The organism is Parafrankia sp. EUN1f, from assembly GCF_000177675.1.
In the GTDB taxonomy this organism is placed as follows: domain Bacteria; phylum Actinomycetota; class Actinomycetes; order Frankiales; family Frankiaceae; genus Parafrankia.
Genome location: NZ_ADGX01000036.1, coordinates 1 through 57,072, shown reverse-complemented (window position 1 = coordinate 57,072; position 57,072 = coordinate 1). Strand labels below are relative to the sequence as shown.

46 protein-coding genes and 2 pseudogenes (1 of these 48 only partly in view) are annotated in these 57,072 nt (G+C 70.8%); 29 read left to right on the top strand and 19 right to left on the bottom strand.

Annotated elements, in window-relative coordinates; translation table 11 throughout:
• On the bottom strand, positions 1–244 hold the beginning of the coding sequence (locus FREUN1FDRAFT_RS13470; RefSeq protein ID WP_035951491.1) for a TIGR03857 family LLM class F420-dependent oxidoreductase. The gene continues 818 nt to the left of window position 1, outside the view; 244 of the gene's 1,062 nt are visible here — the first part of the coding sequence; it begins with the start codon at positions 242–244; its stop codon lies beyond the left edge, outside the window.
• Between the two features lie 366 nt (positions 245–610).
• On the opposite strand from FREUN1FDRAFT_RS13470, the gene FREUN1FDRAFT_RS13465 reads away from it, so the two are divergent.
• The 3 genes from FREUN1FDRAFT_RS13465 to FREUN1FDRAFT_RS13455 all read left to right on the top strand — a co-directional run bounded on the left by FREUN1FDRAFT_RS13465 (position 611) and on the right by FREUN1FDRAFT_RS13455 (position 3,954).
• Positions 611–1,819 (top strand): cytochrome P450, encoded by a 1,209-nt coding sequence (locus FREUN1FDRAFT_RS13465; RefSeq protein WP_006540608.1) that lies wholly within the window; start codon positions 611–613, stop codon positions 1,817–1,819.
• Between the two features lie 35 nt (positions 1,820–1,854).
• A complete protein-coding gene (locus FREUN1FDRAFT_RS13460; RefSeq protein WP_006540607.1) occupies positions 1,855–2,631 on the top strand; it encodes an SDR family NAD(P)-dependent oxidoreductase in 777 nt (258 codons plus the stop codon).
• A 270-nt stretch (positions 2,632–2,901) separates the two neighbouring features.
• A complete protein-coding gene (locus FREUN1FDRAFT_RS13455; RefSeq protein WP_006540606.1) occupies positions 2,902–3,954 on the top strand; it encodes a hypothetical protein in 1,053 nt (350 codons plus the stop codon).
• Positions 3,955–4,083: 129 nt separating this feature from the next.
• Here FREUN1FDRAFT_RS13455 and FREUN1FDRAFT_RS13450 read toward each other — a convergent pair whose 3' ends face one another.
• The 4 genes from FREUN1FDRAFT_RS13450 to FREUN1FDRAFT_RS13435 form a co-directional block, all read right to left on the bottom strand.
• On the bottom strand, positions 4,084–4,986 hold the full coding sequence (locus tag FREUN1FDRAFT_RS13450) for an SDR family NAD(P)-dependent oxidoreductase (RefSeq protein WP_006540605.1): 903 nt from the start codon (positions 4,984–4,986) through the stop codon (positions 4,084–4,086).
• Positions 4,983–6,206, bottom strand: a complete 1,224-nt coding sequence (locus FREUN1FDRAFT_RS13445; RefSeq protein WP_006540604.1) for an amidohydrolase family protein — start codon at positions 6,204–6,206, stop codon at positions 4,983–4,985. The genes FREUN1FDRAFT_RS13450 and FREUN1FDRAFT_RS13445 overlap by 4 nt, the downstream gene beginning before the upstream one ends.
• 66 nt (positions 6,207–6,272) lie before the next feature.
• Positions 6,273–7,034 (bottom strand): acetoacetate decarboxylase family protein, encoded by a 762-nt coding sequence (locus FREUN1FDRAFT_RS13440; protein WP_006540603.1) that lies wholly within the window; start codon positions 7,032–7,034, stop codon positions 6,273–6,275.
• A 108-nt stretch (positions 7,035–7,142) separates the two neighbouring features.
• A complete protein-coding gene (locus tag FREUN1FDRAFT_RS13435) occupies positions 7,143–8,222 on the bottom strand; it encodes a Rieske 2Fe-2S domain-containing protein (RefSeq protein WP_006540602.1) in 1,080 nt (359 codons plus the stop codon).
• Between the two features lie 164 nt (positions 8,223–8,386).
• Here FREUN1FDRAFT_RS13435 and FREUN1FDRAFT_RS13430 point away from each other — a divergent pair, with 164 nt between their 5' ends.
• The 10 genes from FREUN1FDRAFT_RS13430 to FREUN1FDRAFT_RS13385 all read left to right on the top strand — a co-directional run bounded on the left by FREUN1FDRAFT_RS13430 (position 8,387) and on the right by FREUN1FDRAFT_RS13385 (position 22,239).
• Positions 8,387–10,018: an AMP-binding protein gene (locus FREUN1FDRAFT_RS13430; protein WP_006540601.1), complete on the top strand. Its 1,632-nt coding sequence runs from the start codon at positions 8,387–8,389 to the stop codon at positions 10,016–10,018.
• Positions 10,018–11,214 carry a hypothetical protein gene (locus FREUN1FDRAFT_RS13425; protein WP_006540600.1) on the top strand — a complete coding sequence of 399 codons (1,197 nt, stop codon included), beginning with the start codon at positions 10,018–10,020 and terminating at the stop codon, positions 11,212–11,214. The genes FREUN1FDRAFT_RS13430 and FREUN1FDRAFT_RS13425 overlap by 1 nt, the downstream gene beginning before the upstream one ends.
• Before the next feature lie 309 nt (positions 11,215–11,523).
• On the top strand, positions 11,524–12,324 hold the full coding sequence (locus FREUN1FDRAFT_RS13420; protein WP_006540599.1) for an ABC transporter ATP-binding protein: 801 nt from the start codon (positions 11,524–11,526) through the stop codon (positions 12,322–12,324).
• Between the two features lie 50 nt (positions 12,325–12,374).
• A complete protein-coding gene (locus tag FREUN1FDRAFT_RS13415) occupies positions 12,375–13,712 on the top strand; it encodes an ABC transporter substrate-binding protein (RefSeq protein WP_006540598.1) in 1,338 nt (445 codons plus the stop codon).
• Positions 13,713–13,867: 155 nt separating this feature from the next.
• Positions 13,868–16,648, top strand: a complete 2,781-nt coding sequence (locus FREUN1FDRAFT_RS13410; RefSeq protein ID WP_006540597.1) for an ATP-binding cassette domain-containing protein — start codon at positions 13,868–13,870, stop codon at positions 16,646–16,648.
• Entirely contained in the window at positions 16,645–17,319 is a 675-nt protein-coding gene (locus FREUN1FDRAFT_RS13405; protein ID WP_006540596.1) for a GntR family transcriptional regulator, read from the top strand. The genes FREUN1FDRAFT_RS13410 and FREUN1FDRAFT_RS13405 overlap by 4 nt, the downstream gene beginning before the upstream one ends.
• Positions 17,320–17,364: 45 nt before the next feature.
• A complete protein-coding gene (locus FREUN1FDRAFT_RS13400; protein ID WP_006540595.1) occupies positions 17,365–18,864 on the top strand; it encodes an aldehyde dehydrogenase family protein in 1,500 nt (499 codons plus the stop codon).
• Positions 18,865–18,916: 52 nt separating this feature from the next.
• Entirely contained in the window at positions 18,917–20,710 is a 1,794-nt protein-coding gene (locus FREUN1FDRAFT_RS13395) for a class I adenylate-forming enzyme family protein (RefSeq protein WP_006540594.1), read from the top strand.
• A complete protein-coding gene (locus FREUN1FDRAFT_RS39760) occupies positions 20,707–21,339 on the top strand; it encodes a TetR/AcrR family transcriptional regulator (RefSeq protein ID WP_006540593.1) in 633 nt (210 codons plus the stop codon). The genes FREUN1FDRAFT_RS13395 and FREUN1FDRAFT_RS39760 overlap by 4 nt, the downstream gene beginning before the upstream one ends.
• Before the next feature lie 54 nt (positions 21,340–21,393).
• A complete protein-coding gene (locus tag FREUN1FDRAFT_RS13385; protein ID WP_006540592.1) occupies positions 21,394–22,239 on the top strand; it encodes an enoyl-CoA hydratase/isomerase family protein in 846 nt (281 codons plus the stop codon).
• Between the two features lie 82 nt (positions 22,240–22,321).
• Here FREUN1FDRAFT_RS13385 and FREUN1FDRAFT_RS13380 read toward each other — a convergent pair whose 3' ends face one another.
• Together FREUN1FDRAFT_RS13380 and FREUN1FDRAFT_RS13375 are read right to left on the bottom strand one after the other, a co-directional pair.
• Positions 22,322–23,056 carry an SDR family NAD(P)-dependent oxidoreductase gene (locus FREUN1FDRAFT_RS13380; protein WP_006540591.1) on the bottom strand — a complete coding sequence of 245 codons (735 nt, stop codon included), beginning with the start codon at positions 23,054–23,056 and terminating at the stop codon, positions 22,322–22,324.
• Positions 23,053–24,291, bottom strand: coding sequence for a MaoC family dehydratase N-terminal domain-containing protein (locus FREUN1FDRAFT_RS13375; protein ID WP_006540590.1), 1,239 nt, complete (start codon positions 24,289–24,291; stop codon positions 23,053–23,055). Before FREUN1FDRAFT_RS13375 ends, FREUN1FDRAFT_RS13380 begins: the two co-directional genes overlap by 4 nt.
• A gap of 416 nt (positions 24,292–24,707) precedes the next feature.
• On the opposite strand from FREUN1FDRAFT_RS13375, the gene FREUN1FDRAFT_RS13370 reads away from it, so the two are divergent.
• The 10 genes and pseudogenes from FREUN1FDRAFT_RS13370 (at position 24,708) to FREUN1FDRAFT_RS13325 (ending at position 35,953) form a co-directional block, all read left to right on the top strand.
• Complete coding sequence (locus tag FREUN1FDRAFT_RS13370) at positions 24,708–26,534, top strand: NAD(P)/FAD-dependent oxidoreductase (protein WP_006540589.1); 1,827 nt, start codon at positions 24,708–24,710, stop codon at positions 26,532–26,534.
• A gap of 169 nt (positions 26,535–26,703) precedes the next feature.
• Positions 26,704–27,144 (top strand): annotated as a pseudogene (locus FREUN1FDRAFT_RS13365) (thiamine pyrophosphate-dependent enzyme); the annotation flags it as partial.
• Positions 27,141–27,971, top strand: coding sequence for an SDR family NAD(P)-dependent oxidoreductase (locus FREUN1FDRAFT_RS13360; RefSeq protein WP_063745304.1), 831 nt, complete (start codon positions 27,141–27,143; stop codon positions 27,969–27,971). The pseudogene FREUN1FDRAFT_RS13365 and the gene FREUN1FDRAFT_RS13360, both read left to right, overlap by 4 nt.
• A gap of 117 nt (positions 27,972–28,088) precedes the next feature.
• A complete protein-coding gene (locus FREUN1FDRAFT_RS13355; protein WP_006540586.1) occupies positions 28,089–28,925 on the top strand; it encodes a TauD/TfdA family dioxygenase in 837 nt (278 codons plus the stop codon).
• A complete protein-coding gene (locus FREUN1FDRAFT_RS13350) occupies positions 28,922–30,958 on the top strand; it encodes an FAD-dependent oxidoreductase (protein ID WP_006540585.1) in 2,037 nt (678 codons plus the stop codon). The genes FREUN1FDRAFT_RS13355 and FREUN1FDRAFT_RS13350 overlap by 4 nt, the downstream gene beginning before the upstream one ends.
• Before the next feature lie 114 nt (positions 30,959–31,072).
• Positions 31,073–31,831 carry a hypothetical protein gene (locus FREUN1FDRAFT_RS13345; RefSeq protein ID WP_006540584.1) on the top strand — a complete coding sequence of 253 codons (759 nt, stop codon included), beginning with the start codon at positions 31,073–31,075 and terminating at the stop codon, positions 31,829–31,831.
• Positions 31,832–31,890: 59 nt separating this feature from the next.
• A complete protein-coding gene (locus FREUN1FDRAFT_RS13340) occupies positions 31,891–32,685 on the top strand; it encodes an IclR family transcriptional regulator (RefSeq protein WP_006540583.1) in 795 nt (264 codons plus the stop codon).
• Between the two features lie 87 nt (positions 32,686–32,772).
• Positions 32,773–34,029, top strand: a complete 1,257-nt coding sequence (locus FREUN1FDRAFT_RS13335; RefSeq protein WP_006540582.1) for a CaiB/BaiF CoA-transferase family protein — start codon at positions 32,773–32,775, stop codon at positions 34,027–34,029.
• Positions 34,026–35,012: a hydroxymethylglutaryl-CoA lyase gene (locus tag FREUN1FDRAFT_RS13330; protein ID WP_006540581.1), complete on the top strand. Its 987-nt coding sequence runs from the start codon at positions 34,026–34,028 to the stop codon at positions 35,010–35,012. Before FREUN1FDRAFT_RS13335 ends, FREUN1FDRAFT_RS13330 begins: the two co-directional genes overlap by 4 nt.
• A 110-nt stretch (positions 35,013–35,122) precedes the next feature.
• On the top strand, positions 35,123–35,953 hold the full coding sequence (locus FREUN1FDRAFT_RS13325; RefSeq protein WP_006540580.1) for a sugar phosphate isomerase/epimerase: 831 nt from the start codon (positions 35,123–35,125) through the stop codon (positions 35,951–35,953).
• Between the two features lie 112 nt (positions 35,954–36,065).
• Here the strand turns inward: FREUN1FDRAFT_RS13325 and FREUN1FDRAFT_RS13320 are convergent, their stop codons facing one another.
• Positions 36,066–36,953, bottom strand: coding sequence for a hypothetical protein (locus FREUN1FDRAFT_RS13320; RefSeq protein ID WP_006540579.1), 888 nt, complete (start codon positions 36,951–36,953; stop codon positions 36,066–36,068).
• A 352-nt stretch (positions 36,954–37,305) separates the two neighbouring features.
• Between FREUN1FDRAFT_RS13320 and FREUN1FDRAFT_RS13315 the strand changes: the two genes are divergently transcribed.
• Entirely contained in the window at positions 37,306–37,692 is a 387-nt protein-coding gene (locus tag FREUN1FDRAFT_RS13315; protein WP_035951474.1) for a DUF3592 domain-containing protein, read from the top strand.
• Between the two features lie 204 nt (positions 37,693–37,896).
• On the opposite strand, the gene FREUN1FDRAFT_RS13310 is transcribed toward FREUN1FDRAFT_RS13315, so the two are convergent.
• The 6 genes from FREUN1FDRAFT_RS13310 to FREUN1FDRAFT_RS13285 form a co-directional block, all read right to left on the bottom strand.
• The gene (locus FREUN1FDRAFT_RS13310; RefSeq protein WP_006540577.1) at positions 37,897–39,093 is read right to left on the bottom strand and encodes a cytochrome P450; all 1,197 of its coding nucleotides are present in this window, start codon (positions 39,091–39,093) and stop codon (positions 37,897–37,899) included.
• Between the two features lie 13 nt (positions 39,094–39,106).
• On the bottom strand, positions 39,107–40,012 hold the full coding sequence (locus FREUN1FDRAFT_RS13305) for an enoyl-CoA hydratase/isomerase family protein (RefSeq protein WP_006540576.1): 906 nt from the start codon (positions 40,010–40,012) through the stop codon (positions 39,107–39,109).
• On the bottom strand, positions 40,009–41,028 hold the full coding sequence (locus FREUN1FDRAFT_RS13300; protein ID WP_006540575.1) for an acyl-CoA dehydrogenase family protein: 1,020 nt from the start codon (positions 41,026–41,028) through the stop codon (positions 40,009–40,011). The genes FREUN1FDRAFT_RS13305 and FREUN1FDRAFT_RS13300 overlap by 4 nt, the downstream gene beginning before the upstream one ends.
• Positions 41,029–41,031: 3 nt before the next feature.
• Positions 41,032–42,219, bottom strand: coding sequence for an acyl-CoA dehydrogenase family protein (locus FREUN1FDRAFT_RS13295; RefSeq protein WP_006540574.1), 1,188 nt, complete (start codon positions 42,217–42,219; stop codon positions 41,032–41,034).
• Between the two features lie 155 nt (positions 42,220–42,374).
• The gene (locus FREUN1FDRAFT_RS13290; protein ID WP_035951479.1) at positions 42,375–43,622 is read right to left on the bottom strand and encodes a phosphotransferase; all 1,248 of its coding nucleotides are present in this window, start codon (positions 43,620–43,622) and stop codon (positions 42,375–42,377) included.
• A 180-nt stretch (positions 43,623–43,802) separates the two neighbouring features.
• Positions 43,803–46,370, bottom strand: coding sequence for a LuxR C-terminal-related transcriptional regulator (locus tag FREUN1FDRAFT_RS13285; RefSeq protein ID WP_006540572.1), 2,568 nt, complete (start codon positions 46,368–46,370; stop codon positions 43,803–43,805).
• Positions 46,371–46,574: 204 nt separating this feature from the next.
• Between FREUN1FDRAFT_RS13285 and FREUN1FDRAFT_RS13280 the strand changes: the two genes are divergently transcribed.
• Positions 46,575–47,675 (top strand): hypothetical protein, encoded by a 1,101-nt coding sequence (locus FREUN1FDRAFT_RS13280; RefSeq protein WP_006540571.1) that lies wholly within the window; start codon positions 46,575–46,577, stop codon positions 47,673–47,675.
• A 395-nt stretch (positions 47,676–48,070) separates the two neighbouring features.
• Here the strand turns inward: FREUN1FDRAFT_RS13280 and FREUN1FDRAFT_RS13275 are convergent, their stop codons facing one another.
• Positions 48,071–48,841, bottom strand: a complete 771-nt coding sequence (locus FREUN1FDRAFT_RS13275) for an SHOCT domain-containing protein (protein WP_006540570.1) — start codon at positions 48,839–48,841, stop codon at positions 48,071–48,073.
• Between the two features lie 385 nt (positions 48,842–49,226).
• Between FREUN1FDRAFT_RS13275 and FREUN1FDRAFT_RS13270 the strand changes: the two genes are divergently transcribed.
• The 3 genes from FREUN1FDRAFT_RS13270 (at position 49,227) to FREUN1FDRAFT_RS13260 (ending at position 52,400) form a co-directional block, all read left to right on the top strand.
• Positions 49,227–49,646: a limonene-1,2-epoxide hydrolase family protein gene (locus FREUN1FDRAFT_RS13270; RefSeq protein ID WP_035951477.1), complete on the top strand. Its 420-nt coding sequence runs from the start codon at positions 49,227–49,229 to the stop codon at positions 49,644–49,646.
• A 249-nt stretch (positions 49,647–49,895) separates the two neighbouring features.
• Positions 49,896–51,119 (top strand): cytochrome P450, encoded by a 1,224-nt coding sequence (locus FREUN1FDRAFT_RS13265; RefSeq protein ID WP_006540568.1) that lies wholly within the window; start codon positions 49,896–49,898, stop codon positions 51,117–51,119.
• A 78-nt stretch (positions 51,120–51,197) separates the two neighbouring features.
• Positions 51,198–52,400: an oxidoreductase family protein gene (locus FREUN1FDRAFT_RS13260; RefSeq protein WP_006540567.1), complete on the top strand. Its 1,203-nt coding sequence runs from the start codon at positions 51,198–51,200 to the stop codon at positions 52,398–52,400.
• Between the two features lie 187 nt (positions 52,401–52,587).
• On the opposite strand, the gene FREUN1FDRAFT_RS13255 is transcribed toward FREUN1FDRAFT_RS13260, so the two are convergent.
• From FREUN1FDRAFT_RS13255 to FREUN1FDRAFT_RS13240, 4 genes are all read right to left on the bottom strand, one after another.
• Entirely contained in the window at positions 52,588–54,039 is a 1,452-nt protein-coding gene (locus FREUN1FDRAFT_RS13255; protein ID WP_006540566.1) for an aldehyde dehydrogenase, read from the bottom strand.
• Complete coding sequence (locus FREUN1FDRAFT_RS13250; protein WP_006540565.1) at positions 54,036–55,139, bottom strand: NAD(P)-dependent alcohol dehydrogenase; 1,104 nt, start codon at positions 55,137–55,139, stop codon at positions 54,036–54,038. The genes FREUN1FDRAFT_RS13255 and FREUN1FDRAFT_RS13250 overlap by 4 nt, the downstream gene beginning before the upstream one ends.
• 268 nt (positions 55,140–55,407) lie before the next feature.
• A complete protein-coding gene (locus FREUN1FDRAFT_RS13245) occupies positions 55,408–55,983 on the bottom strand; it encodes a TetR/AcrR family transcriptional regulator (RefSeq protein ID WP_006540564.1) in 576 nt (191 codons plus the stop codon).
• A 73-nt stretch (positions 55,984–56,056) separates the two neighbouring features.
• Positions 56,057–56,518, bottom strand: coding sequence for a cupin domain-containing protein (locus FREUN1FDRAFT_RS13240; RefSeq protein WP_006540563.1), 462 nt, complete (start codon positions 56,516–56,518; stop codon positions 56,057–56,059).
• A gap of 302 nt (positions 56,519–56,820) precedes the next feature.
• Between FREUN1FDRAFT_RS13240 and FREUN1FDRAFT_RS13235 the strand changes: the two are divergent.
• Positions 56,821–57,072, top strand: a pseudogene (locus FREUN1FDRAFT_RS13235) (hypothetical protein); the annotation flags it as partial.

Genomic DNA, 57,072 nt, shown 5'->3' with positions numbered 1-57,072 from the left:
GGTGCATGGTCGTGGCCATGGTGGCCGTGACGATCGGGTGGCGGGTGTTGTGGTTCGTGGCGCCGGTGGCGATCCCGATCGTCTCGCTGACGGCACCGGCCGCGCCGGAGAGCGTCGCCGCGTCCTTGGTGCTGAAGCGCTCGGAGATGAAGGCCGCGCCGATGCCGAGCTTCTCGGCGGCGCGGACCTCGGTGACCAGGTCACGGGGTGCGGCGCCGTGCCCGGCCAGGGTGTAGAAACCCAGCTCGTTGAGCTGCCCGGCGCCGCCGGCGCGCTGGCCGCCGCCGCGGCGACCGCCGTCAGCGCCCGGTTCGGCGCCGCGCTCCGAGGGCGGTGGCGGTAACTCGTCCGCGGTCACGCTCACACCGGTACCTCCCGTTCGGCACGGTCAGGCCCGCCGCGATGCCGACGGGCCTGTGGTCGGGTGTCCGGGCCGGGACCGGGTCGGACTCACCCGTAACCCATCGGTGGCCCGCGTCCGGGGGCGGGATCTGCGGACCACCGATGGATAAATTATATCGTAGCCGCGAACCGCTCCCGACACAATTGACAGTTGATGGCAGAACTGTAAATATGCGGGCCAACTGCCGTCCAGCCGTTGGGAGAACCCATGTCCTTGGAGACGATCGACGTCTACGACGCCGCCCGCTACGAGGTCGGCATCCCGCACCAGGACTTTCAGCTCCTGCGCGCGCAGGCGCCGGTGTTCCGACACGCCGACCCGCAGGTTCCGGAAGGCTTCTGGGCCGTCACCCGTCACCCGGATGTCGTGCGCGTGTCCCGCAGCTCGGAGCTGTTCTCCTCCAGCCGGCGCACCGCGATCCTCGGCGAGATGTCCGAGGACGACCGCGCGCAGCAGCAGCTGATGATGCTGAACATGGACCCGCCGGCGCACACCCGGCTGCGCAGCCTGGTCAACCGCGGCTTCACCCCGCGGGTGATCGCCCAGATGCGGGAGCACCTGCGACTGGCCAGCGAGGTCATCGTCGACAAGGCCCTGGCCGCCGGCACCGGCGACTTCGTCGAGCTGGTCGCCGCCGACCTGCCGCTCATCGTCATCGCCGAGCTGATGGGGGTGCCGCTGGAGGACCGCCACCGGCTGTTCGAATGGTCGAACCGGCTCGCCTCGGCCACCGACCTGCAGTTGGAGGCGGGCGGCGACGCCGCGACCGCCGTCTTCGAGATCTACGAGTACGCGAACAACCTGGGCGCGACGAAGCGCGCCAACCCGGCCGACGACATCGTCACGAAGCTGATCTCGCCGGACGAGAACGGCGAGGCGCTGTCCGAGCTGGAGTTCGACCTGTTCTTCCTGCTGCTCATGTTCGCCGGCAACGAGACGACCCGCAACGCCGTCACCGGCGGCATGCTGGCAATGATCAACAACCCGGGCCAGTGGGAGCGGCTGCGCGCCGACCCGGACCTCGCGCCGACCGCGGCCGACGAGATCGTCCGGTGGGTGAGCCCCGTCAACGCCTTCCGCCGCACCGCGACGCAGGACGTCGAGCTCGGCGGCCAGCTCATCCGGGAGAACGACAAGGTGGTGATCTTCTACTCCTCGGCCAACTTCGACGAGGACGTCTTCACCGACCCCTACACGTTCGACATCGGGCGCAGCCCCAACCCGCATATCGGCTTCGGCGGCGGCGGAGCGCACTTCTGCCTCGGCCGTCATCTGGCGATTCTGGAGATCGAGCAGATGTACCGGGTCCTCGTCGAGCGGGTGCGCCGGGTCGAGCTGCTGGAGCCACCGACTCGGCTACGCTCCAACTTCGTCAACGGTGTGACCGCCATGCCGGTCCGTTTCGTTCCCGCCTGAGCAGCCGCCCGGGCGACCCGCGAGGAGAGTCCGGGATGGATCTGAGCGCCACGTCAGCGATCGTCACCGGAGGTGCGTCGGGCCTCGGGGCCGCCACCGCGCGGGCGCTGGCCGCCGCCGGTGCCCGGGTCCTGGTCGCCGACCGCGACGACGCCCGCGGGAGCGCCGTCGCCAAGGAGATCGACGGCGTGTTCGCCCATGTGGACGTCACCTCCACCGAGCAGATCGTCGCCGCCACCGAGCTGGCGAAAACCCTGGGTCCGGTGCGCTCGCTGGTCAACTGCGCCGGTATCGGCTGGGCGTCGCGCACGATCGGCCGCGACGGCAGCTACGACTCGGCGCACAGCCTCGAGGCGTTCCGGAAGGTCATCGAGGTGAACACGATCGGCACGTTCGACTGTGTCCGCATCGTCGCGACCGCGATGGCGGCCACCGAGCCGCTCGCCGACGGGGAGCGGGGAGCGATCGTGAACACCGCGTCGCTCGCCGCCTTCGACGGCCAGATCGGCCAGGCCGCCTACTCGGCGTCCAAGGGGGGCGTGGTGGGCATGACCCTCCCCATCGCGCGGGACCTGTCGGTGGCCGGCATCCGGGTGAACACGATCGCCCCGGGCCTGATCGACACGCCCATCTACGGGGAGGGCCCCGCCTCGGAGCAGTTCAAGGACAAGCTCCGCCGCGACGTCCTGTTCCCGCACCGGCTCGGCACCGCCGACGAGTTCGCCTCGCTCGCGCTCGAGCTGCTGCGCAACAGCTACCTCAACGCCGAGGTCATCCGGATCGACGCCGGCGCCCGCCTCCAGCCGAAATAGACCGGCCTCCGCCACAGCGGATTACCGCAAAGCACTGAGCGCATCCGACGATTCCGCGGATTCACGCTCACTTCCAGCCGTGCCCGCGTGCCGCACGGGGTGCGTCCACAGCTCGGCTACCTGCTGCAATACAAGCATCACCCGGCCACCGAACGCATCAATGCTTCGCCTGGGATTCACGTCGCGACGGGTCTGCCGTTACCGGGCCGTCCCCGGTTGCGGCCAGCGTGGTTCAGGTTTCGTCTTGACCACCGACAAACGGAGCATCCCATGCGGTTGCGAAACACCCGTGTCACCCTGACCCGAGCCCTGGCCGGGTCCCTCGCGGTCGCCGCGCTGACCGTCACCGCCACCACGACCGCGATCGCCGCCACCACCGCCGGCGACGCCACTCCGTCCCCCGCCGCGACGGCGACAGCGACGGCGAGCGCGGCACCCACCGCTGCCGCGACGCCCACCGCGACCACGACCACGGCGGCGACCGCCGCGGCGGCAGCCGCGCCGCAGGACCTGACGGCGACGCTGATCCGCCGCTACGCCGCCTTCGACGCCAACCAGGGTGTCGCGGTCGACGGCAAGTACTTCTACGCCGTCGACAACCGCACCGTCACCAAGCACGACCGGGCCACCGGCGCCCCGCTGCTGCAGTTCGTCTCCGACGCGTCCGGCCCGCTGATCCACTTCGACAGCGGCACGGTCGTCGACAACAAGCTCTACCTCGCCCACTCGAACTACAACCAGGTTCCGATGGCGAGCTCGATCGAGGTCCTCGACACCAGGACCATGCGCCACATCGAGACCTTCAGCTTCGGTATCGACCGTGGTTCGCTGACCTGGATCGACCGCCACGACGGCGCCTGGTGGGCGGGCTTCGCCAACTACGACACCAACGGCGCCGACGGCAAACCCTACGGCGGCGGCAGCCAGAACACCCAGGTCGTGAAGCTCAACGACAGGTTCGAGGTCGTCGAGGCCTGGATCGTTCCGGCGGCCCTGGTCGACCGGTTCCGTCCGATGAGCAACTCGGGTGGCTCGTGGGGCCCCGACGGCCGGCTCTGGCTGACCGGTCATGACAACGCCGAGGTATACGTCATGGAGCTCCCGGAGGCGGGCACCACCCTGACCTGGGTCGCCACCGTCGCGCTGCCCGACGTCGAGGGCCAGGCCATCGCCTGGGACCGCTCGGACAAGAAGCACCCGACGTTCTGGGCCATCAAGCGGACGACCAAGGAGGTCCTCAACTTCGAGGTGCCCTTCAAGTCGATCCAGGACGCGCCCGCCGCACCGTTCCGCGTGGTCGGCCCCGGCTCGTTCGTGCCGTGACAGCCGGCTGAACCGGCAGTCGCCCGAGTCGCACCACAGCGACAGCCACCCGCGGTTGCGCGCGGCCGGCGGTCCGCACCGATCTGCGGGTGCGGACCGCCGGCCACCAGCCGCCGGCCACCAGCCCGGCTAGAGATCCAGCAGGTTGTGCCCGGTCTCGGTGGGGTTGAGGCCGGCGCCGAACCGTTCGGCGCGCACGCTCAGCGTCTTGGCGGCATCGTCCCGCCCGAGCATGAGGCAGTACTCCCCCGCCGCGATGCCGCGCAGGAGGTCGTCGGCCACCTCGTCGAGCGGCTGGATGGGAATCTCCCGGCCGGCCTTCGCCGCGGCGGCGACGAGCCCGGCGACCGTCATCGCCGGGCTCGACCGCGGCTTCTCCCGGGCCAGGTCCGTGGGCCGGTTGCGGTCCGCGGTCCACAGCCCGGTGTCGAGCAGCCCCTTGCCCGACGGCAGGAACAGCGACACCGCGATCGGATGTCCCTCCTCCGCGAGCTGGGCCCCCAGGCACTCGGTGAGCGTCGCCACCGCCGCCTTGCTCGCCGCGTACACCGACGCGTTCGGCATCGGCGCGACCGCCCCGTCCCCGGACGAGGTGTTGACGACGTGCCCGGGCTCCCCGGAGGCGATCATCCGCGGGACGAACGAGCGGATGCCGTTGGCGACGCCGTAGACGTTCACGCCGAACGTCCACCGCCAGTCGTTCGGCGTCGACTCCCACACCTTCGCCCCGGGCGGGCCGACGCCGGCGTTGTTCACCAGCACATGGGTGCGCCCGTAGCGGCGGAAGACCTCCGCGGCCAGCTCCTCGACGGAGGCCTCGTCGGAGACGTCCGCGACGATGCCGTCGACCTTCGCGCCGGTCTGTTCACGCAGCGCGTCGACGGTCGCCGTCAGCGCGCCGGCCTCGATGTCGGAGAGCACCAGCAGCGCGCCGGCGCGGGCGAACGCCTCCCCGAGCGCGCGGCCGATGCCGGCGGCACCGCCGGTGATGACGACGACCCGGCCGGCGAAGTCGGTGATGGGCCCGCTCATGCGACGCCGCCGTCCTGGGCCGGCCCGTGGATCTCCTCGACGGTCGGGCCGATCCGGTCGACGACCGGCGCGAGCTTCTCCAGGTCGAAGTTGTACAGCTCGGCCGCGTTGAGCCCGAGGATGCGCCGGGCGTCCGCCTCCGGCACGCCACCGAACCGGTCACGCAGCCACTCGCGGGTGTGCGGCCAGGTGCCCTCCGGATGCGGGTAGTCGTGACCCCACATCAGCCGGTCGACCCCGATGTCGTGGCGCCGTGAGATCTCCAGCTCGCCCATGACGGACGACGCCATCCACACGTTGCGTCGGTAGTACTCCGACGGCTTCATCCGCATGCCGTCGCGGAAGGTCTTCGGCCCGAACTTGCGGGTCGAGTGGTCGCCCTCCCATTTCGCGTCCATCCGGGCGAGGATGTCCGGCACCCACCAGGCACCGTTCTCCGCCAGGGCGTAGCGCAGCTTCGGGTGGCGTTCGAAGACGCCGCCGAGCAGCAGGGCCCAGAACGGGCGGGCCGCCCACCAGTACGCCTCGGTGGCGTAGATGGACAGAAATCCGGGCGCCCAGGTGTAGTCGGTCGGGCCGACGCCGGAGTGGGTGTGCACAACCAGCCCGGCCTCGGCGCACACCGACCACAGCGGGTCGTACACCGGGTCGTTGTAGGCCGGGTAGGTGCCCCACTTCGTCGGGATCATGATCCCCCCGCGCAGGCCGTTCTCGGCCGCCCACTCGGCCTCCGCGACCGCGGCGGCCACGTCGTGCAGCGCCGGGATGATCGCGATGCCGTAGCGGCGGTCGGGCTCGCTCTGGCAGAACTCCGCGGCCCACCGGTTGTGTGCCTTCGCGCCGGCCATCACAAGCACGGGGTCGCTGTCACCGGAGGAGTTCAGACCGGATCCGAACGGCGACGCCGAGACGCCGCCGACACCGGCCGAGTCCGCGTCGGGGAAGACGACCTCGGCGGCCACACCCTCGGAGTCCATCTCCTTGGTGCGCACGGTCGGGTCCCAGGCGCCCTCCATCCCGCCGTGGTCGCCGATCTCGGAGTTCCACTCGGCGAGGAACTTCAGGTGGTCGTCGGCGGTCACCAGCGCGGACGCCTGGACGTCCGCGGCCTGGGCGTCGTCGAACGCCTGGCGGTAGCGGGGCTCGACGTACTCGCGGTACTGCTCCGGCGGGAGCCCGGCGTGGGTATCGGTGGAGATGATTAAGTACCGGTCGCTCATGTTCTGTCCTTCGGCCTTCTCGTTCTCGTCGTCGGTCGCGCGGGCACGGGCGTCAGGCTCAGGGACTCAGTGGTCGTAGCGGCTGAAGGCGTACGGCTCGAACGCGACCGGGTCGACGGGGCCCACGACGCTGGCCTTGTTGGCCGAGGAGCGCGTCGTGTAGGTGATCGACACCGTCTCGAGGACGGGCAGGTCGACGACTGGCGCGGTGGGCTCGTCGCGCAGCACCAGCTTGCCCTCGACCCGCTCCACGGTGACCGGGGTGCGCACCTGGTCGAAGCGGACCAGCAGCGGGTCGCCGTCGAAGCCCGATCCGGAGACCGCGGGCAGGAACTTGAACCACCACTGGGTCGCCGGGTAGGGCTCGGGCACCGGCAGGGTCTCGGTGACATCCCCGACGATCTCGACGAAGGTGACACCGTTGCGCGCGATCCGGCCCTCGACGTGGTCGCCGTCGCGGGTCAGCTCCAGGCTGGCGAGCTTCTTCGGCTCGCCGTGCTTCTCCCGGCTGATCGAGATCGCCGACTCCAGGTCGATCGGGATCAGCAGCGGGTACTCACCGGTCACCCCGTCGTAGACGGCGTCGACCGCGAAGTAGCCGACCAGCTCCTTGTAGTGGTACTCGCCGAAATGCAGGTCGATGTCGGTCACCCGCACATGCACCCGCGGCTGCGCCGGTGGCGTGAGCGGCGGCGGCAGCACCTCGGCGAGGCGCGCCGGGTCGGTCAGGTAGACCACTTCCAGCGACGGGATCGGGGGCAACCCGCTGCCCACGTTCGACTCGGCCTCGGAGCTTTTCTCAATGCTGCGTACCCAACGGTTGCCCATCAGGCCCTCCTCATGATGGTGGCGTTCACGGATTTCGGGCAGCACGAACAGAGCTCGCGTCACGCAATTGCGTGAACGAGCGGCGTTACGGTGCGGCCGGGCTCGCGGTCAGTGCTTGGGCGCGCCGTCCGGCCAGGAGTAGAACTGCTGGCACCAGCGACGCTGCTCGGTGATCGCCTTCTCGGAGGGGCGCAGCACCGGCGGGTCCTTGTAGATCTTGTTCTCCCAGATGGGGAGGTCCTGGCTGATGCCGTCGGTGAAGGCGCGCGAGGCCTTCTCCGCCGCGTCCTCCCCGTTCTTCGCCGGGCTGGTGAAGATCCAGCGGACGTGCACGTTCTCCTCGTCGATCGGCGTCGTCGAGGAGATGAACGTCGTGTATTTCTTCACCCGCAGCACACCGAGGCCCAGCCCGTAGCCCTCGCGGACGAAGTTGCCGTCCATCGCGACTGCCCGCTTGTAGTGGCCGTCGGTGATGAAGTCCTGCTCGGGGATGGCCGGCGTGCCGTGCACATAGAGGAAATGGGGGGTGTCGACGTTGTTCTCCGCCATCTCCTGGCAGCACGTCGCGATCTCGAACTCCTTGACCACGATCGGCAGCCAGGCGGGGTCGTGGAACTCCTCGACCTCCGGCACCTCGTAGGTCGGTGCCTGCTTCTCGAGGTGGTGCCAGGCCCAGATCATGTGGTTGCGCTCGACGACCGGGTAGGAGCGGGCGGTGGCCGTCTTCGGGATGTAGTCGATGTCGTCGTAGGGAACCTCGACGCAGGAGCCGGTCGCGCCGTCGAAGCGCCAGCCGTGGAACGGGCACTGCAGCGACCCGTCGACGACCCGGCCGCCGACGCCGAGGTGGGCGCCCAGATGTGGGCAGTAGGCGTCGAACAGGTACGGCGTGCCGTCGGTGCCGCGGAACAGCACCAGGTCCTTGCCGAAGTAGAAGAGGGACTTGGTTCGCCCCGGCTCGACCTCGTCGGCCCGGGCGACGATGAACCAGCCGTTCGGAATCGGGAACGGGAAGCGGGGCGTGCTCTCCCGCCGGACCTTCGTTCGCCGGGAGAGGTCGGTCAGCGTGTCGGGACGTTGCGGCATGGGCAGCCCGACGAGCTCGTCGTCGGCGGTCGTGGTGACCGCGTTGGTTCCGTAGAGCTCGGCGCCGCGACGGCTGGCCGGGGCCCCGTCCGAGGTGGTCATGGCGTCTGCCTCCCAGAAAGGTCCGCACCGTAGCGTGACGTAGGTGGGATAAGATATACAATCTGTGGCGATCGGGAGGGGCTGAACCGATCACTGAACCGACATTCAACATGAGCCTCACCGAGTTCACAAGCCCAAACGGCTCGACTTCCGAGGAGCGCCACGTGACCGACGGCGTCTGGGGCAGCGCGCCCCGGCACACCACGACCGAGTTACTGCTGCGGCGGGCCGAGAAGGAGCCCGACTCGGAGTACCTGGACGTCTGCGGCACCAAGCTGACCGCGGGCGAGGTCGTCACGGCCGCCGCGGCCCTCGGCGGGGCGCTGCGCGAGCTGGGCGTCGCGCCCGGCGACCGGGTCGCCACGCTGCTGGAGAACTCCCCGGAGGCCCTGCTGGTCTGGTGGGCGACCCAGTGGGTGGGTGCGGTGGCGGTACCGGTGAACACCGCCTACAAGGGCGAGTACCTGCGCCACCAGTTGCGTGACTCCGGCTCGACGGTGCTTGTCGTGGGAGCGGACCTGGCCGACCGGGCGCAGGCGGTCAGCGCCGACCTCGACGGTCTGCGCCATGTCGTCGTGACCGGGCCCGACGCGCTGGAGTTCCCCGGCGCCACCGCGCACCGCCTCGACGACCTGCTCGCCGCCACCCCGCTGACCGCGCCGGTGGAGCGCGACCCGTCCGATCTGGCCACCTTCATCTACACGGGTGGGACCACCGGGCTGTCCAAGGGCTGCATGCTCAGCCACAACTACCACGAGGCGCTCGCCCAGCAGATCGGCTACAGCTGGGGGCGCACGGCGTCCGACGTGCTGTGGACGCCGCTGCCGATGTTCCACTACAACGCGCTGGTCACCGCGGTGGTCGGTGCCCTGGTCTTCGGTGGCCGCTCGGCGATCTACCGGAAGTTCTCGGTGTCGAACTTCTGGCCCGAGATGAACCGCACCGGGGCCACGATCACCTCGACCCTCGGCACCATGGCCTACCTGCTCGCCCATGACGTCGACCGGCCGGAGATGCCGCGTTCCGGCGCGGCGCAGGCCAACAGCTCGCTGCGGCTGATGGGTGCGGCCCCGCTGCCTCCCGAGGTCGACGACGTCATCCGCGAACGGTTCGGCATCGAGACGTTCTCCGGCGCCTACGGCGTCACCGAGGCCAGTCTGATCTCCTGGCAGCCACCCGGTGTGCGCAACAAGCCGCGGGCCGCCGGGGTCATCAACACCCGCTACTTCGACGTCCGCATCTTCGACGACTCCGACGTCGAGCAGCCGCGCGGCACCGACGGCGAGATCGTCATCCGGCCGAAGCTCCCGCACGTCATGTTCGAGGGCTACTGGGGCCGCCCCGAGGCCACGGTCGAGGCCAGCCGCAACTGGTGGTACCACACCGGCGACATCGGGAAGATCGACGAGGACGGCTTCCTCTACTTCGTCGACCGCAAGGCCGACTACCTGCGCCGCCGCGGTGAGAACATCGCCAGCTTCGAGGTCGAGCGCATCCTGATGGGCCACGGCCAGCTCGCGGACGTCGCCGTGCACGCGGTGCCGAGCAGGCTGACCGAGGACGACGTCAAGGTCACGGCCATCCTCGCACCGGACGCGACGCTCACCGAGGAGGAGCTGTTCCGCTGGTGTGTGGACGCGCTGCCGTACTTCGCGCTGCCGCGCTACATCGAGTTCCGCGCCGAGCTGCCGCGCAGCCCCGTCGGCCGGGTGCTCAAGCGTGAGCTGCGCGCCGAGGGCGTCACCGCCGGCACCTGGGACGCCGAGGCCGCCGGCATCACCTACGACAAGCGCTGATGGGGCAGGACCGGGTGATGGGGCAGGACCGGGTGATGGGGCAGAATCGGATGATCGAGCAGGTTGTCATCGTCGGGGCGGCGCTGTCCGACTGTGGGCGGGTGGACTCGACGACGCCCTTCGCGCTGCACCAGCAGGCCGCGGCCCGGGCACTCGCCGACGCGGGGCTGAGCCACACCGACGTCGACGGTGTGGCCTCGACCGGCCTCGGCGTCCTCGCGCCGGTCGAGCTGGCCGAGTACCTGGGGCTGCGGCCGACCTGGACCGACTCCACCAGCGTGGGCGGCAGCGCGTGGGAGGTGATGCTGGAGCACGCCGCCGACGCGATCCGGGCCGGAACCGCGACCACCGTGCTGCTCGTCTACGGGTCGACGGCACGCTCGGACCTGAAGAACCGGCTGCGGACGGCGAACCTGTCGCTTTCGTCGCGCGGGCCGAGCCAGTTCGAGGTGCCGTGGGGGCACACCCTCATCGCCAAGTACGCGATGACGGCGCGGCGGCACATGCACGAGTTCGGCACGACCATCGAACAGCTCGCGAACATCGCCGTCGACACCCGTTTCAACGCGGGCCTCAACCCGGACGCGATGTACCGGGAGCCGCTGACGGTCGACGACGTCCTCGCCGCGCCCATGGTGGCGACGCCGTTCACCAAGCTGCACTGCTGCATCCGCAGCGACGGTGGCGGCGCGGTGGTGCTGACATCCGCCCGGCGCGCGGCCGACCTGCCGGGCCGGGCGGTGCGGGTGCTGGGCACCGGCACCGCGAGCAATGTGACGACGATGTCGGAGTGGGCGGACTTCACCCGCTCACCCGCCGAGGTGTCCGGCCGGCTGGCCTTCTCACGCGCCGGGCTGACCCCCGCCGACGTGGACGTCTGCCAGTTCTACGACTCGTTCACCTCGACGGTGCTGCTGACCTTCGAGGCGCTGGGGTTCTGCGGCCGCGGGGAGGCCGGCGGCTACCTGGAGGGCGGCACGATGCGGGTGGGCGGGGCGATGCCCACCAACACCGACGGCGGCGGGCTGTCGGCCTGTCATCCCGGCATGCGCGGGATCTTCCTGCTGGTCGAGGCCGTCCGCCAGCTGCGCGGGGAGGCCACCGGCCGGCAGGTCCCGGACGCCCGGGTGGCCTGTGTGAACGCCACCGGAGGCTGGTTCAGCTCGGCCTCGACAGTGCTGCTCGGAGTCGACTGAGAGCCGGCCGAGCGCCGACTCAGGGGTCGGGCGGGGGGGACGAACACCACCAAGGTGGTGCCGGTACACGAACCCTTGCCACATTCCGGCATATGTGATTGATTATACAATATCTAAAGATCACCGCAGTGACGCCACGTCCCGGGTCATGCGTGGTCACCCGCCCGCCCCGCCAGGGCCCGTGCCGCTCCCACACCGGGCCCGGACCCCTGGCACCGGGGGTGGCGCGCCCATCTCCACAGATCCAGCAGAACTCCGATGAGACATCGCAGCCGAGTCGTTGCCGCCGACGGCGGTTTTGGAGGCATTATGCCGACGCCGACATCCACCGCGGCGCCGCCCGTCACCGGAGCAGCGCCACTGTTGCGCCTGTCCTCGGTCAGCAAGCGCTTCGGCGGGGTGCGCGCACTGACCGACGTCGACCTCACCGTCGCCGCCGGAACCGTCCAGGGCCTCATCGGGCCGAACGGCGCAGGCAAGACCACGCTTTTCGACATCATCTCCGGCATCACCCCCGCCTCCGAGGGAACCGTCCACTTCGCGGACGACGACGTCACAGCCGTCTCGGCCACCCGGCGCGCACGGCTCGGCATGCGCCGCACGTTCCAGCGGGCCCAGGTCTTCAGCTGGCTTTCGGTGGAGGACAACGTGCTCGCCGGGCTCGAGTGGCACGGCGGCGGTGGCGGTGTCCTCGCCGACCTGCTCTCCCTGCCGTCGCGGCGCACGCTGGAACGCCAGCGCCGCGAGCGGGCCGCGGAGGTCCTCGAGTGGTGCGGCCTCACGGAACTGCGCAAGGTCTCCGCCGGCGCGCTGCCACTCGGCCAGCAGCGCCTGCTCGAGCTCGCGCGCGCCATCGCCGACCGCCCGCGGCTGCTGCTGCTCGACGAGCCGACGTCCGGGCTGGCTCACGCCGAGTCCGACCGCTTCGGGGAGCTGGTGCTGTCCCTGCGGGGCGAGGGGTGCGCGGTGGTGCTCGTCGAGCACGACGCCGCCTTCGTTATGCGGACCTGCGACCGCATCACCGTGCTCGACCTGGGCTCCGTCCTCGCCGAGGGCACCCCGGCCGAGATTCAGGCGAACCAGGCCGTCCGCGACGCCTACCTCGGCTGACACCAGCTCCCGCACCGCTCGTTCGTTCAAGAATCACCAGGAGTGCAACGATGCGACCCATCCGATTAGTGGCGGCGGCAGCCACCGCGCTCGCGGTCATCGCGAGTGCTGTGGGGTGCTCGTCGGACGGCACACCTCAGGACGGCCCGACGGTCGCGGCCGACACGGTGAAGGCGGGCCCACCGTCGGGCTGGAGCGACGGTGGCTACACCGTGGACGCAGCCAGCCTGAAATGTGGCCAGACCGCCGCCAACCCCACCCGCGGCGTCACCGACAACGAGATCACCATCGGTGGCCTGGCCTATCTGACCAGCGCCAGCGGCAGCTCGATGGCCGGCACCGAGCTCGGCGCGCAGGCCCGTTTCGACCGGGCGAACGCCGAGGGCGGCGTCAACGGCCGCAAGATCAACTACGTGGGCACCCTCGATGACGGCAACGACCCCGCGCGCAACAGCGCCCAGGCCAAGGCACTGGTCGACAAGAACATCTTCGCCGCGGTCCCGGTGATGACCAGCAGCGCGAACTATCTCGACACCTTCTGCGGCGAGACGGTTCCCTTCTTCGGCTGGGGCTTCAACCTCGGTTTCTGCGAGACCTCGATCGGCTTCGGCGTCACCGGATGCCAGTTCCCCGAGGGCGACGTCACCTCGACGACGTACGGCCTGATGATCCAGGCCATGTTCGGCGGTGACGCCTCCGGCAAGACGACCGCTCTCGTCGGTGTCGACAACGACTCGGCACGGGCGGGCCTGAAGCAGCTCGGCGAACAGATCCGCTCCGTCGGGGTGAAGACCGTCTACGAGGAGAACCCGATCCCCGTCGCGGGCATCACCGACACCACCGCGGTCGTCAACGCCCTGATGACCTCGAACAACGGCGCCCCGCCGGACGTCGTCCTCTACGTCGCGGACTTCAACTCGGTCATCAAGATGACCGCCGCGATGACCGCTGCCGGGTACGAGGGCAAGAACCTCAACCCGGTCGGCTACGACCCGCGCCTCGCCGGGTTCAAGGACCTGCAGAAGTCCTACACGATCGTGCAGTGGCAGCCCGGGGTCGACACCAGCGTCCCCGCCATCAAGCAGCTCACCGAGGACTTCGCCAAGTACGCCCCGGACCAGGCCATCAGCCTGCCGGCGATGGCCGGGTACTGGGCGGCCGACATGTTCGTCCAGGCAGCCACCAAGGCCGGCCGTGACCTCACCGTCGACAAGCTCCTGAAGGTGCTCAACTCCGACTACTCCTACTACGTCGAGGGCGCCGTGCCCGAGACGCGGTGGCCGCTCAACCACAACATCTCGTCCCCCTGCGCCTCGATCGTCCAGCTCAACGGCGACAAGTACGACATCACCAGCAAGCTCTCCTGCGGTTCCCTGATCAAGAAGTAGCTCCACCGCACAACAGCAAAAACAGCAACAGCAACAGCAACAGCAACAGCAACAGCAGGTAATACCGCCTGGCCGGGGCCGGAACGGAAACTCCGCGCCCGGCCAGGTGGTCTCAGAAATGGCGGCGGCGCGGGCCGCGACCAAGGAGGAATCGCGTGACCGAGTTCTTCAACCTGGTGGTCGCGGGGCTGGTCACCGGCGCGTTATACGCGATCCTCGCGTCCGGCCTGACCCTCACCTACCAGACCTCCGGAGTGTTCAACTTCGGGCAGGGCGGCGTCGCCTTCTCGACGGCCTACCTGTTCTTCCAGCTCAACACCGGCCAGGGCCTGCCCGTCGTGCCGAGCGCGATTCTGTGTGTCGGCGTGTTCGCGCCGGCGCTGGGCTGGCTGCTGCACCGGATCCTGTTCAACCCGCTGCGCGACGCGTCCATCGCGGCGCGGATGGTCGCCACCCTCGGCCTGCTCATCGCGCTGCCCGCGCTGTGCCTGTGGATCTCCGCCATGCTGCGGGAGAAGGCCAGCCTGGACCTGCCGACCGTCGAGGACGTCTTCCGGTTCCCGGGCCTGGGCCCCAGCCCCAAGGAGATCTACAAGCTCGGCAACGGGCTGATCCTGGACAGCGACAAGCTGGCCATTCTCGGCGCCGCGATCTTCTCCGCGCTGCTGCTGTGGTATCTCGTTCGCCGCACCCGCATCGGCCTGGAGATGCGCGCCTCGGTGAGCCGGCCCGCCATCGCCGCCCTGCGCGGCGTCGACCCGGACCGTGCGTCCGCGGTCTCCTGGATCACCTCCTGCGGGCTGGCCGGCCTGGTCGGCGTCCTGCTGGCCCCGATGTTCGGCCTGGCCAACTTCACCTACAACACGCTGCTGTTCGTCTCGATCCCCGCGGTGGTGCTGGCGCGTTTCGCCTCCATTCCGATCGCGATGGCCGGTGGTCTGCTGCTCGGTGTCGCCCAGAACCTGGTGGACGGCTACGTCGACCTCGACATCACCGGATTCCCGACCGCCGTCCCGTTCATCATTCTCTTCCTGCTGCTGTTCTTCTTCGGCGCCGAACGCGGCCGTTCCGCCGGCACCACCCTCGAGGAGAAGCCGCCCGCCGAGGACCCGACCGAGGTCTCGCCGTGGCGCCGGCGCGCGCTGTGGGGTGTGGTCACCGCCGGCCTGCTCGCCTACACCGCCTGGGGCGCCACCGACTTCTGGGCCGGTCTGCTCGCAGAGGGCCTGGCCACCGCCATCGTGCTGATGTCGTTCACGGTCGTCACCGGCATCGGCGGCATGGTCAGCCTCGCGCAGGTCGCCTTCGTCCTCGCCGGTGCCTTCACCACCGGCATCCTGCTCTCCCATGACGTCCCCTACCTGCCCGCGCTGCTCGCCGGGGTGATCGTCGCCGCCCTGACCGGCGCCGTCATCGCGCTGCCGACCCGCCGTCTCGGCGGACTGCCGCTGGCGCTGTCCACGCTGGCGCTGGCGTTCATCGGCCAGAACCTGCTGTTCCAGATCCGCGACATCTCCAACGGCTCCGGCGGCTGGGCGATCCCGGCACCGGACCTGGGCATCGTCGACACCGCCAACCCCCGGTGGATGGTCGTGATGCTGCTCGTGCTGCTCGGGCTGACCATCTGGCTCGTCCACGCCCTGCGCACCTCCAGCACGGGCCGGGCGATGCTCGCCGTCCGCTCCAGCGACGTCGGCGCGCAGACCAACGGCATCGCCGTCGGGCGCATGAAGCTGCTGGTCTTCGTCATCTCCGCGGCCATCGCCGGGTTCGGCGGCGTCCTGCTCGCGACCACCCGCGGCCGGGTCACCAACACCGACTACGACGCGTTCCTCGGGCTGGTCTGGCTGGCGACCACCATCACCTTCAGCATCCGCCGCCCCGCCGGCGCCGTCCTCGCCGGCCTCGTCGCCGCGCTCGCCCCGCAGGCGTTCGAGAACATCCCGGACTCCACCCACTTCATGCAGATCCTCTTCGGGCTCGGCGCCATCGGCCTGGCCCGCGACCCGGACGGCGCGCTGGCCGCCATCGGCCGCGCCACCCAGCAACGTCGCCGCCGCCAGGCCGGCCCGGCAACAGCTGCGACGGCGCCCGCCCCGGCAGCTCCCTCACCCGCGGTCGCTGTTCCTGTGGGCGGCGATGTGCCCACGGCCGCCGGTGCGCTCGCAGGCGCGGTGGAGCCCGTCCTGCGGGTGCGTGGGCTGCACGCCGGCTACAACGACATCGAGGTCCTGCACGGCGTCGACCTCGTGATCGGCCCCGGCGAGGCGTTGGCCCTGCTGGGCAGCAACGGTGCCGGCAAGACCACGCTGTGCGCGGCGATCGGCGGCCTCGTCACACCCACCTCGGGCACCGTCGAGCTCGCCGGCGAGGACGTCACCGCGATCCCGGCGCAGCACCGGCGGCGTGACGGCATCTATCTGGCGCCCGAGGGCCGCGGCATCTTCCCCGACCTCACCGTCGAGGAGAACCTGACGATCTGGCTGCGCGACCGGGACGAACGCGACCGTGCCTACGAGGCCTTCCCCTCGCTGGCCCGCCGGCGCGGGCAGGCCGCGGGTGCGCTTTCCGGCGGTGAGCAGCAGCAGCTCACCCTCGCCCCGGCGCTCGTCCGCCCGCCCCGCCTGCTCATCGCCGACGAGCCGTCGCTCGGCCTGGCACCGCTGGTCACCGAGCAGATCTTCGCCGCGCTCGGCCAGCTGCAGCAGCAGGGAACGGCCCTGCTCATCGCCGAGGAGAAGACCCGCAACGCGCTGTCCGTCGCGGGGCACGCCGCCTTCCTCACCGTCGGCCACATCACCTGGGCCGGCCCGACCAGCGAGCTGGACACCGAGCAGCTGGCCCGCGCCTACCTTGGTACCGCCGGCGCCGGCGCCGGCGCCACCCCGGCCGCCCCTGCCACGGCGGCGACCAAGGCCGTCCGGGTGGCTGAATGACCCGGACCAGGCAGCACATGGAACGTCGCAGCAGTGGACGTCAGGTCGCGGACCACATCCGCGGCCTGATCTTCAGCGGTGCGCTGCGCCAGGGTGACCGCGTCCGCCAGGACATGATCGCCGAGGAGCTGGGCGTCAGCCGCATCCCGGTGCGCGAGGCGATGATCACGCTGGAGAGCGAGGGCTGGATCGCGATCGAGCCGCACCGCGGCGCGTTCGTCCACGGGCTGGACCGCAACTCCGTCATCGACTACTACGCGCTGCTGGGCCACCTCTACGGGCTGGCGGCCGAGCAGGCCACCGAACGCGGTGACCCGGCCGGCTTCGCGGCGCTGGCCGCCGCGGAGCGCCGGCTGTGCCAGGCCGAGGACGCCGACGAGCTTCTGCGCGCCAACGAGCAGTTCCTCCGCCAGATCTTCGCGATGGCGAACTCGCCCCGGCTGTCGTCGTTCTCCCGTCTGATGACCGGCATCATCCCGGGCAACTTCTTCGCCCTTGTTCCCGGAACCATCGGGGCGCAGAAGAGCGGAGTGGCCGCCGTCATGCGGGCGATGACGGCCGGCGACGGCGGCGGCGCCGCGGCGGAGTTCATCCGCCTGCTGCGCAGCTACGGCGGGCATGTGGTGGAGCTGCTGGACGCACGCGACATCCTCTGGCACCCCGCGGCCTGACGACCAATCTCACGACCACCCGTTACAGGGACAGGAGCCAGCTCGATGTCCGACACCTCTGCCGCCCCGGCGGATGACTCCGTGGTCTCCGAGCCGCGGCTGCTGATCGGCGGCGCCCTGGTACAGGCGCGGGCCGGCCGCACCTTCACCAACATCAACCCCGCGACCGAGCAGGTCCTCGGCTCGGTCGCCGACGCCGGCTCCGACGACATGGACGCGGCCATCGCCGCCGCCCGAACCGCCTTCGACACCACCGACTGGTCGACGAACACGCCGCTGCGGCTGCGCTGCCTGCGCCAGCTGTCGGAGGCCCTGGAGCGCCACAAGGAGGAGCTGCGCGGGCTGACCGTCGCCGAGATCGGCGCTCCGGTATCGCTTACCCACGGCCCGCACCTCGACGCGGCGTTGGGAATCGTCTCCTACACGGTGGAGCTGGCCGAGAAGTACGCCTGGGACACCGACCACGGCGTGTACGACTCGCCGGTCACGTACTCCACCAGCCGCCGGGTGGTGGCGCGGGAGCCGGTCGGTGTCGTCGCGGCGATCACGCCGTGGAACGTGCCGATGCAGATCAACCTGGCGAAGGTGGTGCCCGCGCTGGCCGCGGGCAACACGGTGGTGCTCAAGCCGGCACCGGACTCACCCTGGACGGCCACCGTGCTCGGCCGCCTCGTCGCCGAGGAGACCGACGTCCCGGCCGGGGTGTTCAACGTCGTGACGACGTCGGACAACCAGGTCGCGCAGCGCCTCGCGGAGGACCCGCGGGTCGACATGATCAGCTTCACCGGTTCGACGGCGGTGGGCCGGCGCCTGATGGCCGCCGCGGCGCCGACCATCAAGAAGACGTTCCTGGAGCTGGGCGGCAAGTCCGCGCACATCGTGTGCGACGACGCCGACCTCGGCAAGGTCATCCCGATGGCGGCCACGGTCGCCTGCTTCCACTCCGGGCAGGGCTGCGCGATCGACTCCCGGCTGCTGGTGGCCCGCCCGCTCTACGACGACGCCGTCGCCGCCATGAGCGAGGCACTGGCGAACTTCCCCTACGGCGACCCGACCGACCCGTCGGTGCTGATGGGCCCACAGATCAGCGCGGTGCAGCGGCAGCGGGTCCTCGACCTGATCGCCGTCGGGGTGGCCGAGGGGCAGAAGGTCGCCGCCGGCGGCGGTGTGCCCGCGCACCTGCCGACCGGTTTCTTCACCGAGCCGACCCTGTTCGTCGACGTCGACCCCGACTCGGCCATCGCCCAGCAGGAGTTCTTCGGCCCGGTCGCGGTGATGATCCCGTTCGACACCGACGACGACGCCGTCCGCATCGCGAACAACTCGATCTACGGGCTGGCCGGGTCGGTGAGCTCCGGTTCACTGGACCGGGCGATGGGCATCGCGCGGCGGGTGCGCACCGGCTCCATCAACGTCAACGGCGGCCAGTACTACGCGCCCGACATGCCCTTCGGCGGGTATCGGCAGAGCGGGCTGGGCCGTGAGATGGGTGTGCCCGGGTTCGAGGAGTACCTGGAAACCAAGGTCATCGCCGTCGGAGTCTGACCGGCCGGCCGACCAGTCCCGAAAGACCGAAGACCGAAGCCTGGAGGAAACCATGGCAGGCTGGCCCGATCTCACCCGCATCCCGCCGTCGCTGCTCCCCGTCCTGACCGGGCCGGGCGCGCCGTTCGAGCTGGTGCGCGAGGACGTCCGCGGGGTCGAGATGACGGTCTTCGCGCAGCGGCCGCGCAGCCTGCCGGAGCTGCTCGCCGCGGCCGCCCGGGAGCACCCCGATCGCCCGTACCTGGTACTGCCGGAGCGGACGGTGACCTACCGTGAGGCCGCGGACGCCGCGCGGGCGGTCGCCGCGGCACTGCGGAGCCGTCACGGGATCGCCGCCGGCGACCGAGTGGCCCTGGCCGGAGCCAACAGCGCCGAGCACGCGCTGACGATCTGGGGCGTGCTCCTGCTCGGCGCCGTCGTCGTCGGTCTCAACGGCTGGTGGACGGGACCCGAGCTCGCCGCCGGTCTGGCGCTGACCGAACCGGCGCTGCTGGTCGCCGACGAGCCCCGGCTCGCCCGCCTCACCCAGCTCGACGCCGACGCGGGCAGCAAGGTTGTCGCGGACGCGGTCGCCGGCGCGGTGTCGTTCACCGACCTGGCCGTCCCCGCCGCGGCGGGGACGGCCAGCGAGACCGGGGAGACCGGGGCGCCGGCCTTCGAGCCGGCCGCCGTCGAGGAGGACGACGCCTGCGCGATCCTGTTCACCAGCGGTACCAGCGGCCGTCCGAAGGGAGCGTTGATCAGCCACCGTGGGCTGGTCAACTTCGCGATGGACGCGGCGCTGCGCGGCGCGGTCGAGGCCGTCTCCGGGGCCGCTCCCCCGCCGGCGGGTACGCCGGTGTCGGTGCTGACCGGGCCGTTCTTCCACATCTCCGGCCTCGGGCCGCTGACGGCCGTGGCGCCTCGCTCCGGGATGACACTCGTGCTTCCCCCGCCCGGCCGCTGGGATCCGGCCGTTCACCTGGAGCTGACCGCCCGCCATGGCGTCACCCAGTGGAGCGGCGTGCCAACCCAGATCCTGCGTCTGCTGGAGCATCCGGACCTGGACCGCATGGCCCGTGCCACGATCAGGAGCGTCGGCTGCGGTGGCGCGACGATCTCACCAGAGCTGCCCCGCCTGCTCGAGCAGCGGATGCCGGGAACTCCGCTGACCAACGGCTACGGGATGACCGAGACCTGCGGCCTGGGTACCGCGATCAGCGGCCCACGCCTCGCGGCGCATCCCACCTCGGCGGGCGTACCCACGCCGACCGCCGAAGTCGTCGTCCGGGACGAGAGCGGTGCCGAGATCACCGACGGACGCATCGGCGAGCTGTGGATCCGCTGCCCGAGCACCTTCCTCGGCTACTGGGGCGAGTCGGTCAGCCCGGTGGACGACCAGGGCTGGTACCCCACCGGGGACTACGGCCGGTTCGAGGGCGGTCTGCTCCAGGTCGAGAGCCGACTCCGCGACATGATCGTGCGCGGCGGCGAGAACATCTACCCGATCGAGATCGAGAACCGCCTCCTCGAACACGCCGATGTCGCCGACGCCGCGGTGATCGGCGTGGCGCACCGCGAGCTCGGCCAGGAGGTGCTGGCCGTGATCGTTCCCCGCCACGGCGCCGTGATCGACCCGGCCGACGTCCGCGCGTGGGTGGGCGCATCGCTGGCGGCCTTCAAGGTGCCCGCGCATGTCACGACCGTGAGCAGCCTCCCCCGCAACACCACCGGCAAGGTCCTCAAGCAGGACCTGCGCGAACGCTTCGACATCCCACCCGGCGCCGACGGCGGCACCGAGACGGGGAGCGGCTCCGGCACCGGCGTCGACGCGGGCGTCGGCAGCGGGACCGCGGCGGCCCGATGACGACCGCCTCCCCGCGTGAGCTGCGCCAGCGCGAACAGGCCGAGCGGGTCCGTGAGCGGGTCCTCGACGCCGCAGAGGAGCTGTTCGGCCGGCACGGCTTCCGCGAGACCAGCCTGCGGCAGGTCGCCGAGCGGTGCGAGATGTCGGTCGGAGCGCTCTACCTGCACCTGCCCAACAAGGACGAGCTCCTGCGGGCGGTCATCGATCGGCGCGGCGGGGCGTTGCTGGGGCGGATCCGCTCCTTCGCCGAGGCGGACGGGGCGGGCATCGACCTGCTCGTGGGACTCGTCCACAGCGAGATCATGTTCTATCGTGCCTACCCGGACTTCGGCCGGCTCATGAGCCGGCTGTACTCGTCGGGCCTCGCCGTCTCGCCTCAGCTCAGCGAGGACATCGCCAACGGGTACACGGACGCGATGCGACTGGAGGCCGAGGTGATCCAACGCGGGCAGCGCGACGGCACGATCTGCGGCGGCGATGCCGACAGCCTCGCCCGGCTGCTCGCGTCGATGGTCGGGGCCTACCGCAACGCCGAGGCGACCCGCCCCGACGGGACGGCAGGCATCGCCGAGGAGCAGTTCGTCGAGATGGTCCGCCGCGCGTTCGTCACGCCGGCCGCCGCCGGCTGACCACAGGTGCGGCTCCCGCGCGAGCCCAGCAGAAGACGGAAGGATCTCGAGTTCATGACGGCAACGAGCGCCCAACAGCCAGCCGGAGGGGCCGGCGAGCAGCACGCCCGGCTGACCGAGCACGACGGCATCCTCACCGTGACCATCGACCGCCCGAAGCTCAACCTCATCAGCGCCCAGGTCACCAGCACCCTCTGGCAGGCCGCCAATCTGCTCTCCGACCGGGACGACCTGCGCTGCCTGGTCATCACCGGCGTCGGGCGGTACTTCACCGCCGGCGTCGACCTGTCCGAGCCCGTCGGCAACCGGCAGGGAAACCCGGAGACGGAGCACCTTCACCCGGGCTGGAACGTCCGGCGCAACTACCGCAGCCACCACGCGCTCTACGACGAGTTCGAGGCGATCGAGAAGCCGATCATCATCGCCGCGCAGGGAATCTGCCTGGGTGGTGGGGTGGAGATGGCGGTGTCGTGCGACTTCCGGTTCTGCACCCCGCAGGCGGAGTTCGCGGTGCCGGAGATCCACATCGGGGTGCTGGCCGGCAGCGGCGGCACCAGCCGCCTCACCCGCATCGTCGGCCCCGCCTGGGGAAAGTGGATGGCGATGGCCGGCCGCAAGGTCACCGCCGAGCAGGCGCTGCGGATCGGCCTGGTGCACGACATCTTCCCGACGGAGACGTTCCTGGACGACGTGTACGCGTTCTGCCGCGAGCTCACCACCATCCCCGCCGAGGCTCTCGGCGTGGCGAAGCTCGCCGTCGACATGTACGCCGACATCTCCGACCGCACCGCCCAGCGCCACCTCGACCGCCTGCTGGTGACCAACCTGCTGAACACCCCGGAGTTCAAGGAACGCAGCGCCCGCCTCGGCTTCGGCGGCGCCAAGAAACCAAAGAGCTGACCGGTCAGGGCTGTTCCGCTGGAGACCACCGAGGCCGCCCGGGAGACCACCGATCTTCAACGGCTCATCGTCTGACCGGGAGTCAGGTGTTGCGGCCCCCGTTGACTCCGATCACCTGGCCTGTGATGTAGCCGGCCTCGTCGCGGACAAGGAATGCGCAGGCCGCTGCTATGTCCTCCGGACGGCCGATGCGGCCGACTGGCGTGACGGATTCCTGCTCCTCGACGCGCATGAGGCCGCCTTTCTCGGACTGGCGCAGCATGGGAGTGTCGATGAAGCCCGGCGGAATGGTGTTGACCGTGATCCCCCTCGGGCCGAATTCGCGAGCAAGGACCTTCGTGAGGCCGACGACTCCTGATTTGGCAGCAACATAGGACGCGAGCTGCGGTGGGCCGGTGTTGATACTCGACGAGGATATGTTGACGATACGCCCCCATCCCTCTTCAATCATTCCGGGCAGCACAGCCTGGCAGCAGTGGAAGGCGCTCGTCAGGTTGATTTCCAGAGAGCGGTTCCACATGTCGGTGGTGATCTCCAGAAACGGCCCGTGTGGCGTCATCCCCGCATTGTTGACCAGAATCACCGGCCGGCCGCGCACGCACTCGACTCCGGCCTGGATGGCGGCGGCGTCCGTCACATCGACAGCCAGGCCGAGGGACTTGTCGCCGCCGGCCGCGATCGAGGCGGCGGTCTCCTCGGCAGTCGCGCCGTTCAGATCGAAGACCGCCACCGCAAGGCCGTCCGCGGCCAGCCGGCGAGCGATCGCCGCGCCGATTCCCGATCCGCCACCGGTGACGATGGCCACGCGACTGTTCACTGACCGGCCCCCCTGCCGGGGCCGGGCGGCAGCTCGACCTCGGCCGTACAGTCCACCAGAACCTGCCCGTCCTGATTCACGAGCCGCAGCTTGATGTGGACGAGCGGGGCACCCCAGACCGAGTCGGTTTCCTTACCGACGACTTCCGCGTCGAAGTAGGTGACGTCTCCCTCGAAGGCAGGAGCACGGAAGTTCGCCCTGGTGTGGCGCACCATGCCATCGACGCCAGCCCAGTAGGCGAGGTAGTCGGTGCACCAGGCGCCCATCGTGGCGCCGTACCCGTAGGCACGGGACATGCCGATCTCGCTGGCTTTGTCCGCGTCGACGTGGCCACGCGACGGGCCTACATAGAGGCCGTCGCGCAACCGCGGGTCGATGCGAGCGCCTTCCTCGTCGAAGCCGAACCCGTCCACCCATCCCGGGTCCTGATTGATCCATGGATCCTCGATGCCCGGCGGTGCCACCCAGTGAGCCGTGCCCCAGATACCGAAGACAAACGCCCGGTACTCGGTGGTAAAGCTCGCGATGCTGTGCGGACCGATCACTCGACGCGGCAGCCTGGCGCCGACCTCCACATCGTCGAACCGCGGCGAGACGCCCAGGCGGTTCGACAGTATCCAGTCGTGGCGGACCTTTTCGACCTCCGCGAGTTCCCCGGCGGTCCAGCTCTTCACCGCACCGAGCTGCTTGTCATACATGCCACGACGTTCCGCCTCCGCCGCCAGGTAACGGATCGCCGTCGAGCGCTCGCGCGCCACCAGGGTGCCGCGCTGGTTGGTGTGGACCGTGTCGCCGCGGGAGAACATCGTGGGTCCGGCGAACTTCGTCTCGACCACCTTGTAGTCGTGGAAGCGCCGTTGTTGGAAGAGCTGGTCGCCCACATGCACGCGGGCGCCGTAGAACCACCACTCCTCGCCGCCGAAGATGAGATGGCTGCCCGGGATGTAGCCCACGCAGGCCGGCTGGGCGCCATGCCCGAAGTCCAGCGCGACCGCCATGGACTGAGGCGCGATGATGCGGCCGTATCTCGACCCGCGGGCGAACTCCTCGTCCCAGTGCAGAGGGTTCGGGTAGTCCATGGCCATCACCCAGCGGCGGATGTCCGAGGCGCTGCAGGGATCCCACAGCTGCCCGCCACCGACCAACCGGCCCACGCGATGGTCGACGTCGGACAGGTCGAGCCTGGCTCCTCCTGAGTCCGCGTCTGTCGGTGCCGTCGTGCTCTGTCCACTCATCCTGCGCTCCCGACTGTCGGTTTGACGTGCACGGGAAATGCTCGCGCCGGCCGCGAGTAGCTCGCCGACGCCAGAAGGCCCACCCGGTTGGTGACGCACCGGCCCGCGAGCCACAGCCAGCACCCGCACCGCCCGCTCGAACGTGGCGCGGCATGCCGGCGACCAGGGCTGGAGGTCCCCCGTCGCCCCGCCGTGGGAGGTAGGGCGACCAGCAGCGGGACCCGAAAGACCGCATGGCGGATATTGACACCACGATGCGGTTTCGTCCAGAGTTCCTCGGGACGGGAGTCACCGGCGAGACTCGCCACGAGCTGCTCTCGACAGCCCGACCTGCCACGCCCCGACCTCCAGGACTCCCCGCCCCTCCGGCGACGACGACTCACATCCCTGTGACAATCCCGAACCGAGGATCTCGCATGCAGACCTGCGCACCGACCGAGACGCCCGAGGTCGACCAGGCGGCTCTCCGGGCGAAATACCTGACCGAGCGCGACAAGCGGCTTCGCCCGGAGGGACAGAAGCAGTACCTGGAAGCCGAAGGCGAATTCGAGGATTTCTACGAGGCCGACCCGTACACGCCGATCGTGCCGCGCCCGCCGGTCTCCGCGGATATCGACGTGGCGATCCTCGGTGGCGGCTTCGCCGGTCTCATCACCGCGACCAGGCTCAAGCAGGCCGGGGTGACCGATCTGAGAATCCTCGAGTTCGGCGGCGACTTCGGCGGCGCCTGGTACTGGAACCGCTACCCCGGCATCCAGGTCGACTCGGACAGCTACTGCTACCTGCCGCTGCTGGAGGAGACCGGGTACATCCCCACCCAGAAGTACACCTTCGGCGACGAGGTCCGCGAACACTGTCAGCGCATCGGCCGGCACTTCGGCCTTTATGAGAACGCCATGTTCAGCACGCTCGTCCGGTCGCTCGTGTGGGATGCCTCGACCGGCCGCTGGAGGATCGGCACCAATCGGGGCGACGACATCCGGGCTCGTTTCGTCGTCATGTGCCAGGGGCCGTTCAACCGGCCCAAGCTACCCGGGATCCCGGGCATTTCCGACTTTGAAGGCCATACGATCCACACGGCCAGATGGGACTACTCCTACACCGGCGGCGACATCCACGGCGGTCTCGACGAGCTCGCCACGAAGCGGGTGGCGGTGATCGGCACGGGCGCCAGCGGTGTCCAGGTGATTCCGCATCTCGCCCGCGCCGCCGAGCACCTCTATGTCTTCCAGCGCACGGCGACCTCCATCGATCAGCGCGCCAACGCGCCGACCGATCCCGAATGGGTGCGGACGTTACGCCCTGGCTGGCAGCGGGAGCGGCAGCGCAACTTCCACGCGGCTGCCTACGAGGCGTTCGGCCCAGGCCAGCCCGACCTGGTCTGCGACGGGTGGACCGAGATCAGCCGCAACCTGCAGGCGCATCTGGATGCCACCGACGGGTGGGCGGCCCTCGCCGACCCGGCAGCGTTCCTCGAGCTACGCGAGACGGTGGACTACCAGGTGATGGAGAGGCTACGCCAGCGTGTCGACGCCATCGTCGAGGATCCGGTGACGGCTGAAGCCCTGAAGCCCTACTACCGCTTTCTGTGCAAGCGGCCGTGCTTCAACGACGACTACCTGCCAACCTTCAATCTGCCGAACGTCACCCTGGTCGACGTGTCGAGCACGAAAGGCGTCGAACGGATCACCACAAAGGGCGTCATCGCCCACGGGATCGAGCATGAGGTCGACTGCATCGTCTTCGCCAGCGGTTTCGAGATCACCACCGATCTCGACCGACGCCTTGCCATCCACCCGTTCACGGGACGCGATGGCCTTTCGCTTTATGACCACTGGGCGAAGGGCTACCGTACTCTGCACGGTATCACCAGCCACGGCTTCCCCAACCTCATGTTCACCGGGTACATCCAGGGCGGTATCACCGCCAGCGTCACCTCCATGTTCGAGCAGCAGGCCGACCACATCGCCTACATCATCGCCGAGGCCCTCGCCCGCGGCGTCAGCACCGTCGAGCCCACCGCCGAAGCCCAGGACGAATGGGTCGCCACCATCAGGGCGACCGCGATCGACAACACCACCTTCGTTCGGGAATGTACGCCCGGCTACTACAACAACGAGGGTGAGCAGGAGATTCGTTCGGTCCTCGGCGATCCCTACTGGCCCGGCTTCTACGCCATGGAGGACCTGCTGCGGGCCTGGCGTGAAACGGGCGAGCTGACCGGCCTCGCGCTGGGCCGGTGAGCCAGCCCACAGCGCCGCCCGCACCAGCGCGACGGCCCCCGAGGGTTCCCATGCCGGTGAAGGTTTACGAGCGGATCCTGGACCTGTTCGAAGCCGAGCGCATCAACACGATCTTCTGTGCCTGGCGATCGGCACCGAGCTGGGTGAGCCGGTGCACTACGGCCGGGGCGGGCTGCCCTACGCCGTCGGCGCCTCGGTGGCCGACGGCCGCAGGCGCCCGGTGATGCTGATCACCGGTGACTCGGCCTTCCAGTTCCACATCGCCGAGCTGGAGACAGCCGCACGGCTGAACCTGCCGCTGGTCTGCGTCGTCGCCGTCGACTACGCCTGGGGCCTGGAGGCCGGCGTCTACAAGCGCACCTTCGGCCAGGGGTCGCTGGAGACCGGCACCCACTGGAGCACGAACACCCGCCTCGACGAGGTCGCCGACGGCTTCGGCTGCCACGGCGAGTACGTCGAGCGCGACGAGGACATCGCGCCCGCCATCAAGCGCGCGTACGCCAGTGGAAAGACGGCCGTCATCCACGTCGCGGTCGACCCGAAAGCGAACTCGGAGGAGATGCCGAACTACGGCGAGTACGCGACGTGGGCAACGGAAGGTGCACATTGACCACCCCACTGTTCTCCTACCTCGACCGCCGGGTCCTCGTCGTGGGCGGCGGGCGGGGCATCGGGCGGGCTGTCGCCCTGGCCCTGGCACGGGCCGGGGCAGATGTCGCGGTCGCTGCCCGCGGCCGTGAGCAGCTCGATGTCGTCGTCGCGGAGATCCAGGCACTGGGGCGGCAGGCATGGGCGTTACCCGTCGATCTGACCGAGCCCGGCGCGCCGGGCGACCTTGTCGAGCGCGCCCTTGCCACGCTCGGCAGAATCGACGTCCTGATCAACTCGGCCGGCGACACCGGTCGCCTCGAACGTGGGACCTTCAACGTCACCACCGACGACTTCGACCACGTCTTCGGGCTGCATGTTCGCGCCGCGCTGATGACCTCCATCCGCGCCGCCGAGTCGATGAAGGACCGCGGCATCGCGGGCGCGATCCTCACCATCACCTCGGTCGGCGGGTGTTTCCCATCGCCTGGGGCAGTGCTGTACGGGGCCGCGAAGGCGGCTCTCAATCACCTCACGTCGACACTGGGCATGGAGTTCGGAACACACGGGATCAGGGTGAACGCGATCGCTCCGGGCCCGATCGAGACCGAGCTCATCGCCGACCGGCTCACCACATCCGAGGACCGGGCCGCGATGGCGTCCTTCTATCCGCTCAATCGGATCGGGCACGTGGACGACGTCGCCTCGGCGGCGCTCTACCTCTGCTCGGCAGAGGCATCATGGCTGTCGGGTGTGACCCTCCTGCTCAACGGCGGGCAGCACGCGTCCAGCGGCATGTTCCGCTGGCCACGCACCCACAACCCGGTACCGCCCGGGCGGCGCATCTGACCCCTGCCAGCGGACGGATGCATGACGCGAGCACCCGCCGGACGACATCCCGCGGGCCGAACGAGACGACGCGAAGCCGGCAGCCGACGAGCCGGGCCGCGCAGGAAGGAGCGCCAGATGGCCGCAATCGCGACGAAGAAGCTGTCGGAACGGATCGGGGTCGAGGTCCTGGACATCGACCGCGAGCGCCTCCTGCATGACGACGAATTCCCGGACGCCTGCCTCACCGCGCTGGCGGAGTACGGAGTTCTGCTCTTCCGGGAAATTCATCTCGACGATGAAGCGCAGGTGGAGTTCTGCCGGAGGCTGGGCGAGCTGGCCCGCTTCCGCGGCTATCGGCTGCCCGAGGTAATGGAGATCAACTTCGAGCCGTCAAACCGCAACGCCGAGTACTTCCGGAGCAACGACGGCTGGCATATCGACGGCTGCCTGGACGGCGGCCCGCCGCCGAGGGCCGGTGTGCTGACAGCGCGCGTGGTCGCCGACCACGGCGGCGAGACCGAGTTCGCGAGCAGCTATGCCGCGTACGAGGCTCTCTCCGATGCGGAGAAGGAGCAGTACGCGAAGCTGCGCGTCGTCCACACCTTCGAGGCGGTACAGCGGCGCAGCTACCCGGACCCGACGCCGAAGCAGCTGGCCGAGTGGGCCTCGCGCCCCACGCGGGAGCACCCGCTGGTGTGGGAGCAGCGGTCCGGGCGGCGGTCCCTCGTGTTCGGGCACACGGCGTCCCACATCGTCGGGATGGACCGTGACGAGGGGCGGGCGCTGCTGGCCGAGCTGGAGGCCCGGGCCACCACGCCGGACAATGTGCTCCGGCACAGCTGGTCCGTCGGCGACACGGTGATCTGGGACAACCGCGGCCTGCTGCACCGCGCCTGCGCATTCGACCGGACTCGGCCCCGCACCATGCACCGCACCACCCTCCTCGGCGACGAACCGATCCAAGGACGATGAGGCACTACCCAGCGCTGTTCCAGCCGGGCAGGCTCGGGCCGCGCACCACCCGCAACCGGGTCTGGATGACGGCCCACGCCACCGAGTTCACCACCGACCACACCTATTCGGCCGCGCATGCCGCCTACTACGGTGAGCGGGCCGCGAAGGGCGTCGCCGTCATCACGATGGAGGCGACAGCGGTCCATCCCACGAGTCAGCCTCGCCCGGGTGTCGTGCTGGCCTACGAGCCATCGGTGGTCGACAGCTACCGCACGGTGGCCGCCGCGGTCCAGCCGCACGGCACGCTGCTCTTCGCCCAGCTCTGGCACCGCGGCCGGGAGACCGACAGCATCGTGAGCCGCCTGCCGGTGTGGGCGCCGAGCCCGGTCCCGTGCGCGGTCTACCGGGAGATCCCGCACGAGATGTCAGCCGCCGAGATCGACGAACTCGTGGAGGGCTATGCCCGGTCCGCGGCTCTCGCGGTCGACGGCGGTCTCGACGGCGTCGAGATCCACGGCCTGGCGCATGGATACCTGCTCGGCCAGTTCCTCTCCCCCGCGACCAACCACCGCACCGACGACTACGGCGGCTCCCTCGACAACCGGTTCCGCCTGGTCCGGCGCATCATTGAACGCGTGCGTGCGGCCGTACCGGCGACCATGGTGGTCGGCATCCGGATCAACGGGGACGACGGCGACGTCGAGAACGGGCTGCGAACCGCGGACTGGGCGGAGATAGCCCGGCGCATCGCGGCCACCGCAGCGGTGGACTACATCTCCGTCTCCCAGGGCACCTACCTCGACCGGATGCTCATCTACGGCGCGTCGCCCACACCCATGGGTCACCAGATCGCGGCGACCTCGTCGATCAGGTCCGCCGTCGGCGAGCTGCCCGTCGTCGTCGTGGGCCGCATCACCACGCCGGACATGGCCGAAGGGGTGTTGCTGCGCGGCGACGCCGACTTCGTCGGCATGGCCAGGCAGCTCATCGCCGACGCCGAGTGGGTGAGGAAGGCGGCCGGGGGACGCGCGAACGACATCCGGCCCTGCGTCGGCGCGAACCACTGCATCGCGTCGATCGCTCGCACGGCGCTCTCCTGCATCCACAATCCCGCTGTCGGCCGAGAGGCCGTCCTCGCCGCGGCACCGGCCGCGCCCTCGGCGCATGCCTCGGCCCGGAGCGTCGCGGTCGTCGGCGCCGGGCCGGCAGGGCTACGGGCCGCGCTGACCGCCGCCGAACTCGGCTGGGAGGTCACCGTGTTCGAGCGCGCCGACACGACCGGTGGCCAGGTGCGCTGGCTCAGCGTCGTCGAGCCCTACCGGGAGTGGCTCGGCATCACGGACTGGCTCACCGATCAGCTGCTCAAGGCCGGTGTCACCATCAAGCTGGGCCACGCGGCGACCGTCGCGGACCTCGCCGGCCAGTTCGACGCCTACATCATCGCGACCGGATCGTCACCACGCCGGGACGGGTGGACGGCGTTGCACCCGGCCCGCTGGGCCCCGGGCGCGCCCGCCGTGCCAGGGACCGACCAGTGGAACGTCTTCACCGTGCAGGACGTGCTCGGCGAGCGAGTGAACCTGCCGGCCTCGGTGCTCATCGTCGACGACCTCGGGGACCGCCGGGCGCTCGCGGTCGCCGAGCATCTCGCCGGCGGCGCGCGGCGCCGCACGGTCGAGATCGCGACGCGACTCACGCACGTCGGAGTAGGACTCACTGACAGTCACGATCTGCCGTCCGTCACAGGTCGCCTGCGCCGGCTCGGCGTGCGGCTGTCCGCGGGCGTCGAGCTCGTCGAGATCAAGGATGACCGGGTTACGCTCGCGGACGTCTACAACGGCGAGCGGCAGCAGCGCGAGCCCGTCGACGCGGTGGTTCTGGTGACTGGGCAGCGAGCGAACGACGGTCTGCTCCGGGAGCTCGGCGCCGTCGAACGGCAGGTCGTAGGCGTAGGTGACTGCGTTGCCCCGCGCCGGGTGTTCGACGCGATCTGGGAGGGCGAGCTCGCGGCTCGGCGGCTCGTGGGCGCATCCGCGGCCAGCGCGTCATGAGTCGGCGCCGCGGGAGATGCCCGCGCGGGCCGCAAGCGCTCGACGCGCTCCGAGACACAGGGCGCCGCCAGGTGCGTGTCCCTCCGATCCGTCCTATCGACCAGGAGGACTCCAATGTCCGGCGATCCACTCGGCTACCGGGCCAGATTCGGTGTCGTGACGCCGTCGGTCAACACGGTGGTACAGCCCGAGTATGACGCGATGCGCCCCTATGGCGTGACGAACCACATCGCGCGCATCCACATCCCCGAGAAGCCGATCGACGGCGACGTGGGGTTTCAGGAGCTCGTCGACGCCATCGACCGCGGCCTGGACGATGCCGTCCAGCGGGTGCTCTGCGTCGAGCCGACGTGTGTCGTGATGGGAGTGTCCATCGAGGCGGTGTACCGGGGCGGTGTCGGCGCCGCGCGGGCCATCGAGCGGCGGCTCAACACCCGTTTCGGCGAGCTGACGCTCATCCATGCGGCGGACGCGCTGCCGGCCGCGCTGCACGCTCTCGGTGTCGACGACGGGCCGATCTCGCTCGTGACACCGTACATGCCGGACGCGGACGCACATCTGAAGGCCTTCGTCGAGGAGATCGGCTACGGATACCAGCAGGCGATCCACTTACGGGCGCCCACGCCCCTTCAGATCTCGCGCACGCCCGAGGCGGACGTCCGCGCGGCGCTCACCGAACTCGCCGCCGGGCGGCCGCGCGCGATCATCCAGTTCGGAGCGAACCTGTCCATGGCGCGACTGGCCGACGAGGCGGAACGATGGCTCGGGCTTCCGGTCATCGCCGTCAACACGGCGACGTACTGGCATGCGCTGCGCCGCCATGGGATACCCGACCGGCGTGAGGGCTTCGGCTCCCTCCTGCTCCGGCACTGACGGTCCCCGCGGCGCGACAGGCAGACGAACCGACGACCAGACGAGAGGCACCGGCAGGCGTGCACGACGACAACCGCAACGACTCCGAGCAGGGCCCGCCCGGCGTGACGCGCGACAGTGACGCCGTCCAGGTGCTGCACCGCCAGGCTCTGATCCTGGACTGCTTCTCCCGGGGACAGCCGCGGCTGCGGGCCTCCGACGTCCGGGCCGCGACCGGCCTCCCGACAACGACGGTGGCCCGGATCCTGCGCACACTCGTCCAGGAGAACCTGCTCCAGCGAACCGGCGACTACTACTCGATCGGGCTACGGGTGATGGCCTGGTCGGCCGCGGCGACCGCCGGTTCCGACCTGATCGACGCGGCCAGGCCCATCGTGAGCGACCTGCGTGACCGCACCGGCGAATCGTGCATCGTCTACGTCCGCCAGGGCGGCGCCCGAGTGGCCGTACTCATGAGCCACTCAGAACAGTCGATCATCTATCAGGGCAAGGTCGGCCAGATCCAGCCGCTCAACGCGGGTGCCGCCGGCAAGATCTTCATGGCCCACGAGCCCGAGGCGCTCGCGCTCGCACTCGACGCCGGCCTGCCCGCGTTCACGCCGAACACCATCACCTCTGTCGACCGGCTCACTGACGACCTGGCACTCACCCGCCAACGCGGCTGGGCGTACTCGCCCGAGGAGCGCGAACGAGGGCTCAGCTCCATGGCGGCTCCGCTGACGGACGCCCGCGACGCCCTCGTCGGGGCGTTGGCCATCGGCGCGCCCGCGTTCCGGCTCTCACCCGAGAGTGCCGCCCAACATGCTCCGGCCCTCGTCGAGTGCGCCAAGGCGATCTCGCAACAGCTGCTCTGATGTCCACGTATGACGTGCGCCGTGCCGACAGTCGAACCGTGCCCATGTTCGAACGAGACAAGTGATGTGGTGGGGTGACCACGACCGATGACTGATGTGTCCGCGGCCACAAGTGATCCGCCCGGTCCTGAGGATCAGGGACGACGGGGCGACGGACCGCTCGCGGGCCTGAGGGTCCTGGAGCTTGGCCAGCTCATCGCGGGCCCCTTCTGCGGCCAGCTTCTCGGCGACTACGGCGCCGAGGTGATCAAAATCGAGGATCCGGCCGGCGGCGACCCGATGCGGCGGTGGGGCTACACCGACGGCACCGCAGCGCCGGTGCACTGGTCGGTGCTTGCCCGCAACAAGCGATCCTTCGGCTGCGACCTGCGCAGCGCCGACGGCCAGGACCTGGTGCGCCGCCTCGCCGCGACCGCGGACATCGTCGTCGAGAACTTCCGCCCCGGCACGCTGGAACGCTGGGGCCTGGGCTACGACGAGCTCTCGGCAGCCAACCCCGGGCTCATCATGGTCCGGGTGACCGGCTTCGGCCAGACCGGTCCCTACGCCGGCCGGGCAGGCTACGGCTCCATCGGAGAGGCGATGGGCGGGATACGGCACCTCATGGGCGAGCCGGACCGACCACCGAGCCGCTCCGGGCTGTCCATCGGCGACAGCCTCGCCGGCATGCTCGGCGCGCTCGGCGCCGTCGCCGCGGTGGTCGAGCGCGCCAGCAGCGGCCGCGGCCAGATCGTCGACTGTGCCCTGTACGAAGCCGTCCTCGCGATGAGCGAGTCACTGGTGGCCGACTACGCCGCGTTCGGCCATGTTCGTGAACGCACCGGCTCGGTACTGCCAGGGGTCGCGCCCTCCAACGTGTACCCGACATCGGACGGAGCGGACCTGCTCATCGCGGCGAACCAGGACACCGTGTTCCGGCGGCTGGCGGCGGCGATGGACCAGCCCGCGCTCGCCGACGACCCGGACTACGCCACGCACGCCGACCGAGGCCGCCGGCAGCAGGCGCTCGACGACATCATCACCGCCTGGACGAGCACGCTCACCCGCAGGGAGGTCGAGGACCGCTGCCTGGCCCACGCGGTGCCCGTGGGCCTGGTCTACCGGGCGCCGGAAATGCTCGACGACCCGCACTTCGCCGCGCGGCGGTCCATCGTCGACGTGGAGGTCGGCGAGGACGGCACGACCCTGCCGATGCAGGCAGTAGTGCCCCGCTTCGACCGCACGCCGGCGCGGATCCGCTGGGCCGGCCCGCCGCTCGGCGACGCCACCGACGAACTGCTCGCCGAGCTCGACATCGACGCCGGCATCGTCGCCGATCTCCGTCGCCGCGGGGTGATCCGATGAGCTCGCTCGCGCTCCAGCCCGGTGTCAGGGTCGTGGAGGTGGGCCTGCGGGACGGCCTGCAGTCGGTCGAGCGGATCGTGCCGACGGAGGCGAAGGTCGAACTCGTGGAACGCATGATCGACGCCGGCGTCCGGGACATCGAGGTCGCCTCGTTCGCGCACCCACGAGTGCTGCCCCAGCTCGCCGACGCCGAGGCAGTCCTCGCGGCCGTGCCACGCCAGCCCGGGGTGCGGTACCGCGCGCTCGTCCCCAACCTGCGTGGCGCGCACCGCGCCGGGGAGTGCGAACTCGACTATCTCGTCGCCCTGACCTGCTGCGACGAGGAGGTCAGCCGCCTCAACCAGGGCAGCGGCGTCGCGCAGGTGCTCGCCGACCTGCCAGCCATCGGCGAGATCACCCGGACCGCGGGCGCAGCCCTCATCGTCGGGATCGCGATGGCCTTCTTCACGCCGTGCGTCGGTGCCACCGACCCTGCGATCCGCCTGGAGGTGGTGCGGCGGGCCGTCGACGCAGGGGCGGTGGGCGTCTACTTCGGCGACACCGTCGGCATGGCCAACCCGGCGCAGATCGTCGACTCCCTGGAAGCCACCCGTGCCGCCTTCCCGACGCTTGAGATCGGCCTGCACCTGCACGCGCGGAACGGCTTCGCGCTCGCGAACGTGCTCGCCGCGCTGGGCGTCGGCGTCGACTGGCTCGAGTCGGCGTTCTGCGGGATCGGCGGCGACCTGTGGTTTCCCGGTGAGCCCGACGTTCTCGGGAATCTTCCGACCGAGGATCTCCTCGCCTTCACCGGCGCTCTCGGCGTCACCACCGGCATAGACGAAGAGGCCTACGCCCGGGTGTCGGAACTGGCCCGGCTGACGACCGGCCGGGAATCCCTCGACCACCGCAGCCGCGGCGGTTCCGCCCGCGAGATGACCAACGCCCGATGGAGCGACATCCTCCGCACCTTCAAGGGCGTGACCACGACCCGGCAGAACTGAACACCGTCCTGGGCCTCCCGCCCTGTTCTGTATCCGGCCGGGCCCATGCCCACATGAGGTCCCGAGCAGCTGCGGCGCCCATCCCTGCACTCTGGTTGGAGATCATCATCATGACCGTCATCTCGGCACCGACACTGTTACCGCTGGGCCATCCGACCGACGCCGACGACATCCGCGCGCTCGTCGACGTGGTCGCAGATGCGGGCTTCAGCGGAGTCCAGATGACGAGCTCCCACTTCGACGGCGCGGTCACCGCCGGAATGGCCCCGCGAGAGTACTTCGACCGCCATCGTGATCGTGGGCTGTCGATCGCCACCGTGGAGGTGGCGATGGAGTGGGCCACCGCCGACCGGTCCACGATCGCGGCGGAAGCCGCGCCGCTCATGGACCTCGCCCGGCGCGCCGGGGCGCAGCACATCATCGCGATCACAACCTTGCGTCCCGAGACCGCAGGCCTCGGCGAGGTCGCGGCGCGACTGGCCTACCTCTGCGATATCGCAGCGGACCAGGGCCTGCGGATCAGCCTCGAGTTCCTGCCGTGGACGGTGGTGCCGACCCTCGCCGCGGCGGCACGGTTGCTGGATGCGGTGAACCGCGACAACCTCGGTCTCGTCCTCGATCTCTGGCATTGGTTTCGCCAGCCCGGCGGCCCGAGAGAAGACGTGCTGCGGAACATACCCGCAGCACGAATAGACGTGGTCCAGCTCTGCGACGCGCCCGCTAAGCCCGCGCAGGACCCAGTCGTGGAGACGACCACCGCCCGGCTGTTGCCCGGCGCCGGCGACATCGACATCGACGCGGTTCTGGACGTTCTCGCCGCGATGGGAGCCACGCCGATCATCGCGACCGAGGTGTATTCCGCCTCACTCGCGGCGCTCGGACCGGCGGAAATGGCCCGCCAGGCATTCACCGCCACGTCGGCCGCGCTTCGCGGGCGGTGACGATCTCGTCCATCTCCTCCTTGGTGAGGTCGCCGGATTGCAGCGCCGAGGAGACGTGGGTGCGCAGCGGTGTCGGCGAGCGCGTGAGCGCCCGGGAGCTGGAAACGACCGGTCACACGGTGCTGCCACCGGCGGCGGATGTCCCACCAGGTGGAACCATCCACCGAAGTGCTCGAACGACCAGATTCGGCGCCGGGTCCCACGGTTTCCTGTCGCTGGGATCCCAGGCATAGCACGGGACCCGGTTCCGAATCAGTCCGGTGAGTTCGGGAATCGACAGTTCCGCGGCCGACCAGGAGTAGAGCGCGTCGAGGCGCGGCACGATCATCCCGACGTCCAGCAGCCGACCGAGGCCGTGCTCGTCGTCGATATGCCCCTGCAGATCGCCCTGGAGCGGATACCGGTCGGGCAGCACCCGGGACAGCGACAGAAAAATACCGGTCATTCTCACCCGCGGGTCACCCAGCAGGGGTGCGACCGGCCCCAACCAGCCCATCGCGAGGCGCGGAGCGGCCACCAGAGCGTGCGCGTACAACACACGGACCAGCACCAGGTTCAGGAAGAACCGCTCCACATAGCCTTCGGCGTCGGCCAGCGCCCGATGGTCGAGATACGCAGCCACGACGCTCGCGTTGTGCGCGCGGTACCACGCCCGCGCCGAAGGCCGGCGGGCGAACGCCACCGACGACGCGGCGCTCGGCGAGGAGATCGGACCACCCATGCCAACCACATGACCACGCGCCTCAGCGGTGTCACGCAGCAGCCGTTCGTTGACGGCCCGCCACCACGCACTGCCCGACGCCTCACCATCCACCGGGGCGAGCAGGCCGCGGCGTAGCTGCCAGCGCATGAACGCCAACGCCGCCCGCCGATACGGCAGCCGCAACTCGGGCCACCCCGGCGGCGCCGCGTAGAGAGAGCCCAGCAACGCCAGCCGCCCCGCCGGATCGTCGCGTACCGCGTCAACCCGGCCAGCTGCGTACTCGGCGGCAGTAGCCACCCGCGAACCCTACGCCCCGGAACCGCTTCGGCGGTGGTCGTGGCGTCCGCGGACCGGCGCCGCCGTCGTCCTTTAGCCGGACGCCGCACGAGATCGGCCTCTCGCAGGCGGGTCGCAGACGCCTCGGCGGCGGGCGGTCCTCACCGTCGGACTCCGGTCAGTGTCCCGACGACAGGCAGGGCGGTGTCGGGGATGCGACTGTCACATGCCTGATCGACACCGGGCGGGACGGGTTCTATCCTGCACCGAGAATGGACTGCGCTCTCCGTCGGACCGGGGGTTCCGGATGCGCTCCTCACGCCGGTTCCGAGGCCACCGAAGCGGCATCGGGGATTCATTGTTCTTCTTGGCCATGTTCGCCTTCCTGCTGTTCTGGAATGGCGTGGTCATCCATGGCCTCGTGTCGGACCTCAGTTTCCGGAACGACGGTGCGCACACGACCGCCGTGGCACTCTCCACCCGTTCCGAGACCTGGCAGGACGAGGACGGCAGCTACACCGTCCATTTCACCAAGGTCGGCTACACGGTCGACGGGGAGAAGTACGTCCGGGAGATCTCCGGCTCCTTCGAGGAAGGTAGGCGGCTGGACGTCCTCTACGACAGAGGGAATCCCGGCGAGGTCAGGAACCCCTCCGACGTCGGCATCGGCTCGATCATCGGCGGAGTCGTTTTTCTGATCTTCGGGATCGGGATGCTGGGGTTCCTCGTGTCGTTCGTCCGCGACTGGCGTTCTTTTTAGTGCCGTGGCCGGCAAGGTCCACCCCGAGTTGGAGTGGCGCGCCGTGGACCTCGGCCAGGTGACCTGCCAGCCCCTGCCCGCGGATCGCGTCCCTTCCAGCGCTCCCATTCGTCCCATGCCGATGGTTCGACCGACAGCCTCCCGCGCGATCCGGGCGGGAGGCTGTCGGAACCGGGAGCGCCCGGGGAGGTGCGGACCCGCCGCTTACACGGCGATGGGGAGGTTCTTGTAGCCGCGCACGGTGCTGGTGTGCAGGCGCACGGCGCCGGCCCGGTCGACGTCCCAGCGTGGGAAGCGGCGCAGGGTCTCCTCCAGCGCGATCCGTCCTTCGAGGCGGGCGAGGGCGGCGCCGAGGCAGTAGTGCGCGCCGAGTCCGAACGACAGGTGCGCCTCGATGCGACGGCGGACGTCGAACACGTCGGGGTTCGGGAAGGCGCGCTCGTCACGGCCAGCCGAGCCGGTGAGCAGCAGGACGTTGCTGCCCGCGGGAATGGTCACGCCGTGCAGGGTGACGTCACGGGTGAGGCTGCGGCCCTGGCTCGGTGAAGGGGCCTCGTAGCGCAGCAGCTCCTCGATGGCGCCCGGGATCAGGCCCGGGTCGTCGACCAGCAGGTCCCGCTGGTCGGGGAAGTCGGCGAGGGCCAGCCCCGCCCAGCCGAGCAGGCGCGCGACGGTCTCGGTGCCGGCGGAGACGAGCAGCACGCCGAAGTTGGCCGCCTCCTGGTCGTCGAGCCGGCGGGTGCTGCCGTCGTCCTCGGTGAGCTCGGCCTGGACGAGGGCGGTGAACATGTCGTCGCGAGGCCGGACGCGCCGTTCGGCGAGCTGCTCGACGAGGTAGCCGTGCAGCTCGAACATCGCGTTGAGGGCGGTGTCGTTGATCATTCCGACGCCGGGCTCGATGTGGAACATCGTGTTGATGACGTCGAGGATGCGCGGCTGGTCGGCCGGTGACACGCCGAGCAGCGCCGAGATCACCCGGGACGGCAGCTGGGCGCCGAAGTCGGCGACGTAGTCGAACCCGCCGCCGCCCACATGCGGGTCGAGCAGGATGCGGCACTGCTCGCGGATCTGCTCGTGCAGCGCCGAGATACGCCGCGGGGTGAACGCGCGGGAGACCAGCACCCGCAGCCGCGAGTGCTCCGGCGGATCAATGAAGATCATCATCCGGGGTGCGCCGCCGCCGGAGGAGAGCAGCTCCAGCGTGGTCCCGCGAGCCGAGCTGAACGTGCGCGGGTCGCGGGACGCCGCGTCGACGTCGGCGTGCCGCGACAGCGCCCAGAAGTCGAAGCGGTCGTTGCGGTACACCGGCGCCTCGTCGCGCATCCGCCGCCACACCTCGTACGGCTCGGCGTCGATGTCCGTGTCGTAGGGGTCGTAGTAGACGTCGGTGGTGCTGGTCATGGTCTCCCCCTGATCAGAAGCCGCGGAAGCGGGTGGGGCGGCGTTCGACGAAGCTGCGCACGCCCTCGTCGGCGTCCTCGGTGTAGGACAGGGCCTCCACGACCCAGGCCTCCTCCTGCGCCAGGGTGTGCCGGTCGACGTCCAGGGAGCGGTTGAGCAGCCACTTGTTGGCGCTGTGTGCGCGGGTCGGGCCGGCGGCGAGGCGGGTGGCCAGGTCGTCGACGGTCGCGGCCAGCTCCTCGGCGGGCACGGTCCGCGCGATCAGGCCGATCTCGGCGGCGCGGGTGGCCGGGATGTCCTCGGCAAGCAGAACCAGCTCGCGGGCCCGGGCGAGGCCGACCAGCCGCGGCAGCAGCCAGGTCCCGAGGCCGTCGACGGCGAGCCCGCGACGGGCGAAGATCTCGATGAACTTCGCGTTGTCGGCGGCGACGACCAGGTCGCAGGCGAACACCAGGTGCGCCCCGATGCCGGCCGCGGTGCCCTGCACGGCCGCGATCACCGGCTTCTCGCAGTCGAGGATCGCGTGCACCACGTTGATGCCGCCGGTGGTCATCGCCCGGCGGATGTCACCGACGAGCTTCTCGGGCACACCGTCGGGGCGCGGCCCGGCGGAACGCTGCTGGCGCAGGTCCGCGCCGGTGCAGAAGAAACGTCCGGTGCTGCCGAGGACGACGACCCGCACGGACGGGTCGGCGTTGAAGCGGGCGAACCAGGTGAGCAGGGCGTCGCGCTGCCCCATGGTGAGGGCGTTGCCGGCGTCCGGCCGGTTGAGGGTGACCCGGGCGATGCCGTCGTCGGTCACCGTCAGGGTCAGCTCACCGTCCGCCGCCACCTCGGTCACGGCCGCGGTCGCACCGTCGGTGGGCGGGGTGGGTTCCGTCGGCGTGGGGTCCGTCGGGGTGGGGATCGATGTCGTCACGGCACTCTCTGCAGGCTCTGGGCGACCGCCTCGGCGGCGGCGTCGGACGTCGTGTAGGAGGTTTCCAGCAGCAGGGCCCGCTTGAGGTGCAGGTGGAGGTCCACCTCCCAGGTGAACCCCATCCCGCCGTGCGCCTGGATCGCGGTCCGGCAGCTGAGCAGCGCCGCCTCGGCGGCCAGCACCCGGGCCGCGGCGACGGCGCGGACGGCCGGCCCGCCGCCGGACCCGGGCTCGGTGATGTCGAGTGCGCCGGGTTCGTCGATGATCACGCCCGCGGCGTCGACCGCGGCCCGGGCGACCTCGCCGCGGGCGAAGCAGTCCGCGAGCATGTGCTTCACGGCCTGGAACGTCCCGATGGGCCGGCCGAACTGCTCGCGTTGCTGCGCGTGCGCGGTCGCCAGGTCGAGGACACGCAGCGCGTGGCCCACGAGCAGCGCGGAGCTGAGCAGCGAGCCCAGCAGCGACCAGCGGGCGGCCTGCGCCGCGTCGCCGACCTGATCGCCCCGCGGGAGGTCCGTCACCAGCGACAGCGGCGTGGTCGGGTCCAGTGGCACGGTGATCGGCGTCGCGGTCAGTGCCGCCGGGTCGAGCCGTTCGATGCCGTGCGCGTCGAGGACGTAGACGACGTCGGCGTCGCGCAGATGCTCGACCAGCAGCGGCGCGCCCGGTTCCGGACGCACCACGACCGCCGGGACGACCTCCCCGCCGCCGACCGCCCCGCTGTCACCGTCGAGGTCGGCGGCGAGCGCCGCAGCGACCAGCGGGCCGGGCACGAGGCAGGCACCCAGCGTCTGGTAGGCGAGGACGGCGTTGACGACCGGCAGCGCGAGCCCGCCGCGCTCCTCCGGCTGGTAGACGGCGAACGTGCCGAGCTCGGCGAGCGCGCTCCACGCCGCGCGGTCGAACCCACCCGGCTCGGCCCAGCCGCGGGTCCGCTCCACCGGGAAGACCTCCTCGGCCAGCCGGCGGACGGTGTCCCGCAACGCGCGCTGGTCTTCATCCAGGTCGAAGTGCATCGCTCAGCGCTCCTTGGGCAGGCCGAGGACGCGCTCGGCGAGGATGTTGCGCTGGATCTGCGACGTCCCGGCACCGATGCTGATCGCGAACGCGTGCAGCTGGGCGTGCACCAGCTGCCCGGTGGGCAGGCCGGGCAGGTCGTCCATACTCAGCGCGGCACGGTCCAGCACCCGGATGATCAGTGCGCTCAGGTGGTGCAGCGTCTCCGAGTAGGACAGCTTGAACGCGGAGCCGCCGGCCGGTGGGATGACCCCGACCATGCCCCGGGTGACGTTGCGCTTGGTGAGCGCCCACAGCGCGTCCAGCTCGGCGGCGACCCGGCCGATGTCACGGCGCAGGCCGGCGTCGTCCCAGGCGGTGCCGGCGCCCCGCGGCAGCACCCGGGCGAGTGCGGCGAGGTCGGCGACGTGGCTGCGCGCGGTGATCAGCTCCCGGACGAACGCGGTGCCGCGCTCGAAGCCGAAGGTGACCATCGCGACACGCCAGCCGTCGTTCTCCGCGCCGACCCGGTTGGCCACCGGGATGCGGACCTCGTCCAGGTAGACCTCGGCGAACTCACTGTCGCCGTGGATGGTCCGCAGCGGACGGACGTCGACACCCGGACTGTCCATCGGCATGATCAGCCAGGTGATCCCGCGGTGCTTCGGCGCGTCGGGGTCGGTGCGCACGAGCAGCTCGCAGTAGTCGGCGACCGGGCCGTAGGACGTCCAGATCTTCTGCCCGGTGACGACGTAGTGGTCACCGTCGCGGACGGCCCGGGTGCGCAGCCCGGCGAGGTCGCTGCCGGCGCCCGGTTCGGAGAAGCCCTGGCACCACACCGCCTCCCCGGACAGGATCCGGGGCAGGTGGAAGGCGCGCTGCTCGTCGGTCGCCTCGGCGATGAGGGTGGGCCCGGCGTGCAGCTGGCCGACGAAGTGGACGCCGAGGTCGGGGGCACCGGCCGCGGCGGATTCCTCCAGGAAGATCAGATGCTCGGCCGGGCTGGCGCCCCGGCCTCCGTACTCGCGGGGCCAGTGGATACCCGCGTAGCCCGCATCGGCAAGCATTCGTTGCCAGGCGCTGTCGTACCGCCGGCGGGCCTGCCAGTCCCGCTCGGGCGGGGGCCCGCCGAGCTGGGGAACAGCCTGCCGGACCCAGGCCCGGATCTCCTTGCGGAACTGGGCCTCGGACTCGGAGTCGAGGAGCAGCATCCGACCACCTCCATTGGATACATTATGCCAATTGGCGGCCAGACGTCAGTCTCGCGGCGCGGGGCGCGGGAACTCGGCAGGCCAACCGGCGCGAGCGGCCCGCCGGGCGTCGCACTCGGCCCGCCGGGCGCGGCGAGCGGCGGGCCGAGCGGCCGTCAGGAACTCGCGATCAGGTCCAGCGACTCCAGGTCGCGCAGCGCCGCGCAGATCCCCCGAGCCATCGACAGGAACATCCGGTCGGAGCGCTCCGAGCGCACTCCGGCGGCGAACATGCAGCCCAGCACCGTGATCAGCGGGCCGTGCAGCATCCCGGCGCGGTAGTCGGTGAAGCACTGTTCGGCCGAGTAGCCCGTGACGCCGAGCTCGACGAGGCGGGCGTGGTAGGCCCCCACCAGCCGGTGCTCGGTCGAGCGCCGCACGGCTGGCGGCAGCGCCGTGGACAGGAAGTACGCGAGATCGCGAGCCGGCAGCCCGATGGTGATCGTCTGCCAGTCCACGGTCAGCACGCCCGGGCCCTGCGCCGGGAACATCAGGTTGTCGAGCCGGTAGTCCCCGTGCAGCAGGGTGAACGGCGCGCGCCAGCCGCTCTCCCACTGGTAGGTCAGCGCGGCGGCCCGGTGCAGCGTGTCGAGGTCACGCTGGTCGAGCACGCCGGCGAACCGATCGCCGAAGTCCTTCGTGGTCGCCACCAGCAGCTCGGCCATGAACGCGAGCTCCGCGTCCTGCGGGCGGGGCAGCCAGTCGCCTTCGGCGGCGAGCAGCTCGCTGTTCCAGAACGACGCGTGCAGCCCGGCGAGCGCGCGGACGGCGTCGGTGGCCTGCGCCTCGTCACAGCCGTCCTCCTGGCTGCCCGGGCGCGCCGGGGCGGCGTCGGCCAGCACGAGGGTGAAGGCGCGGGAGTCCGGGCTGATCGCGGCCTGCCAGCAGTGCGGGATGTCGATGCGGGCGTCCCGGGCCAGCCGGGCGTAGAACCCGACCTCCTTGCGGTAGCCGCGGCGCACGACGTCCCGCCCGCCCGGGTCACCGGCGCCCATCTTGACCACGAGCGTGCGCGGAGCCGGTGCGCCGCCCGCCGTGGTGTCGCGCCCGGGGGCGTACTCCAGCCGGAAGCGGTAGCTGGAACCGATCTGACCAGTGCCGATCGGCTCGTGGCTCACAGCGCGGACCTCGACGTCGCCGGCACCGCCGGCGCCATGAGCACCACCGGCACCGCGCAACGCCGCGGTCATCCACGCCGGAGTGATCTCGGCCGGATCGTCGACGATCTGCTCGGCGGTGCCGACGCCCGGCACATCAGTACCCGAACCCGGCTCACGGCGCGCGTCGACGCCGGCGCCGGCGTCGGCGCCGGCATTGGTGCTGGCGGCAGAAGCGGAATCGGAACCGGATGCAGAGCCGGACAACGAATCAGGATGTGAAGGTTGCATAAAGTATCCCTCTATGTTCGGGTGGGGAGCCCGCTCGACCGGATGCACCCGCCCCTCGGGGGAACCGCATCGTCGGCACCGCAGAGTACTTCCAAGCCCGCCGGACGTAAACACTCTTGCCAGAGAGCGTCAGGACTGTAAAGGACGTCCGTCCGCTCAGCCCGCGGCTTCGGCCGGCTGGGCGGAGAGCCAGGCCGCCACCTGGGCCCGCGAGGTCAGCCCCAGCTTCTTCAGGATCTGCTGGACGTGTGTCTCCGCCGTCCGCGGGGAGATCACCAGGGTGGCGGCGATGTCCCTGTTACTCAGGCCCCGCGCGACGAGCTGGGCGACCTGCCTCTCCCGCCGCGTCAACCGCACTCCGCCCAGCCACGCGCCGGCAGGCACGGTGACCGGCCCGGTGGTCGGCCTGGTGAAGGATCCGGCGGCCGGTCCGCTGGACGATCCGGTGACCGGTCCAGTAGCGGTCGCGGCGGCGGAAGCCGTCGCCGAGCCCGTGGCACAGGAGGTGGCCCAGGCCTCCGCCGGTGCGAGCGCGGCTCCCCGCGCCCAGGCCGCGTCGAAGGCGCGCGGGCCCAGGTCCTCCCGGCACGCCGCCTCGCAGTCCTGGCGAAGCCGGAACAGCGCGGGCAAGGCCGCGGTGGACGTCCCCATCCGCTCCCAGAGATGGTCCGCCGCGCCGAGCAGAACCGCCGCGCCGGCGAACTCGTCCAGGCCCGCCCGGATCCAGGCAAGCGCCTCCAGGCACAGGGCGAGACCGAGGTGGTCGGGCAGCCCGCTCTCCCCGAAGACGGCGGCGCGCGCGATCGCCAGCGCGCCCTTCGGGTCACCGGCCCTCCAGGTGGCCAGCGCGCGGGCCCATTCCGCGTAGGCGCGCAGCCGGCGGTCCCGGCGCAGAATCGCGATGGCGACCCAGTCCTGGTAGTAGCGCTGCGCCGCCCACGGGGTGCTTCCCAGCGCGGCGGCGAGCGTGAGCACCGCGAGGGTCTCCTGCTGCCGGTTCAGGTCGCCGTCCCGGCGGAACTGAGCGAGGGCCCGCTCCAGGTTCGCGACGGCGTCGGGCTTGTCGGTGTACACCGCGTCGAGGCCGGTGAGCTGGGTGATGAGCGCGGCTTCGGCGCCCGCACAACCGGCCGCCACCAGCTCACTGCCGTGCTCCAGCATCCGTTCGGCGTCGCCACGGTCACCCTGCAGGGTCGCGAGCCAGCCCGCGGTATGCAGCGCACGGACCCGGCCGGGGACGTCGTCGCCGCCCCCGCGCCCGGCCTCGTCACCACCCGCACCGCCAGCGCCTCCGCCGCTTCCGCCACTTCCGGTGCTTCCGGCGCTTCCGGCGCTTCCGGCGCGACCAGAAGCGCCCGAGCCACCGCCGGCGCCCGAGCCGCCGTCGTCGAGCAGGCGTGCCAGCCAGTACCGCCCCTCGGTGAACCATCCGTCCGCGACCCAGTAGCGGTGCAGCGACTGCGCGAGCGCCAGGTTCGCCGCCGGGTCGGGGCTGGCGGCGCAGTACTCCAGCGCCAGCTGCAGGTTCGCATGGTCGGCGCGCAGCCGACTGAGCCAGGACTGCTGCGCGGGGCCCGTCCACTCCGCCTCCGCGCGGGCGGCGAGCCCGGCGTACCAGTCATGGTGACGCCGACGCAGCACCTGCCACTCGCCGCGCCACTCGATGTCGTGCTCCAGCCGCTCCTGGCCGTACTGGCGCAGCATCTCCAGCAGCCGCAGCCGCCCGCGCTCCGCCCCCGGCTCGAACGTGAGGATCGACTTGTCGACCAGCGCGAAGACCAGGTCGAGGAACGGTTCGGCCAGCCCGTCGCCGCAGACACCCTCCGCCGCGTCGAGCTCGAAGTCACCGGCGAACACCGACAGTCGGGCCCACAGCAGGCGCTCCTGCGGGGTGCACAGGTCGAAGCTCCACGCGACGCAGGCGCGCAGGGTCCGCTGCCGGTCGGCGACCAGCCGCCCGTCGTGGCGCAGCAGCGCGGTCGGCCTGGTGAGCCGCACCAGGATCTCAGCCGGTGACAGGGCCCGGGTCTTCACCGCGGCAAGCTCGATGGCCAGTGGGATGCCCTCGAGGCGGCGGCAGATGTCACCGACCGCGGCCCGGTTGTGCCAGGTCAGCGCGAAGTCCGGGCGGACGGCACGGGCCCGTTCGACGAACAGCGTCGTCGCGTCGCAGGGCAGGTGCGGGTCGGCCCCGGCCCCGTTCCCGTTCCCGCCGCCGACCGGCAGTGGCGCCACCACGTACGTCGCCTCGCCCTGGACCCGTAACGACTCCCGGCTCGTCGCGAGGATGCGCAGCCGCGGGCAGCGGGTCAGCAGCAGGTCCACCAGCTCCGCGCAGGCCTCGACGACGTGCTCGCAGTTGTCCAGGACGAGCAGCGCTCCCCTGGTCTCCAGGTACGCCCCGAGCGCCGCGGACGACGGTTCGGCGCTCCCGCGCGGCTGGCAGCCGAACGCCGCGGCGACGGTGTGCGCCACCAGCCGCGGATCCCGCAGCCGCGCAAGCTCCACGACGCACACCCCGTCCGGGTACGCGCGGCGCGTCTCGGCGGCCACCCGCATCGCCAGCCGGGTCTTGCCCACACCACCGACTCCGGTGACCGTGACCAGGCGAAACTCACCGAGCAGCTCGCGAAGCTCCGTGCGTTCCGCACGCCGGCCGACGAAGCTCGTGCGTTCGGTGGGCAGCCGCTCGCCTCGGAACCGAACCTGCGCGGACACGGCCATGGATCATCTTTGGCGGGGGTCTGCCACGACGTCAAGACGCACCGATCACCCGGCGATCCCGGTAGCCATCCCCGTACTTCTACGGATGCCCGCCCCGTGACAGGCCCACGATCCTGGTCACGCCCACCCACCGGTGCGGCACACGCAAAGGGCTGCCGGGCCGCCGACCTGCCGGACGGCCGTGCGGATGGAGGGAAACAGGCCATGCTCACGCCGTTCGACGACTATCCGATCCATCAGAGCGCGCTGCCGGTCGCGCACGCCGGCGGTGGGCATCCCGACCACTACGACCGGTTCTGGTTCAACGGCTACGACGAGGACGTCTACTTCGCGCTCGCGTTCGGGCTGTACCCGAACCGCGGCACGATCGACGGTGCGTTCAGCGTCGTCCACCAGGATGTGCAGCGCTCGGTCTTCGCCTCCGGACGCATCCCGCTGGACCGCACCCGCACCAGCATCGGCCCGGTCACGGTCGAGATCGTGGAACCGCTGCGGGTGAACAGGATCATCGTCGACGCACCGGAGCACGGCCTCGCCGCCGAGCTCACCGCCACCGCCCGCACCCCCGCGCACGAGGAGCCCCGGGCCACCCAGCACGACGGGCCGCTGCTGCTCACCGACTCCACCCGGGCCACCCAGATGGTCACCTGGAGCGGATGGCTCGAAACCGGCGGCGCGCGCATCGAGATCACCCCGGGCACCTACGGGACCAAGGACAGGTCGTGGGGAATCCGCGGCGTGGGCGAACGGACCCCCGCGGCGCCGCGCACCGCCCTGCCGCAGGTGTTCTTCCTGTGGGCCCCGCTGAACTTCGCCGACCGCGCCCTGCACTACGTCGTCATGGAGGACGAGACGGGGCGGCCGTGGCTGGAACGGACCGCCGTCCTGCCCGTTCTCGGCGACGGCGACCCGGTGTTCGGGCCCGACACCGGCATCAGCTGGCTGCACGGGGTACGCCACCGGGTGCGCTGGGCTCCGGGCCTGCGCCGTTCCGACGGCGCCACGCTCCTGCTCGGCCCGGACGAGACGGTGGAGCTGGAACCGCTGCGCACCTTCCGCATGAAGGGTGTCGGCTACCTGCACCCGCGCTGGAAGCACGGCCGCTGGCACGACGAGCTCGCCGTCGGCGGCGAGGTGCACAAGGTCGCCGAGCTCGACACGCTCGCACCCGAATGCGTGCACGTCCAGCAGGTGGTGCGCGCGACCTGGGGCGAGCGGGTCGGCCTCGGCGTCCTCGAACAGCTCGTCATCGGCCCCTACGCGCCGGGCGGCTTCCAGAGCATGCTCGACGGCGCCCCAGGCTGAGCCGACCGGCGAGCAACGGCGCATCTCAGTAGCTTCGGACTTCGGAGCCCGCCGCAGAATCCCGCACATCGAGCTTCCGCCACCGCCACCGCCACCGCCGAGCAAGAATTGAGGATTTTGGCCGCCGCAGAGCCTGTAACAAAATGGCGCCGACCAAGATCGGTAGTCAGGTGCACACGGCTGAGATCTTCGCTGACGGACGAACGTGGGCTGCCAGGTCAAAGTTGGTGGCCCGGATCGGCCACTTCTCGGCATTTTGCGACGGGCTCCGCAGCAACCGAAATCCTCACTTCTTGCGGATTGCCAAGTGCCACTTCGCTAGGGATTCTAATAATGGCCGTGGAACCAGCCATGCCGCATGGAGTGGGTGACGGCAGGCCTTGCCAGCGACGACACTAAAGACGGGCCAGCAGATCGGCCTTCTTCGCGGTGAACTCTTCGTCCGAGAGAACACCGCGGCGGTGCAGGTCACTCAACCTCTCGATTGTCGCCAGAATCGCGTCCGGGTCGGTGCCACCGGCGGACGCCGGGGCGGGTTCGGACGGGCTCACGGCCGGGGCGGGCCGCTGCGGTGCCGGGCTCACCAGCGGCAGGCTTTCCACGGGGAAGGTGCCGTGCTGGCTGGAGAAGGACAGTGTTCTGGGCCGGTCGCCCTGTTGCTGTTGCTGCTGGACGCCCGTGATGTGATGGTCGAGGGTGTCGTAGATGCGGACCTGGCCGTCGCCGCGGCGCACGGCCAGCCGCCGCACAGCCGGAAAGATCGCGTATCGGGATTCGTTCTGGCTGCCAGTCGAGCTGGGCTGGCCCAGGTCACCGGGCCACCAGCTGCTCGAGTTCGCCGGGTGGGCCGCCGCGGGCTCTCCGCCGCCGGTCGGCGGGGAGGCGGCGGGCGCATACAGCTGCTTCGAAGCCAACAGAGTGGACAGCTCCGTGGCGAGAGCGCTGACCGTTGCCTGCAGGCCGTGGTTGAACATGTCGCCGACCATCGTCATGCCACCGGCCATCCACTGTCCGCGGCCACCCAGCTCGGGGTGGGAGAACTGCGCCTGGGTACCACCGCCGAGCAGCACCGCGTCCAACAGCGTGCGCACCGCGTCGGTGCTCACGCCGTACCGGCGGGCGAGATCCGCGATGGCCTGCTCACCCTGGCCGTTCAACCTGCGCATGGTAAATCTCCTCGTCACGTCGCCACGCCGTCTCGACGAAAGCCGGGACCGGCGTCAGCGGCGTGTTGCCACCACCCGAGTCTGCCAGCGTCGTCTCGGCCACCGTGGCGTCGCCGGCCGCCCTGGCGATACGGCCGGCCGAGGGTTACGACCAGGGGCGCCGGGGCTTCTCCCCGCGACCCGAGGACGGCGGCCGGGACAGCGCGAATGATGAAGGTGCCCCGGGCATCCGGGGCACCAACCCCGAACACCATCGACCTTAGGGACCGCCATGTCCGACCCCCACGTCTCGCCCGAGCCGCCGGCCTCGTCCGGCCCCGACCCGAAGCCCAACCCAGGTCCCGAGAACGACACCGATCCCGGGTCGGCGTCCGAACCGCGGGCGGTGGTCAGGGCGTTCCTGGCGGCGTTGGAGCGGCTCGACGCCGACGCGGCGCTGGCGCTCGTCTCGGATGACGTCGTCTACCAGAACGTTCCACTGCCGCCGGCCCGCGGGCGGGTGGCGGTGGAGAAGCAGCTGCGCTGGATGCTGCGGTACGGCACCGGGTTCGAGGCACGCATCCACCATCTGGCCGCGGACGGCCCGGTCGTGCTCACCGAACGGACGGATGTGCTGCGCGCCGGCTCGTGGGGGGCGGAGTTCTGGGTCTGCGGCACGTTCGAGGTGCAAGACGGCCGGGTGGTGCTGTGGCGGGACTACTTCGACTGGGCGACGTTCCTCGCCGCCAGCGCCCGCGGCGCGGGGAAAGCTCTGTTCTTCCAGGCCGCCGCGGCGGTCGCGGCCCGGCGCCGAACCGGGCCCTGACCGCTGCCACCCCCGCACCGAGCGCGCAGCCGGCGCGGAGCCTTCCGCTGCCAGTGCGCCGCCCGCCGATGGTCAAGCCGTTGCACCAGGGCATACTTCTAGATAATTTGCGGACTCAGGGCGCATCGGGCGCGATCCTGCCGATGGGCCGTAAATCCCCGGGGCCGACCGAGCGCCTCCCTCCTGTGTTCGAGACCGCGGCACCGGCCGCACGGCGGTCCTGCCGCCGGCAGCGAGAAGGACCTGATCATGAACCTTGACGAGGCCGGCGGCGTCTTCACCGACCCCACCGCCTACGCGGACGAGCAGCGTTTCCACGCCGCCACCGCGGTGCTGCGCCGTGAGTCCCCGGTCCACCGGGTCGAGACCGAGGGGTTCGCCCCGTTCTGGGCGATCACCCGGTACGACGACGTCATGGAGATCTCCCGCGACTCCGAGCTGTGGCACAACGCCCCCCGCACCGCCGTCCAGCAGGACCCGGACGCCCCCGCGCCGCCTATCCGAGCACTCGTCCAGATGGACGCCCCCGACCACCCGATCTACCGGCACATCAGCGCCGACTGGTTCAAGCCCGCCGGCGTGCGGCGGCTGTCCGACCGGATCACCCAGCTCGCGAAGCGCTACGTCGACCACATGGCCGACCTCGGCGGCGAATGCGACTTCGTCCAGGACGTCGCCGCGCACTACCCCCTCTACGTCATCCTCTCCCTGCTCGGGCTGCCCGAGGAGGACTTCCCCCGGATGCTGAAGCTCACCCAGGAGCTGTTCGGCGCCGAGGACCAGGACCTTGCCCGCGCCGCCGACGGCGACGCCGCCGCGATGGAAGCCCTCCTCGACTTCTTCCAGTACTTCCAGAAAGTGATCGCCGACCGCCGCGAGAACCCCACCGACGACCTCGGCTCCGTCATCGCCAACGCCACCGTCCACGGCGACACCATCGGTGAGCTCGAAGTCGTCGGCTACTACGTCCTCATCGCCACCGCCGGCCACGACACCACCAGCGCCGCGATCTCCGGCGGCCTGCACGCCCTGCTGGACAATCCCGACCAGTGGCAGCGCCTCACCGCCGACCCATCGGCCCTCGTGCCGACCGCGGTCGACGAGATGATCCGCTGGACGTCCCCCGTCAAGCACTTCATGCGCACCGCCACGCGCGACACCACCATCCGCGGCGTTCCGATCCCCGCCGGCGACGCCGTCCTGCTGTCCTACCCGTCGGCGAACCGCGACGAGGACGTCTTCACCGACCCACAGACCTTCGACGTCGGCCGCACCCCCAACAAGCACGTCGGCTTCGGCTTCGGCGCCCACTACTGCCTCGGCACCCACCTCGCCCGCCTCGAGGCCCGCGCCCTCTACACCGAACTCGTCCCCCGCCTGCGCGAGGTCGAGCTCGCCGGCACCCCCGAGTACATGCAGACCGTCTTCGTCGGCGGCCCCAAGCGGCTGCCGATCCGTTACAAGATCTCCTGACGACATCCGGCCCGGCCGTCGCAGCCCTGGGCGGCCCACACGCCGCCGAACCACCAGGGCTGCCGGAGGGCACACAGGATGAGCGAGTCGGAAGGTGCCACGCCGGCGGCGGGCACGGGCCCCTTAGCGGGCACAGGCGCCAGGGCAGGCGTGGACGACGTGGCGTGGATCGTCGACGATCCGCACCACGTCACGCCGCAGTGGATGACCGCCGTGTTACGCCGCGGCGGGACGGACACCGAGATCACCGGCCTGCGCCACGAGCCCGTCGGCGGCGGCCAGCTCAGCTCCAGCTACCGCTTCCACCTCACCGCCGCACCAGACGCAACCGACCCGGCGCCGCCGTCGGTGGTCCTCAAACTGGCCGCCGGCACCCCCGCCGCACGCGCCCAGATCGCACCCGGATACCTCAGCGAGGTCGGCTACTACCGCAGCTTCGCCGCAGGCGCCCAGATCCGCGTGCCCCGCTGCTGGAGCGCCGACATCACCACCGACGGCCACAGCTTCACCCTCGTCCTCGAGGACGCACACCCATCCCGGCCCGGCTCCCAGGTCCACGGCGCCACCCTCGCCCAGGCCCACGCCGCGATCCGCAACCTCGCCGGCCTGCACGCCCCCTACTGGGGCCAGCAGGGGCTACGCGACACGGCCAGCTGGCTACGTCATACCGACGAGGCGGGCATCAGCTTCCTCGGTGAGCTGCTCGCGACGGCCACCACGCCCTTCGTCGACCGCTTCGGCGCGGACCTCTCCCCCGCCGACCTCGACACGCTGCACCGCACAGCCGACCTGTTCGGCCGCTGGGGCCGGCACATCGGTGCCCGGCACAGCCTGATCCACGGCGACTACCGGCTCGACAACCTGCTCTTCTCCGACACCGCCGACACCGACAACCCCGAGGCCACCGACGACCCTGGGGCCACCGGCATCCGGGTCACGGCCGTCGACTGGCAGTCACTCGAGATCGGGTTCCCCGGCCGCGACGTCGCCTACTTCCTCTCCACCGCCCTGCACCCCGACCTCCGCAGGGCGCACGAGAAGACACTGCTCCGCACCTACCACGACCGGCTGCTCCAGCTCGGGGTGGCGGACTACCCCTTCGAGGCCTGCTTCGGGGACTACCGCCTCGGGACGCTGCAGGGGCCCCTGCTCACCGTGCTCGGCGCCATCTACGCGACGAACGAGCCCACCGAAAGCTCCCACCGGATGTTCCTCTCGATGGCCACCAACACCTGCGCGGCCATCCGCGATCTGGGCACCCTCGGCCTGCTCACCGCCTGACGGCCCGGTCGCTTCACCTCAGGAGGGGCAAAAGAGGCGCAGATTCGCCTGGCGACCCGCAAGAACGAAGGATTTCGGTCGTCGCAACGACCAGAATCGTTCACTCTTGCGACTCGCCAAACGCGCCGGCGGTATTCACCCGCGGCCCGGGCCGGCGGTGAACGCCGCCGGCCCGGGCCCGGATCAGCTATCCGAACGGCAGCACGACCGTGCGGGTCTCCAGGTAGGCCTCGACACCCTCGGGGCCCATCTCCCGCCCGATCCCGGACTGCCGGAAGCCACCGAACGGGCTGCGTGGCTCGACGATCGCGGCGGAGTTGACCGCGCAGACGCCGGTGCGGATCCGGCTGGCCAACGCCACCCCGCGGGCCACGTCGGCGGTCCAGACCGAGCCGGACAGCCCGTAGTCGGAGTCGTTGGCGATCGCGACCGCCTCGTCGTCATCGTGGTAGCGGATCGCCGTCACCACCGGCCCGAAGATCTCCTCACGGGCGATCCGGCTGGCGTTGTCGACATCGGCGAACAGGGTCGGCTCGACATAGTGGCCGGCGTCCAGCCCGGCTGGACGGCCGCCGCCGACGACGAGCCGGGCGGAGCTGGCCCGTCCGTCGGCGAGGTAGCCCTCGACCCGGTCACGCTGCCGCGCCGACACCAGCGGGCCGACAGCGGTAGTCATGTCGCGCGGGTCACCGACGCTCAGACCGCGGATGTGGTCGGCGAGCGCGTCGATGACCTCGTCGTAACGCGACGCCGGTACCAGGATGCGGCTCTGCGCCGCACACACCTGCCCGTTGTTCTGCAGCCCCGAGTCGAGCAGCTGCGGGACGACCGTCGCAAGATCCGCGTCGTCGAGGATGACACCGGCCGACTTGCCGCCCAGCTCCAGCGTGACACGCTTCATCAGCTCACCGCAGGTGGCGCCGACCGTCCGGCCCGCCGCGCTGCTGCCCGTGAACGACACCTTGTCCACACCCGGATGCCCGACCAGGTACCGGCCGAGCTCCGCGCCGCCGGGCAGGATGCTCACCAGCCCCGGCGGGACGTCCGCCGCGAGCAGCACCTCGGCCAGCAGGAACGAGCTGGCCGGTGCCTCCGGCGGCGGCTTGAGGATGATCGGGGCGCCGGCCGCGAGCGCCGCGCCCAGCTTCATGCACGACAGGAAGATCGGCACGTTCCACGGCACGATTCCCACCGCGACCCCGACCGGGACCTTCTGGATCAGGCAGCGCCCCATCAGCCCGGGGCGTTCCTGCTCGAAGGGGAAGCTCTCGGCGACGTCCGCGAAGCCCTCGATGACCATGGCGGAGCCGATGGCCTGCCCGAACAGGGAGAACGCCGCCGGCGAGCCCATCTCGTCGGTGATGATCCCGGCGAGCTCCTCGGCCCGGGCCTGCAGCCCCGCCGAGACCTTCCGGATCAGCTCCGCGCGTTCCTTGCCGGCTCCCGGTGACCAGGCGCTGCCCGCCAGTGCCGCCGACGCCGCGGCGATCGCGGCGTCGGCGTCGGCGCGGGTCGCCTCGGGAACGGTGGCGACGAGGTGGCCGTCATGCGGCGAGTGGACCTCGATCCGGCCGGACGTGGCGGGCTGGCGCCAGACCCCACCGATGAGAAGCTGGTCGCGTTCGATGACGGTGGTCATACCGAGGCCTCCGACGGGAGCAGGACCGGCTTGACGACCTTGCCGGAAAGGGACGCCTCCTCCGCGGCGTTGATCTCCGCCAGCGGGAAGGTCTCGATGAGCCGGTCGAACGGGAACCGGCCGGCGCGCCACAGCTCGATCAGCCGCGGGATCACCACCTGCGGATCGGCGCCGCCCTCCAGGATGTTGGAGAGCCGCTTGCCGAGCAGCGTGATCGTGTCGAAGGTGATCGGCTCGGTCTGGATGCCCACCATCCCGCAGTGCCCGCCGGCGCGCAGCGCGCCCACGGCGTTGCCGATCACCGTCGCGTTGCCGGTGGTGTCGAAGGTGTAGTCGGCACCACCGCCCGTCAGCGCCTGGATCTGGGACACCAGATCCGTGCTCTGACCGTCCAGCGTGTGGGTCGCGCCGAGCTCGACGGCGAGGTCCAGCCGGTGCTGGTGCAGGTCGACCGCGATGATCGGGTCGGCGCCGACGACCTTCGCCGCCATGATCGCCGCGAGCCCCACCGCTCCGGCGCCGAACACCACGAAGCTGGCACCCGCGCGGACGTCCAGGTCGACGAGCACGGAGCCCGCGCCGGTGAGGATGCCGCAACCGAGCGGCCCCAGCTTCTCCAGTGGCAGGTCACGGTCGACGACCACCACCCCGCGCTCGGCCGCGACGCAGTAGGTGGCGAACGAGGACTGGCCGAACCAGCGCGAGGCGATCTCGCCGCCGGCCGCGTCACGCACACCGGTGGTGCCGTCGAGACGCCGGCCGAAGAAGTTACGGAACAGGAACAGGTCGCAGTAGGGCGGCACGCCGCGCCGACAGCTCGCGCACTCGCCGCACGAGTCGAAGGACAGCACCACGTGGTCGCCCACCGACACCCGGGTAACCCCGTCACCGACCGCCTCGACCACTCCGGAACCCTCGTGCCCGGTGATGACCGGCGGCTGCGCCGGCGACCTCTCCTCACGCGGCACGACGTCCGTGTGGCACATGCCCGCGCCGACGACCCGGACGAGGACCTCGCCCGGCCCCGGCGGGTCGAGCTCGACCTCCTCCAGGACGTAGGGGCCGTCCGCCTGCCGCAGCACCGCCGCGGTCACCTTCATCCGGCACTCCCGTTCTTCAAGGTCAGCAATTCAAGATCAGTGATCCAGGGTCGGCCTGTCGAGATCAGCGCGTCCGGGGCCGGTGCGCCGAGGAGGCGACGAGGCGACGGGCTCACCAGGCGGCGGACCTGCCGGCCGCCGGGAACATCGCAACAGCGATGCGCGAAACCCTAAGGCACAGATCTACATGTTTCAACCGATCGCGGACTCGCCGCGAGATGGGCCGACAACCACCCCAGGGCCGGTATGCGAAGAAATATATAGATATTTAGGATACTACGTGATGGTCGAGGCAGGCATGCAGGAAGGCGACCAGATCCTCGTCGGAACGCAACTGGGTGGTCTCGTCGAGAAGCAGCGACTGCAGCAACCGCACCATGTGCTCGGCGAGCGCCGCCCGGGCCTGCTCGCCCAGGTCGAGAGCGATCGGCAGCCGGTCGAGCACCGCCAGAGTGAGCCGCGGCGCGTCCGCCGTGGTGATCAGCGCGTCACCGCGGCCCGGCTGCGCGATGAAGGACAGGCCCGGGTCGTTCGGCAACGTCCGGACGCAGTGCAGCATCAGCCGGACGAGCGCGTCCCGGGGATCGTCGACGCCGGTGAGGCTCGCGGCCATCCCTGCCACCAGCGCCTCCACACCCTGCTCCGCGACAGCCTCGAACAGGGCCCGCCTGGTCGGGAAGTAGCGGTAGACCGTCTGGCGGGTGACCCCGACGCGCCGGGCGACCTTCGCCAGGTCCGAGCCGGTCCCGTCGACCTCGATGCACGCCCTGGCCGCGGCGACGATCCGGGCGGCGGCCTCCTCGTCCGTCGCCGGCGGATCCCCGGCCCAGCCACCCCTGTGCACCCCACACAGCGTAGGCGGACACGGCCGGACAGACCCGAAGGAACCGACAGACCGACAGCCCGCGCGGGGCGGGTCAGCCCGGGGTGTCCAGCAGCTCGAAGTCGGCGAAGTCGAACCCGGGCGCCACCACGCAGCCGACCAGGACGTGCTCCGCACCGGTCGGTCGGGCGGTCTGCCAGACGTTCGCGGGCACCAGGTGCTGTACCCGCTCGGCGCCGCTCACCGCCGGCTCCGGCCCCAGTCGGTACCCGGTCGTCGCGCCCGGGGCGTCCCGCGCCCCGCCCTCGGTCAGCAGCAGTGCCCCGCCGCCCTGCCAGAACCACAGCTCGTCCGAGCGCACCCGGTGCCAGTGCGAGACCTCGCCCGGCAGCAGCAGGAAGGAGATCGCGGTCGCCATCGGCCGCACCCCGCCATGAGCGTCGAGCTCGAGCGGCGACTGCCAGGTCCGCCGGTACCACCCGCCCTCAGGATGCGGCGCCAGACCGAGAGCCTCGATCAGCGGATGCGGCACGGGCACCGGGCGCGGTTCAGCCATGCCGTCATCCTGCATCGGGCACCGCCACACCACACCGCCGGCACCCGCGACACCTGCAAACCGCCGGGCCACCGGGTCGTCCTGTCGTCCTTCGTTCGTCCTTCTCCGATCTTCAAGATCGACAACGCGCACGGGCGGCCGTCAACAGTGTTGATCATCTTGGCGATGGACGGGCTGGCAGCACCGCCCGCCGACAGGGCTGTGCGACTGTGGACACGCCGGAGGAGCGCGTCCACAGAGGAGCCTGACGTGGTGGACCCGATGCCTCGCCCCGGCGCGGTCGAGGTGCTGCGAGCGGCGGGGTGGACCGGGGCACGCCGGTGGCGGTGGTGGCCGTCCCCGGGGTCGGGGTCGCGCTGGCGCACGCGGACGCCGGCTGGGCCTGGCCGGCGCAGGCCTCGGCCGTCCTGGCCGAGGTGGAGTCGGCCCTGGCGCCCCGCTGGGTGTGGTGGTCGGCGCATGGCAGTGGGACGCCGCTGACCGGGCCGCCCGACCGCCCCCGGCAGGGCCACCGTGACCGCTGTGACCGGTGTGAGCGGCCTCGGCGGCGGTGC

Excerpts from the sequence above, each read along its gene's own strand:
- FREUN1FDRAFT_RS13465 (WP_006540608.1), top strand. The coding sequence starts at position 611 with ATGTCCTTGGAGACGATCGACGTCTACGACGCCGCCCGCTACGAGGTC.
- FREUN1FDRAFT_RS13460 (WP_006540607.1), top strand. The coding sequence starts at position 1,855 with ATGGATCTGAGCGCCACGTCAGCGATCGTCACCGGAGGTGCGTCGGGC.
- FREUN1FDRAFT_RS13455 (WP_006540606.1), top strand. The coding sequence starts at position 2,902 with ATGCGGTTGCGAAACACCCGTGTCACCCTGACCCGAGCCCTGGCCGGG.
- FREUN1FDRAFT_RS13450 (WP_006540605.1), bottom strand. The coding sequence starts at position 4,986 with ATGAGCGGGCCCATCACCGACTTCGCCGGCCGGGTCGTCGTCATCACC.
- FREUN1FDRAFT_RS13445 (WP_006540604.1), bottom strand. The coding sequence starts at position 6,206 with ATGAGCGACCGGTACTTAATCATCTCCACCGATACCCACGCCGGGCTC.
- FREUN1FDRAFT_RS13440 (WP_006540603.1), bottom strand. The coding sequence starts at position 7,034 with ATGGGCAACCGTTGGGTACGCAGCATTGAGAAAAGCTCCGAGGCCGAG.
- FREUN1FDRAFT_RS13435 (WP_006540602.1), bottom strand. The coding sequence starts at position 8,222 with ATGACCACCTCGGACGGGGCCCCGGCCAGCCGTCGCGGCGCCGAGCTC.
- FREUN1FDRAFT_RS13425 (WP_006540600.1), top strand. The coding sequence starts at position 10,018 with ATGGGGCAGGACCGGGTGATGGGGCAGGACCGGGTGATGGGGCAGAAT.
- FREUN1FDRAFT_RS13420 (WP_006540599.1), top strand. The coding sequence starts at position 11,524 with ATGCCGACGCCGACATCCACCGCGGCGCCGCCCGTCACCGGAGCAGCG.
- FREUN1FDRAFT_RS13415 (WP_006540598.1), top strand. The coding sequence starts at position 12,375 with ATGCGACCCATCCGATTAGTGGCGGCGGCAGCCACCGCGCTCGCGGTC.
- FREUN1FDRAFT_RS13405 (WP_006540596.1), top strand. The coding sequence starts at position 16,645 with ATGACCCGGACCAGGCAGCACATGGAACGTCGCAGCAGTGGACGTCAG.
- FREUN1FDRAFT_RS13400 (WP_006540595.1), top strand. The coding sequence starts at position 17,365 with ATGTCCGACACCTCTGCCGCCCCGGCGGATGACTCCGTGGTCTCCGAG.
- FREUN1FDRAFT_RS13395 (WP_006540594.1), top strand. The coding sequence starts at position 18,917 with ATGGCAGGCTGGCCCGATCTCACCCGCATCCCGCCGTCGCTGCTCCCC.
- FREUN1FDRAFT_RS39760 (WP_006540593.1), top strand. The coding sequence starts at position 20,707 with ATGACGACCGCCTCCCCGCGTGAGCTGCGCCAGCGCGAACAGGCCGAG.
- FREUN1FDRAFT_RS13385 (WP_006540592.1), top strand. The coding sequence starts at position 21,394 with ATGACGGCAACGAGCGCCCAACAGCCAGCCGGAGGGGCCGGCGAGCAG.
- FREUN1FDRAFT_RS13375 (WP_006540590.1), bottom strand. The coding sequence starts at position 24,291 with ATGAGTGGACAGAGCACGACGGCACCGACAGACGCGGACTCAGGAGGA.
- FREUN1FDRAFT_RS13370 (WP_006540589.1), top strand. The coding sequence starts at position 24,708 with ATGCAGACCTGCGCACCGACCGAGACGCCCGAGGTCGACCAGGCGGCT.
- FREUN1FDRAFT_RS13355 (WP_006540586.1), top strand. The coding sequence starts at position 28,089 with ATGGCCGCAATCGCGACGAAGAAGCTGTCGGAACGGATCGGGGTCGAG.
- FREUN1FDRAFT_RS13350 (WP_006540585.1), top strand. The coding sequence starts at position 28,922 with ATGAGGCACTACCCAGCGCTGTTCCAGCCGGGCAGGCTCGGGCCGCGC.
- FREUN1FDRAFT_RS13345 (WP_006540584.1), top strand. The coding sequence starts at position 31,073 with ATGTCCGGCGATCCACTCGGCTACCGGGCCAGATTCGGTGTCGTGACG.
- FREUN1FDRAFT_RS13335 (WP_006540582.1), top strand. The coding sequence starts at position 32,773 with ATGACTGATGTGTCCGCGGCCACAAGTGATCCGCCCGGTCCTGAGGAT.
- FREUN1FDRAFT_RS13330 (WP_006540581.1), top strand. The coding sequence starts at position 34,026 with ATGAGCTCGCTCGCGCTCCAGCCCGGTGTCAGGGTCGTGGAGGTGGGC.
- FREUN1FDRAFT_RS13325 (WP_006540580.1), top strand. The coding sequence starts at position 35,123 with ATGACCGTCATCTCGGCACCGACACTGTTACCGCTGGGCCATCCGACC.
- FREUN1FDRAFT_RS13315 (WP_035951474.1), top strand. The coding sequence starts at position 37,306 with ATGTTCGCCTTCCTGCTGTTCTGGAATGGCGTGGTCATCCATGGCCTC.
- FREUN1FDRAFT_RS13310 (WP_006540577.1), bottom strand. The coding sequence starts at position 39,093 with ATGACCAGCACCACCGACGTCTACTACGACCCCTACGACACGGACATC.
- FREUN1FDRAFT_RS13300 (WP_006540575.1), bottom strand. The coding sequence starts at position 41,028 with ATGCACTTCGACCTGGATGAAGACCAGCGCGCGTTGCGGGACACCGTC.
- FREUN1FDRAFT_RS13295 (WP_006540574.1), bottom strand. The coding sequence starts at position 42,219 with ATGCTGCTCCTCGACTCCGAGTCCGAGGCCCAGTTCCGCAAGGAGATC.
- FREUN1FDRAFT_RS13285 (WP_006540572.1), bottom strand. The coding sequence starts at position 46,370 with ATGGCCGTGTCCGCGCAGGTTCGGTTCCGAGGCGAGCGGCTGCCCACC.
- FREUN1FDRAFT_RS13280 (WP_006540571.1), top strand. The coding sequence starts at position 46,575 with ATGCTCACGCCGTTCGACGACTATCCGATCCATCAGAGCGCGCTGCCG.
- FREUN1FDRAFT_RS13275 (WP_006540570.1), bottom strand. The coding sequence starts at position 48,841 with ATGCGCAGGTTGAACGGCCAGGGTGAGCAGGCCATCGCGGATCTCGCC.
- FREUN1FDRAFT_RS13265 (WP_006540568.1), top strand. The coding sequence starts at position 49,896 with ATGAACCTTGACGAGGCCGGCGGCGTCTTCACCGACCCCACCGCCTAC.
- FREUN1FDRAFT_RS13260 (WP_006540567.1), top strand. The coding sequence starts at position 51,198 with ATGAGCGAGTCGGAAGGTGCCACGCCGGCGGCGGGCACGGGCCCCTTA.
- FREUN1FDRAFT_RS13255 (WP_006540566.1), bottom strand. The coding sequence starts at position 54,039 with ATGACCACCGTCATCGAACGCGACCAGCTTCTCATCGGTGGGGTCTGG.
- FREUN1FDRAFT_RS13250 (WP_006540565.1), bottom strand. The coding sequence starts at position 55,139 with ATGAAGGTGACCGCGGCGGTGCTGCGGCAGGCGGACGGCCCCTACGTC.
- FREUN1FDRAFT_RS13240 (WP_006540563.1), bottom strand. The coding sequence starts at position 56,518 with ATGGCTGAACCGCGCCCGGTGCCCGTGCCGCATCCGCTGATCGAGGCT.